This window comes from Acinetobacter sp. YH16044, from assembly GCF_013417145.1.
Lineage (GTDB): Bacteria > Pseudomonadota > Gammaproteobacteria > Pseudomonadales > Moraxellaceae > Acinetobacter > Acinetobacter amyesii.
This window is the reverse complement of the sequence record NZ_VPEK01000016.1, coordinates 1-57,323: the sequence shown is the minus strand read 5'-3', so window position 1 is coordinate 57,323 and position 57,323 is coordinate 1. Positions and strand designations below refer to the sequence as shown.

Here is a 57,323-nt window from a genome sequence, read left to right as displayed (position 1 = left end):
CGACTAAAATCAATAATTGGGCCTTTGAAACTGTGCCGCAAGCTGGCTTGAATGGTCGTAAAAGCTATCAACCGCGTGGAAAATGCCTTGGCGGTTCATCCAGTATTAATGCCATGATTTATATTCGTGGACATAAAAATGATTATGATCAATGGGCGGTACAGGGCAATACTGGCTGGTCATACGACGAGGTCTTGCCATATTTTATTCGCTCAGAAAATAACAACCGAATACACAATGAATTCCACGGTAATGACGGCCCTCTATCTGTTACAGATGTACAAAGTGACAATATTTTCCATCAACGCTATACCGAAGCGGCTCGTGCACAAGGCCATAAAGTCCTTAATGATTTTAATGGCGCAGAACAAGAAGGCTTAGGGGTTTATCAAGTTACGCATATCAATGGAGAGCGTTGTAGTGTAGCGCGTGCTTATTTGTTTCCGCATTTAAACCGACCAAATTTAACTGTATTGACCAAAGCCACAACACATAAAATCATTATAGAAGATAAAGTGGCCACAGGTGTTGAAGTCCAACATGCAGGGCAAATGAAACACCTAAAAGCAAGACGAGAGGTCTTGCTCAGTGCCGGTGCGATTCAATCACCGCAGATTTTAATGTTGTCTGGAGTGGGAGATCAGGCCGAGCTCCAAGCGCATGGCATTGAAGTGAAACACCATCTACCGGGTGTAGGAAAGAACTTCCACGACCATCCCGATTTCATTTTTGGTTATAAAGTCAAAGAATACCAAGGCACATTTGGCGTGTCCTTACCTGGCTCAATTGATATGTTCAAGCAGTTCAGTCGCTATCGTAAGGAACGACGGGGTATGATTGCTTCAAATTTTGCAGAATGTGGCGGTTTTCTAAAGTCTTCACCCGATTTAGCGATACCAAATTTGCAATTACACTTTGTCGTGGCGTTAGTAGATGACCATGCACGAAAATTTCATACAAGTCATGGTTTGTCGTGTCATGTGTGTCTGCTCAATCCAAGAAGTCGCGGCACGATCAAACTAAGTGGTTCCAGTATCAATGATCCATTATTGATTGATCCAAACTTTTTAAGGGATGAACAGGATTTAGAAGATTTGGTACAAGGTTTTAAGTTGACGCAGCAATTGATGATGTCGCCGTCTTTATCGAGTCATTACCAGCAAGATTTATTTACCTCACTGGTCAAAACAGATGATGACATACGTGCAATCTTACGTCAGCGTGTGGATACGGTTTATCACCCTGTCGGTAGTTGTAAGATGGGCGTAGATGAGATGTCTGTGGTTGACCCTGAATTGAAAGTCTACGGGATTCAAAACCTTCGTGTAGTCGATGCCTCCATCATGCCTTCTGTGGTGAATGGCAATACCAATGCCCCAACAGTGATGATTGCTGAAAAAGCCGTGGATATGATTCGTCAAAGTCAGCTCCAAGCGCAAGTAGCCTAGGTGTAAGCAGTTTTCCTGTGATTTGAAACAACACAGATAAATCTTAGATCAAAAACAGCAATAAAAAACCACCGCTAACGGTGGTTTTTTATTTCATTCAAAAATTAGTTTACTTTTTTGAAGATGAAGTCATTAATTTTATGGCCTGCTTCAATTCCGCGACGTTCAAATTTAGTTTGTGGACGCCAGTCTGGACGAGGGTAGCTATTGCCTTTACCTGCAAGGTTTTCAAGACGTGGACGTTCTTCAAGAACTTCGATCATCCATTCAGCATACGGTTCCCAGTCAGTTGCTGAGTGGAATGTGCCGCCGATTTCTAATTTTTCTTCAACCAATGGCATACGGTCATGAGATACAAAACGACGTTTGAAATGACGTTTCTTCTGCCATGGATCTGGGAAGTATAATTGCACAGTATTAATACTGTTATCTGGCATTTCACGTAGCACTTGGATGGCATCAGCATCCAGTACTCGAAGGTTAGTTAAACCTGCAAGACCTGCTTCATAAACACATTGAGCGATACCCGGAACATGCACTTCAATGCCGACAAAGTTTCGCTCTGGGTTTGCTTTTGCCATTAGCACCAAAGAGCGACCCATACCAAAACCGATCTCAACAGTTAATGGACGTTCAGGGTGTTCAAAATGCTGACGCAAATCCCCAACAGGATATTCCAAAATTAGATGACCATATTGTTCCAGCGCAGTACGTTGCGAAGTATTAAGTGGCGCAGAGCGGCGCATAAACGTCACGATTTCACGGTGTTCGTTTAGATTATCCAGATCTACAGCGTGCTGGTCTAATTGATCGTTCGACATAACTTTGGCAAATGTAAAAAATTCGAATGCGGTATTTTAAGTCCTGAGATGCACAAGTCAAATTTTTACCGTGAATAAATCCGCTTTTTGCTCAATCTTACCGATTGGAGCCGTGCTTCGCATTTTCCATGTACAGTAAATTACTTAGCTCAAAAGTCATGAATTAACATTAATCTAGGCTGTTTTTTCATCAAGATCTTCACTGTCAGCACCATCAGGTTTAAATGGCAAAATGGCCTCAATAACGGTACAACCCGGCTGTGACTGTATTTTAAATTCACCACCGATACGATGGATTCGTGTTTGCATACTATGTAGACCAACATGTAGACCTTGTTCAACATCGTTAGGGTTGAAGCCTATACCATTATCTTCAATACGTAATATCAGTTGAGTCTCTGTTTCGCACAAACTGACTTGAACTTTGCTAGCCTGACTATGCTTTAGAATATTGGTCAGGGTTTCTTCAGCGACACGAGTCAAATTGAGACATTGAGTTGCAGTGGGTGAGTGAATCCATTCGGCAGCAAATTTCCAGCTTGAGCTCATGTCTAATTCTTCAAAGAGCTGTACAAAGCGATGGCGAATCGGCGCCGCCCATTCGATCGGGGTGTCCGGAACTTTCGTCCCTATACTCGAACCTGAATCGATGACTTGTCTTAAATCATTACGGAACAGTTTAAGCATCGACATGATTTGTGGTTTTTCAATTTTATCATTTTGTTCTAACAGTAAAATTGAACGGACAATAGATCCGCCTAAACCATCATGCAAGTCATGAGATAAATGAATTCGTTCTTGAAGTCGTGCATTTTCAAGTGCGAGTTGATGTTGTTGACCGAGTGAGGTAGCAAGTTTCAGTTCTGCACGTTGTACATTTTCAGTTAAGGTCTTATTAAAACGTTCAATTTGACGGGTGTGTCGAGCTAAACGCAAAGCCAGTACGCCACCCAAAACGAGGGTCGTTAGTGGGCCAGTATATGGTGAGAGCGCATGGCCTTCCATGGTCATCATAAAGTGCGCATCATGTACCGCAATCGGTAAATAAATCAGATACAGCGTTGCAAGCAAATAGGTTTCGGCCATTTTGGCTTTATACGCCAAGTACGGGTAGCTAATACATTTGGTCACAAAGACTAAAACAAAGAAGCTAAAACAAATTTGGATGACGGTCTTTAAATAAGCCTCTGGTGCAAAACCAATACAGATCGCTGCGATAGTGGCAAGACTTAATAACAGTTTTTGAATTTTCGGGAAGGGATGGTTTGCAAAATACCACGCACCAATACAGCCAAATACCGTATAAAAACAGAAAATAATATTTTGTAGGCGGTCGACCTGTACGGTGGTTAGAAATGCAATTGGCCCATTAAAAATGATACACAGGCTATAAAATACCCAAGCCATGCCCGTAATGGTTAACCATAAGTAAGCTCTTTCATTACGATTGGCGAGCCATGCTAAAAAAAAGAACACAGCCACGACGAAATTAATCATCGTATTCAGTTCGACTAATTGTCGTTGTTCGAGTAACCAAATTTTAAAGGTGTCGTAGACTTGCTGGTATTCCCCAATTTGAACTGAACTGAGTCCTGATTTTTGGGTCACCGAACCATACACTTGTACCCAAATGGTATTTACACCTTGCTTTAAACTCGAGCTAGGCAAGTTCAATAGTCTAGGTTGATGTTGGCTTCGTGAAAAATGTTCTGCTGAAATATAGTCTTGCCAAAGTAGGGCATCGTTGATGTAAACCCGTCCACTTTGGGTAATGCCTTGTATGGCGATAGCAATGGGCTGATTTAACTGATGGAGGTCACAGTTCAACTTAAATTGGATTTTGTACCAAGCGATACCATGATAATCCGGCCAACGCTTATTCCAAGTGTCTGGAAGCTTTTGCAGATTTTGCCAACCTGTACGTGGGCGCTCTTGCTCGACAGCGCTTTTAGCTGTGGCAATATGGGTAATTTCAACAGGACAATGACTGCTTGAGATCTGTGGGGTGGCATTGGCAAAACTGGGTATAGCGATACAACATAGCAGGCAAAATAGACTCGCTAAGACCAGCAGCCGATTTGCTTGAATGCAGTGTCGTGACCAAAACCAAACCATCAAAATTCCCCCAATTTTGTGTATCCACAATTTAAAAAAATATATAGAAAGTCACATCAAATCTTTGTTTTATTTTTAATAGTTATAATTTTATGAGATGAATTATACAGTTAAATCGAATGAATGGTGAATTTTTCTCTTTTTATAGGCTTAGTATTATATGTAATGTCATTACACATCAGAGCTTCGATCTTTGAAACCCTTTGCTATATACATCCTGCATAGGGTTTCAATAGGTCACACTTTATTGAAAATTGATTTGATTCAAAGTGAATATTCAAAAATCCATTAGTCACTGACACGGTCAAGTAAAGTGCTACTTGCTTCATTTAAGCCAAAGACCTCTACTTGAATGTGTTTTGACTCAAATTTTTGCACGACATTTTTTAAAATATTGACTGAGGTAATATCCCAAATATGGGCATGGCTCAGATCAATTCGTACATGACTAACAATCTCCTGAAAATCAAAAAATTGATAAAAACTCTCAGAGCTACTAAAGAAAATTTGCCCATAGACCGTGTAACTACGGACGTTGTCTTTAAGTTCTGATATGACTTTTACCGAACTTTCTAATTGATTGATAATAAACAACGCAGAGAGGAGCACACCAACCAATACGCCAAGCGCCAAGTTATGTGTTGCAAGCACCACGATCACCACAGTAATCATCACGACATTAAAAGACATTGGATGCTTTGAAAATTGCTTGACAGAATTCCATTGGAACGTAGTGAATGACACCATGACCATAATTGCGACTAAGGCAGCCATTGGGACATAGGCCAACCAGTCTTTTAAGAACACCACTAAGCACAACAAAAATACACCTGCAACCAAAGTGGAGAGGCGAGTTCGCGCACCAGAGCTGACATTAATAATCGACTGACCAATCATGGCACATCCAGCCATGCCGCCCATAAAGCCACTGACAATATTGGCAATCCCTTGACCACGACATTCCTGATGACGATCTCCTTCAGTTCCAGTGACTTCATTGATCACTGTCGTGGTCATCATGGTCTCTAATAGTCCAACTGTTGCAAGGGTGATGGAATAGGGAAAAATAATCGTGAGGGTTTCAAGATTGAAAGGAATTTCAGGAATCAAGAAAATAGGTAAAGTCTCTGGAAACTTACCCAAATCACTGACAGTACGCAGGTCAGCACCTAAAAATAATGCCAAGCCACTGAGGACAATAATGCAAATCAGCGGTGATGGAATGGCTTTGCCAATTTTAGGTAGATATGGAAACAGATAAATAATTGCAAGCCCTAAAAGCATAAACACATAGCCCAAACTATCCATCTTTGACATTTCAGGTAGCTGCGCGAAAAAAATTAAAATCGCGAGTGCATTTAAGAAACCATACACCACCGACTGCGAGACGAAGCGCATAAGTTTTGCGACTTTAAAATAGCCCGCAATAATTTGTATGACACCAGTTAAAACCGTGGCAGCCAAAAGGTATTGCAAACCATGATCTTTGACCAATGTGATCATAAGTAAGGCCATCGCACCCGTAGCAGCCGAAATCATTGCTGTACGACCACCAAAAAAGGCAATGGTGACGGCGATACAAAACGAAGCGTACAAACCAACCTGCGGATCAACCCCAGCGATGGCTGAAAAGGCGATCGATTCTGGAATTAGCGCCAGTCCAACCACCAAGCCTGCAAGCACATCGGTACGAATATTGGAAAACCATTGTTCTTTTTTAAGTTGTAACACGGTAACTTTTCATCAAATCTTAAACGCGGCTATGTTAAAACAACTGAGTATAAAAATGCATAACAGATTGACTTGAAATCTTCTTGATTATGGACAATAGTCAATGAGTATATGTGTTTCAGCATTTACGCTTTTTTGCAATTTACAGGTTTGATCACTTGAAAGTTTGACAGAAGAGATTTAAAACATTGAATAGTACATAACAAGGATCAGATATGAAGCTTTATTATTCTCCAGGTGCATGTTCATTAGCATCACATATAATTTTAAATGAAATTAATGTCGATTTTGATTTGGTCCGTGTTGACCTAAAAAACCATAAAACAGAAAAAGGGGTGGATTATTACGAGATCAACCCAAAAGGTTATGTACCTGCATTAGAAATTAACCCAGGTTTGATCCTGACCGAGAACGTGGCCATTTTACCGTTTCTTGCACAGCATGATCCAAAACAAGACTTGATTCCGCCATCAGGTTTAGGTCGTGCCAAAGTTTTAGAATGGCTTGGCTATTTGAACTCAGAATTACATGATGCTTATGCCGTATTCTTTGGTGCTCCACTAGATGCAGACGCTAAAGAAAAAGCTTATGCAGAAATTGATCGTTTATTGACATATATCGATAAAGCAATTGGTGAATCGGATAACGACTATTTGGTCGATGATAACTTTGGCCCTGCAGATGCCTATCTCTTTGTACTGACAAATTGGTCAAATGGCATCGGACATGATTTAACGCCATATAAAAATATCATTGCATTACGCAACAAAGTTGCAGAACGCCAATCAGTTCAAATTGCGATGCGTGATGAAGGATTGATTCCTTAAAAGATGTTTCGCCCGTAAAAGTAATTCGCATTTTTTAAATGATTTTTAAGCCGATTCGACGGAGTCTTACATTTAGCGTTTGAATAAAGGGTTTAGCCTTCGGCTGGAGGTACTTTTGTTTAGGCAAAAGTACCCAAAACCATTGTCATCCGCAAAACTCGTTCACTACCGTCTAATTTTTCAAAGTATCGCAAAAACATTTTTATTAGAAGTAGCTCTGTCTCAAACAATTACGGATGACGATACCGCGTATCATTCTTTTATTTGAATCAAATTACGTTTCTGATTTTACTGCGTAACATCAGTTCTTTAAATTCAGTTTTGAAATTGAATAAACAAACCGCCGAAATTGGCGGTTTGTTTATTGCTAGATTGGCATTGCTCAGGTTCAACTTAGTACTCGAACTGTGTATAGAAATCATCAAAGTTAATATTTTTAAGCGTCAGTTGCTGTGGTGCTTTGAAGGTTGACCATTTGGTTTGAGTTTTGGCATCTTCAAACATATTGCCGCCTACAATTTCCTTACGTTTTAAGGTCGAAAAATTATAGCTTTTCGATGTTTCTTCACCAGAAGCTCGGTGAAAGCTACTGTAGTCAAAACCAATCAGGTCAAAGCGTTGATTTTGCCAACGGAAGGTGTAACTATGTCGGGGCCATTCCCAGCCACCACAAGCCATAAAATAACTAAAATGAACGAGTAAATTGCCTTTACTGATTTGGATGTCTTCTGCTTCAGCAAGTGGATCAAGTAAGCATGAATTCGGCTGCTGAGCGACTGGGATACTATGGTTTTCAACGATACGTTGATATCCCTTTGCGGTTTTAAAAAACACGATGAGTTTTCGTGGATGGTTATGAACGACTTTTCCATCGTCATCATAGGTCACCACATCGACTTTTTGTTTTTCCACGATCATCGCAACATCTGGCATTTGATCTTTGTTTAGGTCGCCAGTCGTAGCCATCAAAATGTTCCAACCTTGCGGTGCAAGTGATTTGGCTGTGCTGGGCACTTGGGCTGACAGCCAACTAGATGCGGCACAAAGACTAAAAGTACAAAATATATGGGATATTTTCATTGTTATTAGGTTTTAAAATCAAAAAAAGGACTCTATAGAGTCCTCTTTTATACCGTGATTGAGTTCTTATTTAAAGAAGTATCCGGTTTCAGGTGAACTGGCATTTGCCATGCGTTTACGCGGCATACGTCCTGCTAGGAACGCTTCACGACCGGCTTCAACTGCTTTTTTCATCGCTGAAGCCATCATAACAGGGTGTTGTGCAGCTGCAATTGCTGTATTCATTAATACGCCATCACAGCCCAATTCCATCGCTATCGCTGCATCACTTGCTGTACCGACACCAGCATCGACCAAAACAGGTACTTTGGCATTGTCTTTAATGATCGAAATTGTATGTGGGTTGAGAATACCTAAACCTGAGCCAATAAGACTACCTAAAGGCATAATCGCTACACAGCCCATGCTTTCCAGTTCTTGTGCCACAATTGGGTCATCTGAGGTATAAACCATGATTTCAAAGCCATCGTCAATCAATGTACGTGCAGCTTTTAAAGTCTCAGTAATATTTGGATATAGGGTTTTCTCATCGCCTAAAACCTCAAGTTTAACCAAATTGTGACCATCTAAGAGTTCACGCGCCAACATGCAAGTACGGACCGCACTGTTCGCATCGAAGCAACCTGCTGTATTTGGCAAGATCGTATATTTTTCAGGTGGAACCACTGAAAGCAGGTTTGGTTGGTCTGGATGTTGACCAATATTCACACGGCGAATGGCAACGGTCACAATTTCAGCACCACTGGCTTGAATGGCCTGGTCAGTTTCCGTTAAGTCCTTGTACTTACCTGTACCAACTAAAAGTCGTGAATTAAATGTACGTGAACCAATGATTAGGGGTGTATCTTCCATGGGAGCTCCATTTTAGCCGCCACCTACGGCATGAATAATTTCAATATGATCTTGCTCAGTAATTGGGGTTTGTTCCAATTTACTTTTCGAGATGATCATTTCATTTTTTTCAACAGCGAAGCGTTTGCCTTCCAATTGTAATTGTTGAACCAATTGCAAGAGGTTGACACATTCGGTTTGTGTAGCTTCGCCGTTTAAATAGATTTGCATTTGTGGATTCCGATCTTGCTGCCTTATTTATTGAGTAAGGCCAATATCTGCTGTTGATTATTTTGCGTATTTAAACGCATTCCATGCCAATATAAGCCATCCAGCAATCATCAGCGCTCCACCAATCGGGGTAATTGCACCGAGACCACGTGGTAAGCCTAGAGCCATTACATATAAAGAACCACAGAAGAAGAAAATACCAATTTGTATGAGCAGGAAACTGGCTTTTATTGGAAGTTGGGGAATGACTTTGGATAAGATCGCAAGGGCCAGTAAGCCCAGTGCATGATAAAAGAAATAGTCCGTTGCAGTTTGCCACCAAGCCAATTGGGCTTCAGTCGCGCGAGCTTTTAATCCGTGTGCACCAAAGGCACCAAGCATCACAGCAAAAGCTAAGTTAAGTGCGGAAATGGCAATCCACATGTGCATTCACCTTAACAAAATTTGCGCATAACCATAACATATTTAGCGCGCAGGGTTAAAGCAAAAATGCCCAAAGTTTTTGTGTTGTAGTTTGTCATTCAATACTATTCAGACATAAAAAAGAGCATCGAAATGCTCTTTTTTAGAATGACTGGGAAAAGTCTTCAACTTAGTTTGAAGACATTGCGACTTTAATTTTTTCCATCGCATTTTTTTCCAACTGACGAATACGTTCAGCAGATACATTATATTCCGCCGCCAATTCATGCAGTGTCGACTTTTCGTCATCTAACCAGCGACGTTGTAAGATGTTACGTGAACGATCATCCAGCTGATCCATGGCTTCATGTAAAGCTGAAGTACTTTGTTCTTCGTAGTCTTCATCTTCCGCTAAACGCGCAGGGTCGTAACGGTTATCTTCGAGATAAAGGGCAGGAGCAACATGAGTCGAACCTTCATCGTCATCATCACCTTGAGCTTCAAACGCAGCATCATAAGCGGTTAAACGGCCTTCCATTTCCAAGACTTGTTCGGGTGTCACATTTAAGTCATTGGCAATTGACTGTGCTTCAGCCAAAGTTAATTTTTTAGACGACTTTTTTAAGCTACGTAAATTAAAGAATAATTTACGCTGTGCTTTAGTGGTCGCAATTTTGACAATACGCCAGTTACGAATCACATATTCATGAATTTCTGCTTTAATCCAATGCACAGCAAAAGATACGAGACGTACGCCCATATTTGGGTCAAAACGTTTTACCGCTTTCATTAAGCCCAAGTTACCTTCTTGAATCAGGTCACCTTGTGGCAAGCCGTAGCCTGCATAGCTACGTGCGATATGCACAACAAAACGAAGATGCGACATCACCAGCATTTTAGCTGCGTCTAAATCTTGGTCGTAATAATAACGCTCGGCCAGCTCTTTTTCTTGTTCGGCCGATAAAATTGGAATCTGATTAACAGTACTAATATAAGCACCAAGATTCACCCCAGGTGCCGATAATGACAGGGGCATCAATTGATTGCTGCTGTCACTCATGTTTTCTCCTTGAGAACTAAAAATGGGTAAGCCCAATAACTAAGATTCATCTTAATCCAATATTTCCGTAAATTATGGAAAATTGGGTATAGAAATGTAAACTTTTATTCAATTATGAAGCAATTTAGTTTAACTGAATCTTTTTAAGATTCAATTAAGTAATGAAACTCAGAATCTGAAATTTTGCGCATTTCACAGTTTAACTGATGTATTTGACAGTATCGTGATACATCTTGTTGGCTGTGCGGATCGGATGACTTTAACAATAAAGATTGGTCTGGACTTTTCTTTAAAGCTTTTTTGAGCATCAATAGTGGCATCGGGCATGGTTTACCCATTGCATTTACAGTTAAAAGCGAATTTTGGCTGTCACTCACGAAGCAGATCCAACATGTTTACATTTCAATGGAAATATTAGCAAATACAGTGCCAAATCCCAACCTAAAATAGGCAAAAATCCTTTGTGATTTATAACTCAAACGATGTGAAAAAATAAGAATATTCAAAAGGAAAATAGATCAAAAAAATCTATTATTTGCGGTAAACCCGTGTTAAGCTCGTTGCGTTGTTAAGATTTTTGTTGGCTGTGAAGTCTCTTAACTCTTGATATATTTGGATGTAACCGGGATTTTGTTGATAGTTTTACAGAATGATTACAAGCTTAGAAATAAAAATATTTTTTAACCTTGTTTGGTCTGCTGTTTGCAACACCGGGTGGTCCTTCTTTTTTAAATACGATAAGGATTAACTTATGACAGCTCGTGAACAAGGCGTTGTTAAATGGTTCAACGACACTAAAGGCTTTGGCTTTATTCAACGTAACGGCGGCGACGACGTATTCGTTCATTTTCGCGCAATTATGGGCGAAGGCCACCGTTCACTTCGTGACGGCCAACGCGTAGAATTCAGCGTTGTTAAAGGTCAAAAAGGCTTCCAAGCTGAAGAAGTACAACCTTTAGACTAATCGTCTAAATGTACTCAGAAACGCTCCAATGTAAATTGGGGCGTTTTTTGTTTATAATGCTTCGATAATTTTGTGATTATTCATTTAGGGCACATCTATATGTCATCAGGTTTTGAAACCTTAAATTTACATCCGAACCTTAAAAAAGCCATTGATGCTTTGGGTTTTAAGGATATGACGCCTATTCAGCAAAAGGTTTTAAAATTTACATTGGCTGGACATGACGCTATTGGCCGTGCTCAAACTGGTACAGGGAAGACAGCTGCTTTCTTGGTCAGCGTGATAAATGATCTGTTGAATAATCCAATTAAAGAACAACGCTTCCGCGGTGAGCCGCGTGCATTGATTCTTGCACCAACCCGTGAGCTTGCATTGCAAATTGAAAGTGATGCCAAAGAATTAGTGAAATACACTGATCTCAATGTCATGACTTTATTGGGTGGAGTAGATTTCGATAAACAAAAAAATCTATTAAACCGTAATTTTGTCGACATTATGGTTGCAACTCCAGGTCGCTTAATTGACTTTGTGGAACAAAAAGAAGTTTGGCTCGATCAAATTGAATTTTTAGTGATTGATGAAGCTGACCGTCTTTTAGATATGGGCTTTATTCCTTCAGTTAAACGTATTGTGCGTTTCTCACCACGTAAAGAACAACGCCAAACGCTAATGTTCTCTGCGACGTTTAGTTATGACGTTTTAAATTTGGCACAGCAATGGTTGTTTGAACCAGTAACTGTTGAAATTGAACCTGAGAAAAAAACCAATGCAGATGTAGAGCAACGTGTCTACATGGTGGCGAAGTCTGATAAATATAAATTATTGGAAGACATCTTACGTGATGAACCAATTGAAAAGGTCATGATCTTTGCCAACCGTCGTGATCAAGTGCGTAAACTTTATGATCATCTCAAAAAGGACGGTTATAAAGTGGTGATGTTGTCAGGTGAAATCGCTCAAGATAAACGTTTGAAAATGCTTGATCAGTTCAAAAATGGTCAACATAACATCATGATTGCAACAGACGTTGCGGGTCGTGGTATCCATGTCGATGGCGTTTCGCATGTGGTGAACTTCACACTTCCTGAACAGTCGGATGATTATGTACACCGTATTGGTCGTACAGGTCGTGCAGGAACACGCGGTGTCAGTATCAGTTTCTTGTCGGAAGACGATGCTTTTTCACTACCTGAAATTGAAAAAGCCATTGGTCAAAAATTACCTTTAACCCGTTTAGACGGTTATTGCTAATTTTTGCTTCTAAAAAAGCCTGCATATTTGCAGGCTTTTTTATTTCATATCGACTATTTCATAACAATTATTTCATGACGATAATTTCATTTTGCGTTAATGACAAAACGAAATCACAAACTAACGGTTTAGTTTGCACGGCAACTAAAGGTTAGTACAGTTTGGTAATCATCATCTTTGCTGATGCTGCCGCTATTTCCTGTAATGGTGCCAAGTACGCCAGCCGCCGCTTGAATCATTTGACCTGTCTTTTCATCGACCACGCCTTTTAAAACACCGTTGTATTCTTGCTTTTCATCTACGACGACAGGGGTCGCATTTTTACCACAGGTACTATTTGCTGCTGCGATCGCATTATTTTTTGCCGCTAAACTGGTTTTACCTACGGCAGTGACTTCATATTGATTATTTGGTTTTTGAATTGCTAATGATTTTGTTGGTGTAGATGTACATGCAGCTAAAAGCACAGTTGCGCTTAGCGTGCTAACCATGGCAACAGTTTTGCTGAATTTTTTCATGTGGTGCCCCGAGTTAGAAACAATTTGATTTATTTGAACATAAAATTTCTTATAGAACAGGGAGCTGCTGTACAAGTTATGCGGTTTTTTATAGTAAATCTGTGAATAAAGCTGACTTAACAAATAAGCACCGAGTCTGATGCAAACATTCTAGAGTAAGTTATTGAGAATATGCTAATCTTGAGCAAACGTTTTAAAGTACAGTGTATAGATGTCAATTCTAAAATCAGCAGTTGATACAGTTCATCAAAATATTCATCAGCGTCAGTCGATTGGTCATTTAATTGAACCTGCGCCGAATGCTGAGCAATTGGAAAATGCGTTTCAAGCCGCCTTAACGGCGCCAGATCATCATCGTCTTAAGCCTACGCGTTTTGTGATTATTCCTGAAACTGAACGTGAAGCATTTGGTGAGTTGCTTTCACATGCCTTAGCCGATACTGGACAAACAGAAGAAGCACAGTTGGAACGTGTGAAACACCATCCATTTCGTGCGCCACTATTGGTTTTGGCCTTAACTCAATTACAAGATCATCCCAAAGTTCCGCATTTCGAACAAATTTTAAGTTCAGGCGCAGCAGTACAAAACTTTTTGCTCTCTTTACAAGCACAGGGCTTTTCAACTATGTGGCGTAGTGGGGCGGTGGTTGAATCTAAATTGTTTAAACAAGCCTTGGGTTTAACGGAAAACGATTTGATTTCAGGCATTATTTATATCGGTACAGCTGTGAAAGCAATTCCACCTCGTGCTGAAATACAGTCTGCTGACTTTGTAAGCCATTGGCATAAAGCAAACCAATAAAAGTGAAAAATAGGTCGATTGAACAAGATCGATCAGTAAAGAAATTAGGATAAAAGAACAATGTCAGAACTTGATTTTGCAAGTCTTGTTAGCCCTGTGTCAGTAGACCAAAAAACGGCACTGCGTGTGACGGTGTTGGGTGGTGGGAGTTTTGGTACTGCGATGGCCAATACTGCAGTACGTAATGGCTGTGACACCATGATATGGATTCGTGATGAGGCGGTAGCTGCGGATATCAATGCAACACATATCAATAAACGTTACTTGCCAGATTTTCAATTAGAAGCAGGTTTGCTTGCTGTTTCAGATTTAGAAAAAGCAGTATGTAATCGTGACATTATTTTGGTGGCCATTCCGAGCCATTCTTTCCGTAGTGTTTTACAACAGATAAAACCTTTTATCACGTCACAAGCAGTGGTGTCTTTAACCAAAGGTATTGAAGCCAATACCTTTAGTTTTATGAGCGATATTATTCGTGAAGAGCTTCCTGAAGTCCCTTATGGTGTGCTTTCAGGGCCAAACTTGGCGAAGGAAATTGTTGCGGGGCAACCTGCGGGGACTGTGATTGCAAGCCAATCTGAACTGGTTCGTTATGCGGTTCAACAAGCGCTGCACAGTGCATTATTCCGTGTATTTGCAAGTGATGATGTGCATGGCGTGGAATTGGGCGGTGCACTGAAAAATATCTATGCAGTCGCGATGGGTCTAGCTGCAGCTTATGGTGTCGGTGAAAATACCAAGAGTATGATTTTGACACGTGCTTTGGCAGAAATGAGCCGCTTTGCAGTGAAATTGGGTGCAAACCCATTAACCTTCTTAGGGCTGTCTGGGGTAGGTGACTTATTTGCAACCTGTAGTAGTCCACTCAGCCGCAATTACCAAGTTGGCTTTGCACTCGGTAGTGGTAAAAGCTTAGAACAAGCCACCAAAGAACTAGGACAAACTGCGGAAGGGATTAATACCATTGTGCAAGTACGCGCACGCTCTGAAGAGCTCGGTGTATATATGCCAATTACCAGTGCATTGTATGAAGTGATTTTTGAAGGTGCGCCGGCCCTGAACATTGCATTGTCATTGATGAAAAATGGACATCGCAGTGACGTTGAATTTGTCTTGCCACATCAGCAAGTTTAAGTTTGCTGATTAATATACAATACACATAGCTTTGTCATACTGGCTGTATATAATGTGCGGAATAGAATAAGGAAATTTTATGCAACTGACATTGGTTAGGCATGGCGAAGCTGCTCCGCCAGTAATGGGGAATGATGAAAAGCGTCCTTTAACAGCGCGCGGACAAACTCAAGCGGCAGAAACTGCAGCATATTTGAAAGATATAATTCAACCAGACGTTTTTGTGGTGAGTCCGCTACTGCGTGCGCAGCAAACACTTTCATCTTTGCAAAAACATTTTCCACATGTGCCTGTGGTTATTTGTAATGCCATCAAACCGGAAGATGATGCCAAAGTTGCAGTGGAATGGTTGTCACATTTACCGTATGAGTCTATTGTGGTGGTGTGCCATATGAACGTTGTGGCACATATGGCCAGTGTTTTGGTCTCAGAATATTTTAATCCCTATGCTTTGGCAGAAGCGCGCATTTATGAACAAGCGGTCATTGCTCCAGGGTTATCAACACAAATTAAAACGTTTATACCATCAACATAAAAACCAATTAAAACGGCAGAAAAATTAATGTTGTATTTATGGATGCCCGAAGCCAATGGGGTTTGGCAATGGTCAGAAGGGGATTTCTGGAAGCAGTCATCGACACTTGAACAATTGATTCAGGAAATTCAGCCATATGCGGGAAAGGAAGCGGTTGTTTTCTTTCCAAGTCGTGATGTACAAATCATTCAGCAAAATTTTCCAAAAAACCAATATAAAAAACTTGGCCCAGACGGCGTAAAATATTTACTTGAGGAATATGTCATTTTGCCTTTGGATGCAATGAAAGTATTGCATCATTTTCAAAGTCCAGATGAATTAACGGTCATGGGGGTTGCGCATAGTGCAGTCGAAACGATGCAGCATGCTTTGACACTAATCCCTGTGAAAGTCATTTCGTTATTACCTGACTTTTTGGTCTTGCCAAGTCCAGAAGCAGGGCAACATGTTTTGGCAAATGTCAGCGGTCATTTATTGGTCCGAAATAGTGAATATGTCGGTCAGTCTGTTGATGATTTGGCATTGTACTTAGATTATCAAATTGGTCAGCCGAACTATAAGATTTCAAATCTAAGTTCAGATCAGACGCATAGTCTTGAAGCCACTGTAACGCATGATCACATTGAATCGTTTCATTATGAATTACCCAATATAAAAAAACCGAAACAACATCCACTCAATGTTTTGCCGAAAGCCAAAGCCAATAATGGTGTGAGTGGCTATTGGAAAGCATGTGCAGCAGTTTTGGTCGCGGCTTTAATTACACAGTTTAGCTATGATGCAGTTCGTTGGTATCAATACAAAAAAGTGGCCAATATCACTGCGGCACAAGCGATTGATCAGTTTAAATATTGGTTTGGTCAAAGCTATCCTGTGACCGAACAAACGCTGAAAAGCCAGTTCGAATCACAATTGCGTCAGAGTCAAACGGGCAATGCACAGGCTTTGTCTTTACTGAGCCGTGTCGGGCCAGTTTTAATGCAAAACCAAATTTCTGCAAATCGTGTGAGCTATGAAGCCTCGATGCTGAATATGGAGTTAAAAGCTAATTCGGCAGAAGTACTACAAACCCTAACTGATCAATTAAAACAACAAGGTTTTAAAGTCGAATTAGGGAATATTCAACCAAGTGCCAACGGCGCGATTGGATTGGTGAAAATACAATAATGATAAAAATGGAAAACCTACAGCAACGTATAGATGGGCAAATTGAGCGCATCACTGATTATTTAGACCAACTTTCTACTCGTGAACGAGTCATGGTGATCTTTACCACAATTTTTGTTGTAGTGGCAGCGATTGGTTCGGCACTGTTTTATATGAACAAAGCTGCAAATTTTCAACAAAAGCGCGTGAATGAACTCAAAGATACTGTTGTTTGGATGCAAAGTAATGCCGTCACGATGAAACCAGCAGGTGATACACAACTGAGCGCGTTGGAAAAAGTTCAGCGTGTATCGCAACAACAGGGTTTATCCGTGGCATCTCAACAAGTCGGTGAGCAAATACAGATTGCAGTGATGCATGAAAATTATGCAATTCTGGCCAATTTTTTGACTCAATTGGTTCAAATGGGCTTAAGTATTGAAAAGATGGAATTAAGTTCTGAAGCGGGACAGGTCAAATTAACAGCGAGTGTACAATAATCGGTAAAAATAAAGATCTGCTAAGCATGGTGTTTTATTTGTGCTATGCCTATAATATGCCGACTTAAAAAGCAGTAGACTTTTATAGATATGTTGTATTCTCTAGCCCGCCCTTTGTTGTTTACTTTAGCACCAGAGCGTGCACATGAGCTGACATTATCGCTGTTGAAATCTTCTCACAAGATGGGAATGATGCGTCAAAACGTGGCGTCTAAACCAGTGACATGTATGGGAATCGAATTTCCGAATCCAGTTGGTTTAGCAGCCGGTCTTGATAAAAACGGTGCTTATATCGATGCGCTGGCGAGCCAGGGCTTCGGCTTTATTGAAATTGGTACAATTACACCACTTCCACAATCAGGTAACCCTGAACCGCGTTTATTTCGTTTACCGAAAGCAAAAGCCATTATTAACCGTATGGGCTTTAATAATGATGGCGTGGATCAGCTGATCGAAAATGTCAAAGCTGCAAAATTTAAGGGTGTACTTGGGATCAATATCGGTAAAAATGCAGTCACACCTGTTGAAAAAGCAGTTGACGATTATCTGATTTGTCTAGAAAAAGTTTATAACTACGCTTCTTATATTACGGTTAATATTTCATCTCCTAACACAAAAAATCTTCGCAGCTTACAAAGCGGTGATGCTTTGACTGAACTGTTAGAGACGCTCAAGAAACGTCAACTCGAGTTGGCGGATGAAAATCAACATTATGTACCCTTAGTACTTAAAGTTGCACCAGATCTAGAACCTGAAGACATTAATTTTATTGCACAACAATTGTTAAAATTTAAAATTGATGGTCTGATTGTTACCAATACGACTTTGTCACGTGAAGGTGTTGAAGGCCTTCCATTTGGTGATGAAGCTGGTGGTCTATCAGGTGCGCCAGTCTTTGAAAAAAGTACGGCATGTTTGGCGGCTTTTGCTAAAGTATTAAACGGTCAAATTCCATTGATCGGTGTGGGTGGTATTTTGTCGGGCGCGGATGCTGTTGCGAAACAAAAAGCAGGAGCTAGCCTTGTACAAGTGTATAGTGGCCTCATATATACAGGTCCGACACTTGTAAAAGACTGCGTAGACGCATTGTAAATATCATGAATACCATTGATATCTTTATACTTATTATTTTGCTCATTGGAGGGCTTAACGGTTTGCGTCAAGGATTTGTAAAAGCCTTTGCGAACTTCATTGGATGGATTCTTGCACTTGTCATTGCGGCAAAGTATGCAACCGTCCTTGCACCTTCGATGACATCTTTAAGTACAGATCCAGTGGTACAGAAGATTGCCGCGTTCGCATTTATTGTATTGTTGATTGTAGTCATGACTTGGGTCGCGACATGGTTATTGAACAGTATTTTGAAAACATTAAAGCTCGGTCCGTTAAATCGACTGGCAGGTGGTGTTTTTGGAAGCTTAAAAGGATTGTTGGTGGTGCTGATCACTATGCAGGGGCTAGGTCCTTGGGTAGAAAGTTCACCACATTGGAAACAATCTAAAATGGTTCAGTCATTATTGCCATACGCGCCTTGGGCAACCGAATTGTCCAAAGATGCTGCAAATCAAGCACTTCATCATATTCAGTCTGAAGATGCTCAGAAATCTTCAGACCTCCCATCTGATTCACAGAACATGCACGGACGTTCTGGATCGGGTGATTCAACAAATAATCCTTTTTATTAACCCTAGCTTGTCTGCGAGGTTGCTATGTGTGGAGTAGTTGGTATAGCTGGTAAATCACCTGTTAACCAAATGTTGTTTGATGCGTTAACGATGTTACAACATCGTGGACAGGATGCAGCCGGGATCGTAACTTGTCAGGATGGTCGTTTATTCCTGCGTAAAGATACGGGTATGGTACGTGATGTGTTCCACACACGTCATATGCGTGCATTACAGGGTAATTATGGTATTGGCCATGTTCGTTACCCAACTGCTGGTTCTTCTAGCAGTGCTGAAGCTCAGCCATTCTATGTAAACTCACCTTATGGCATCACGCTTGCACATAACGGTAACTTAACCAATGCTGCTGAAATTCATGATGACTTGTTCAAGACTGACTTACGTCATATGAACACTGATTCAGACTCAGAAGTATTATTAAACGTATTTGCACACGAATTGCAAAAACGCGCCAAACTTACACCAAGCGCTGAAGATGTATTCCACGTGGTTTCACGTGTACATGAACGTTGCAAAGGTGGTTATGCGGTTGTTGCTATGATCACTGGTCAGGGCCTTGTGGGTTTTCGTGATCCAAATGGTATTCGTCCATTGATCTACGGTTCGCGTGAGACTGAAAATGGTATGGAATATATCATTGCGTCTGAATCTGTCGCAATTACAGCGCTCGGCTTTAAGGTTGAACGTGATATTGCACCGGGTGAAGCAATTTATATTACTGCTGATGGTGTGATGTCGACTAAGCAGTGTGCAGTAGCCCCTGAATATCGTCCTTGTATCTTTGAATACGTTTATTTTGCGCGTCCGGATGCAACCATTGATGGTATTTCAGTTTACAAAGCACGTTTGAAAATGGGCGAAAAACTTGCTCAGAAAATTCTGCGTGAATGGGGTGATGAGCACGATATCGATGTCGTGATCCCAATTCCTGATACCTCACGTACTTCTGCGCTTGAGCTTGCTAATACCTTGGGTGTGAAGTTCCGTGAAGGCTTTATGAAGAACCGTTATATCGGTCGTACCTTCATTATGCCGGGTCAGCAACTTCGTAAGAAATCTGTGCGTCAAAAGCTTAACCCTGTAGAGCTAGAGTTCCAAGGCAAAAACGTACTTTTGGTCGATGACTCGATTGTACGTGGTACGACTTGTAATGAAATCATTCAAATGGCGCGTGATGCGGGTGCGAAAAAAGTATTCTTTGCATCTGCTGCACCGATGGTGAAATATCCAAACGTGTATGGTATCGATATGCCTGCCAAATCTGAACTGATTGCGTCTGAACGTAGCGTTGAAGAAATTCGTGAAATTATTGGTGCTGATCGCCTAATTTTCCAAGACTTGGAAGATCTAAAATCTGCTGTTCGCACCAAGAAAGTCCCTGAGTTACAAGACTTTGATTGCTCGGTATTTGATGGTAAATATGTGGCAGGCGGTATTGATGCTGAATATTTGGCAGCTTTAGAGCGTAAGCGTAATGACTCTGCAAAAAATGAAAAGCCAGCCTATATTGATGTTAACATTGATGCAGCTTCTGTGGATTTAACAGGTGTTCGCGAAGAATAATCTGCTGAAAACACACTGAAAAAGCGGGAATTTCCCGCTTTTTTCATTTATGATGAGCAAACAAAAGACAATGTAGCTTAAGGGTATTACATTGAGACGTGTGGGTTATGATTTTATAAAAAACAAAAATATGTTTTGGCCTGTCACCATGTGTATGGCGGCAGTGTTTTTGACCGTCGCAATTATTAATGTAATTGTCGGTTTAATTGTGGATTATTATGATTCCACTCAGTCTATCTATTGGCATGTCCTTAGCCCATTTTTAGTGGCTGCTGTACTGCTGATTATGTTGGTTTCAGTTCTCTATGATTTTTACACCTTTCGTTTAGGTGGTTATTCACTTGCCAAACAATTAGGTGCGCGTCGTCTCAGTCTGATAGAAAGTATTCCTGAAGAAAGTGTTGCACTGCGTATGACTGAGCAGCTGGCAGATACTTTTTTAATCGATACTCCTGCACTTTATGTCCTACCTGATGAAGTGGGTGTGAATGCGCTCACCGCTGGTTTTAGCCCTCGAGATACATCGATCATTTTAACCTGGGGTGCCTTACAAACCCTAGATGAGATGGAAATGTATGGTTTGCTGAGCCATGAATTTAATAAGATCTTGTCGGGGGAAGCTGCTGAAAATACCCGTTTGAAAATCTTATATAGCGGTTTGACGACCTTTAGTCAGTGGGGCAGTAAAATTGCAAAACGTGGTTTCTATAAAAATGGACAAGCACGGGACAATAAGTTTGAAACGCTCTTTGTAGCGATTGGCGCAGTTATTTGGTTGATCGGTAGTTTAGGTGTTTTGATTTCCCGCTTTATTAAATATATCTCTTTGGGTTCTCGAACCTATCGTAATGACCAGAAAACTAAACGTCTGATTCAAAATGATGCCAATATTCAAACCTTATTAAGGATTTATGTGCATCATTCAGGTTCGCAAATTCATAGTGAATATGCGGAATCGATTTCTCATATGTGTTTTGCAAACTCACTCAGTCCGCAAAACTGGATGAATATTCACCCAAGTATTGAACAGCGTATTTTTGAATTAAATCCGGCGCTCATTCATGACCTGCAACTAGAAAATTTAAAAAAACTGCGAAACCAGCCGCTATTTTATTTATTCCGTTCACTAGAAGAAGCTAGTCCAGATGTTGCAACACCATGGAACTCGCCACAACCATTACCTTTACTGCGCTTGTCACCGATTAGTTTTGCGATACGAGATGCAATTAAACCGTTGAACCCCGAGATTCGTGAAAATTGGCAGCGGCCTGAATTGATCCAACGTGCCTTGCAAACAGCAACAGGTTCGCGTGAGGTGATGGTTGCTATTTTAATGATTCGTCAGTATCGAGAGTTTATTCCGACTGAAGCTGAAGTGAGTCGTGCGATTGTGGATGCCTTATTGAATCTTGATGGTCGTGTGCATATCTCAATTTTTCATGAGGCATGTAAAAATATTGGCACTATGCCTGCGACGATTTCACGGCAGTTCTTAACCAAGCTGGCCAAAATTATTCAAGAAGATGGTGAAATTGGTTTGCTCGATGCCTTACTACTTGAAACAGTGAAATATGAGTTAAATCTGTTGCCTGCACATACACCTACATCTTTAGAAGATGTAAAACCGAGTATTGTGCGTTTGATTGATGCCTTGTTGCATGTGCAACAAATTAACAGTGATAACCAACTCGAAGTGCGTGAAAAAATCCTCAATCGAATCTTAACGAAAGAAGAACTAGAGTTTTATCGCGATATTTCTGATGAGCCAATAGACTTGGCTGAAATCCTAAATGATATTTCTGGGCTGCTGCTGCGTGAGCGGTTAAGCATTCTTGGGGTTGCTGAAATATGTTTATGGAATGATCGAATTATCACGCAAGATGAGTTGGATGTTTTGCAGCTACTATATTGGCGTATTGGATTTGAATCAGCTGAGATAGTTGAACTAATGCAAAAGAAAAATAGTTTAATGATTGTATAATTGTTTATAGCGGCTTGATTTATGAATAAATTGTTTAATTTTAAGTCAAAAGTAGTCTGAGCAATTCTAAAGAATCTTTAAAGAAATAGTATGATCTAATTGATTTATAAAAGTTCAGCAAAAACCAATGAATCCCGTTAGAATATCAAGCCTTGAATCGGTGAAAATGAAAGCATGATTGGGCATCAGCGAAGCATAATGGCGGCAATGGGAATTGATATATGGATTCCTCAGGCGGCTCCGTGTCAGCAATTTAGCTCAAATATTTGGCGAGATCAGGCGGCTCCTGAAATAGTCTCTGAAATTCTACTCAAAAATGAGCCTCAGCCAACGCCTGTTTCATCACAGACTGAGCTTAAAAACAACGTTGATGTTGTTGTAAATCAACCTGTAGAAGCACCTAAAGATGAACTAAAGGTTGTTGAGCCTGTTGAAGTTCGTCCAATTGTTCAAATACCTTCGTTTAACTTAGAAGCCATCTGTTTAATGCACTGTGTTATTGTCATTGATGCCACAGAATTAACGGCAGAGCAGCAAGTTTTGTGGAGCAATATTCAGCGCGCAGTCAGTGCCGATTTCTTTGCTTTACAGTGGCCTTTTGGCTGGGTGAATTTGCAAGATGGTCGTGGTGCAGCATCTTATGTACAGGGTTTTATCGATGCGATGAGCTTGGATAAAAATGTCATTTGTCTAGGCGATATTCCGCATTTAGAGCATGCGAAGGTGTATCCATTGGCATCTTTACAGCAAATGATTGAACAGCCTTTATTGAAAAAACGCCTATGGCAATTTATGCAAAATAAGGCAGGACAAAATACTTAAATGACGTAAATGGAAAATTTATGCAAAAAAAAGTAGTGGTTTTTAGTCAAATAGATCAAGAAATAATCCAACGTTTAGAACAGCAATTTAAAGTTTTCCAAATTAGTCCTAAATTGGGCGATGTGAATCAGCAAATTCTTGAGCATTCAAAAGATGCTGACGCCATGATTGGTGCGGGACGTTTGTTGAATGCCTCAAATTTAGCGCATGCATCACAATTAAAAGTCATCTCAAGTGTAAGTGTCGGTTATGACAACTATGATTTAGCATTTTTAAATCAAAAAAATATCTGGTTGTGCCATACTCCGCATGTATTGACGGAAACTACAGCAGATTTAGCATTTACCTTATTGATGAGTGCAGCACGTAAAGTGCCTGTATTGGATCAATGGACCAAACAAGGGCAGTGGAAGCGTACAGTTGGTCCTGAGCAATTTGGCATGGATGTCTTTGCTAAAACCATCGGAATTATTGGCTTAGGACATATTGGCGCAGCAATTGGACGTCGTGCTCGCTACGGCTTTAATATGAATGTGCTCTATCATAATCGCCGAGAAAAAATTGAATTGGCTGAATCTTTATCAGCGCAATATTGCGATTTGGATGATTTGTTGCAACGTGCTGACTTTGTGGTCGTTGCAGTGGATTTAAATGCAGAATCGAAAGCTTTAATTGGTGAACGTGAGTTGGCCTTGATGCAATCGCATGCGGTATTGGTCAATATTTCACGCGGTTCAGTGATTGATGAAGCCGCTTTAATCGATGCATTAAGTCGTGGTCAAATTTTTGCAGCAGGCTTAGATGTGTATGAGCAAGAGCCACTTCAAGAATCCCCATTATTTACATTAGCCAATGTCGTGACATTACCCCATGTAGGTTCAGCAACAGCGGCAACCCGTAAACGTATGGCAGAGTTGGCTTATCAAAATTTAGTGGATGTTTTGGTACATGAACGCGCGCCACGCTATGTGGTTAATCCAAAATTTGAATAAACAATCACAACAGTTTTCTCCATAATTCACCAAAATTCAATGCTATATTCGATGAAGAACGAATATGAAATTTAGAGAATAGACTTTGAAAAAGATTTTACTGGCATGTGGTCTCGGGCTTTGTTCGACATTGGCGCAGACGCAGTCCGTAGATTTTAGTTCATTCCCACAATTTTCTGTGCCTGAAATAGGTAGTGGCGTCGGCTTGTTGGATCAACAAAAAGAACGTGCCATTGGTGAGAAAGTGTATCGTGAGGTGCATCGACAACTCCCTGTGACTGAAAATCCGTGGATGGAGGATCGTCTTTTATCTGTTTTTACGCATATTTTGAGTCAAACTCAACTCAATCAACCGGTCGGTTTGTTATTAATTAATGATCCACAAATTAATGCTTTTGCTGTACCTGGCGGTTTATTTGCATTAAATGCAGGATTAATTAATTCAGCACGTAACATGGATGAAGTGGCAGGGGTGATGGCGCATGAAATTGCACATGTATCACAACGTCATTACAGTCGTTCGCAAGAAGCCTTTAAAGGGCAAGGTTTATTGTCACTAGCTGGTATTTTGGTCGGAGCCTTGGTGGCATCGCAGGCAGATGGTGATGTCGGTGCGGCTGTAATGATGGGTTCACAAGCTGCTTTGATGGATAAACAGCTAACCTATAGCCGAAACCAAGAACGTGAAGCAGACCGTATTGGGATGCAGTATATGTACCGTGCTGGATACAATCCGCAGAGCATGGCTGACTTCTTTGAAGTGATGCATCGCTCTACGAGTCGAGTGAGCTTTCTGCCTGATTTTTGGTTGACGCATCCTCTAACCACGGAGCGTATGAGCGAAGCGCGCTTACGTGCCAATCAGTTGCCTCAAGTTAAAACCAGTTTGGTTGATCAAGATTTTGAAATTCTGCGTTGGTATAGTCGAGTACTGTCAGGTCAGGCAACTGAATTGCAATTAAATGCAATGGTGGCGCAAAAGAATTATGCAGCTGAGCTGGCTTTAGTGAGTTTACATATCAAGCAAGGTGACTTTAGTGCTGCCCAAAAGTTATTAAATGAAGCGGCAAAACAAAATGCATCGCATGCACTTTTTATTATTTTACAGACCGATGTGCTGTTGGGACAAAACAAAACAGCCGATGCTGTGAACGCTGTGAAAAGTTCGGCAATCATCATGCCTGAAAATCGGGCATTAAATTATAAATATGCAGAGGCTTTGATTCGAAACAAAGAATATGCCCAGGCACAACTGATTCTACAGCGATTTTTACAAGCAAATCCGCTTGACTTGACTGGTTGGCGACTGATGTTGCAAATGGCTGATGCAGACAAAGATGCAAGCTTCCGTTCGGTCAATGTGCTGCGATATCGAGCTGAAGTAGAGTATTGGGGTGGGGATGAAGAGCGAGCGATTAAATCTTTGCTACAGGCGCAGCGCATCGCCAAAGACTCGAAAAGTCTTTCTGCGAAAATCAAGCAGCGTGTGGACGAAATGCAAAATGAACGGAAATTAAAAATATAAAGATTTCAACTGTGATGCACTTATCTATGTTGATTATAAAGTGCAAATTGTAGTTTTAGTGGCTTAGATAAATCAGTGTAAACTAGCTGGATGTAAAATGTTTATGATTAAGAACTTACAAATGAAAAATATGATTTTGGCGGCCTGTCTGTTGGGCTTAGCAACGAATATTGCAGCAGCGAGCGCAGAACAATATGTGATTGCTGTGAATGATATTAACGAAAAATATAAAACCGATGTACGCCAATTTTTTAGTCAGTTAGACCCACAGCAACAGGGATTTAAAGCAGACCAGCAAGTGAAATACTGCGGTATTGTTCAGACTTATGTAAATGATCTATATCGTGCTGCAGACGGAAATCGTGCATTTTTAGATCGTGAGTACCGTAATATGAATAAGCAGGATGTGATTCAGCAGGTGATCGCATCAAAAGAGATGCAATTATTAAAAAAATATAATGTGCAATGTGCCCTAAATTAAAATTGGTTTTACAAACATTTTAAATCATTGCGAGAAACTGAAAAAAATGAAACTCGATGATTTTGATATAAGTCATGGCCGAATCACGCTTCAGTTGATTCAGCGTCACGATGCAAAAGCACTTTATGAAGCGATCTGTCAAAGTATAGAGACCTTACGAATGTTTCCTGCAAGTTTGGCTTGGTCCTTACAAGAACCTAATTTAGATGCTTCATTGGCATTTTGTGATTCGAGAGTGTTGGCTGCGTTAAATCAGGAAAATTTTGTTTACGTGATTCGTGAGCAACAGTCGCATAACTTTTTAGGTGTCATGGATATTCATCAAATCAATTGGATGGAAAATCAAGCTGCCGTTGGATTTTGGGGAAATGTTGAATTTAAAGGGCAGGGTTTGATGACTGAAGCCTTGCAGTTATTTGTGGATCAATTATTAAATGGTCTAGGATTTCAGCAATTAAACGCTTTTGTAGATGTGGAAAACAAGCGAGCGCGACGTCTATGTGAACGAGCAAATTTTAAATTGATTGAAATCGAACAAGCTGCAATTCAAAATCCAGTAGATGGAAGTTGGCGAGATATTTGTAAATATGAAATCGTAAGATAATAAAGAAAAAAATAATTGATTAATGAATTTGAATTATTTTTGAATTTGGATAATTTGGCTATTTAAGTCATTAGCGTACTTAAATAGACCAAATCAAACAATATAGATGAAAGATTAAGAGAGTTTCGCTTTAATTTTAGCTGAAACTTGTGCAGGATCGGCACGTCCGGCTATGAGCGGACGTAGAGAGTTCATCACCTTACCCATATCTTTCATGCTAGTAGCTTCTTGCGCAGTAATTGTTTGCGCAATGATGGAATCAAGTTCTTCCTCAGTCATAGCTTCTGGTAGAAATTGAGATAACACCTCAATCTCGGCTTGTTCCTTACTAGCTAAATCATCTCGGTTTGCACCTAAAAAGGCTTTAACCGATTCTTTGCGTTGTTTGATTTGCTTTTCAATGACCGCAAGAACTTGCTTATCGTCAAGCTCTATGCGCTCATCGACTTCGATTTGCTTGATTGCTGCCTGTAGACTACGTATTACCGTTAACTTATCCATTTCTTTAGCACGCATTGTTGCTTTCAAAACTTCAGTTATTTGGTTTTTTAAAGTAGTCATTTATCTTGTCCAGGTTAGTCAATCAATCACAAATTAATCTTAGTAAAGGCGAGTAGTACGTACTGATTCGCGAGCCAATTTCTTTTGGTAGCGTTTAACAGCAGCAGCTTTTTTACGTTTACGTTCTTGAGTTGGTTTTTCGTAGAATTCACGTTTACGAACGTCAGCAAGAACACCTGCTTTTTCGCATGAACGTTTGAAACGACGGATAGCTACGTCTACTGGTTCGCCTTCTTTCAATTTAACTTGTGGCATGAAGAATCCTCATTAAGTTATGGATAAGATCTCGGGTCGAATTACCCTTGATCACAAGTGAAGGTCAGTATTTTACTCATTTACATCTCATATCACAAGTCTATAATAGGTTTCGCAATATTTTGAAATGGGCAAAAGGCAGTTTAATGATCGTTTTAGGCTTGGAAACTTCGTGTGATGAAACAGGACTCGCACTCTACGATAGTGAGCAAGGATTACGCGGACAAGTATTGTATAGCCAAATCAAACTGCATGCAGAATATGGTGGTGTGGTACCTGAATTAGCTTCACGTGATCATGTGCGCAAGTTAATTCCTCTAATAAAACAATTGCTTGAAGAAAGTCAGATAGATAAATCTGAAATTGATGCCATTGCATATACCCGCGGACCGGGCTTGATGGGTGCCTTAATGACTGGCGCATTGTTTGGTCGCACATTGGCATTTGCACTGAATAAACCTGCTATTGGCGTGCATCATATGGAAGGTCATATGTTGGCGCCTTTGTTGTCTAAAACTCCACCAGAATTTCCATTTGTGGCACTTTTAGTCTCTGGCGGACATACTCAATTGATGGCTGCTTATGGAATCGGTCAATATGAATTATTGGGTGAGTCGATTGATGATGCAGCAGGTGAGGCATTCGATAAAGTCGCTAAAATGATGGGGCTACCATACCCAGGTGGTCCAAATATTTCGAAATTGGCGATGAATGGCGACATCAATGCCTTTGAATTTCCACGCCCAATGCTACACCAAGGTTTAGATTTTTCATTTAGTGGGCTAAAAACTGCCGTTTCAGTTCAATTGAAAAAAGTTGAAGGCGAAGGTCGTGAGGCGGATATCGCTGCATCTTTCCAAGAAGCGTTAGTTGATACTTTGGTGAAAAAATCAGTGAAGGCCTTAAAACAAACTGGTTTAAAACGTTTAGTCATTGCTGGTGGTGTAAGTGCGAACAAACGTTTACGTGAGCGCTTAGAAGCTGACTTGGCAAAAATCCGTGCAAATGTGTTTTATGCAGAACCTGCGCTGTGTACAGATAATGGTGCAATGATTGCGTTTGCAGGTTATCAGCGTCTTAAAGCGGGTCAGCATGATGGTTTGTCTGTTACAACTACACCGCGTTGGCCGATGACGGAATTAAGTAATCCAAACGAAGCGTAAAAATCGTGTTCAGCTGAACTGTTAAAAAATCCCGGCTTTAGGCCGGATTTTTTTTATCTGATCCTGCAAAGCTTATTTTAAATACGTTTTTTATATGCGTAGCCTAATGCGGCAATCAGCCGGATTAAGACTCTTCCGGCTTAAAGCTTTTTTCTCTGAATTGACTAGGTGACATATTGGCCCAGCGATTGAAAGCGCGGCTGAAATTTGAGGGGTTGGTATAGCCTAGCTGTTCTGCAATCTGCTCAATAGATATCTCAGGATTATTCAGCAGATTTAATGCAGCCGCATATTTCTTACGCTGTTTTAATTGCTGAAAATTTTGCCCTTTCTGCTGCATCCGGCGGTAAATGGTTTTAGTTGAGACCATCTGCTGTGAAGCAAGAGTGCTCAGTGTTGCATGCAGTGAATAATGCAGATCAGCGGCTTGAGAAAGCTTTAAACTGGATTCGCATTCCGCAATCGCTTGATCAAAGCGCAGCGCATTGGCGCAGAAATTCACTTCATGCATTAGGTCTTTCGGAAATGAAATTTGCCATCGCTCAGCATTCATCTGAATTTGGATTCTGCGGTTTAAAAAATCCGCGGTTTGCAGGGAATCTTTAAAAGACAATATAAAATCTGCCTGATGATACGGCAGCAATTGAACCAGTATTTTATATAGGCAAATGACAGCGGATTTTAAAATGATGCGCTGCAAAGCTTGGTCAATGCAAAAAACCGACTGAATTTCTAGTTCAATATTATCTGAATGTTCATGCACGCTGAGCGCTAGGCCCAAGCCAAACAGATCCCAAAACCTGTGGGCTGTATCTAAAGCGCTCTGTACATTTGGCGCTGAAACAATGGCTGTGCCCAAGGGGTCAAATAATTGCGGGCTGAAGCGCCAGCCAATATCCGCACCAATATCATGCTCAGGCAATTGTGTCCGAATGGTGTCGATTAACTTGAGATACTGAATTAAATCGATCCGGCTGACATTCTCAAAAGGGTGAAAGCCAATGCTTGAATCATCAAGATGCACGCCATGTTGCTGCGCATAATCTAAGTAAGTTTCAACCAATACAGATGGTAAAAACATACACTGTCCTTTTTATTTTTATGTCCGAAAATGACAGATGATCTGTCTATTGCTGATCTTCACTATGGCATTGACTTCGCACAAAATCAACACAGCCCATTCAAGGAGAACATCATGCAGAATAAATGGATTTATCAAGATGCAACGGCATTGGTTCAGGCGATAGCGCAAGGAGAGTGCAGCAGCCGTGATTTGCTGGAGGCGCAAATTCAGCGTATTGAGCAATATAACCCTAATATCAACAGCTGCGTGGCATTTGATTTTGAGCAGGCGAGAAAATCTGCAGATCAGGCGGATTTGGCAGTCAGAGAACAGCATTCCTTAGGTGCGCTGCATGGGCTGCCAATGACCATTAAGGATGCATTTAAGGTCCGGGGTATGCCATGTACAGACGGCAATCCGCTATTTCGAGACTATATGCCTTCAGAGCATGCTGCGGCGGTGCAAAAATTATTAAATGCCGGCGCGATCGCATTTGCAAAAACCAATGTGCCCTTGAAGTGCGCAGATATTCAAACCTATAACCAGATTTATGGGACGTGCAATAATCCCTGGAATATCAGTTTAACTGCCGGCGGTTCATCGGGAGGAGCGGCGGCTTCACTGGCTATGGGCTTTAGCGCATTGGAGTTGGGCAGTGATATAGGTGGATCGATTCGAACCCCTGCGCATTTTTGCGGTGTATATGGACATAAAACCACATACGGCTTGGTCAGTTTTAATGGGCATATTCTCAATACAACAGATGAGCTGAGTGAACCGGATTTGGCTGTGATCGGGCCGATGGCGCGTTCAGCGCGGGATTTAAAATTAATGCTGGATATTTTGGTTCAGCCGGATGCTCAAGAGTTTCGGGATTTTCAGTTAAAAGAGTGCGAGAAACAAAGCCTTGAGGAATTTAAAGTTCTGTTTTGGCTAGACGATGACGCCTGTCCAATTGACTCAAGGATGAAGAAAAAGTATGAAGAACTGCTGTTAAAGTTAAAACAAGCCAATATTCAGGTCGATACAGGCCGTCCTCAGGGCTGGGATTTTGATGAGATATATGCAAGTTACAGCTCTAAGCTGGTCAGTCAGATGATGATCGCTGATTCAAAATTGCAGAAAATGTCTTTGTCATGGCTGTCGCCTTGGACCAAATTGCTGCAAGGGAAAGTAAAAATGCCTGCGCAATTATATGCATATGCCCGCGGCGCCAATTTATCGCATGCCGAATGGGCTGCGGAACATGAACGGGCGCTGCATCTCAAACAGGAATGTTTAAAAATCTTTGCGGATTATGATTTGATTCTGTGCCCGCCGATTTTTACTTTAGCCTTTGAACACAATCATCAGGAACCGATGGTGATGCGCAGCTTGAATGTGGATGGGCAAAAACGGTTTTATTTGGATTTATTTAAATGGATCGCGCCTGCGACGGTTTTGGGATTACCAACAACTTGTGCCCCAATTGGCCTATCTGAAGATAATCTTCCTGTAAATATTCAGATTATTTCTAAGCCGTATGCAGATAAAGTCACTATTCAATTCGCATCATTGCTGGCAGAACTGTCAGGGGGATTTCAGCCTCCTGAAGTTTAAGCGTAAAAGTAAAGCCCTGAAATGATGTCAGGGCTTTACAGATAAAAATATTGATTTTTTAAACGCAGATTGATTCTTGTGCCGCATCTTGCGCGTCATATAAGTGTCAAAAGCGTACCCTTATAGGTGCTGCAGCCGCTGCGAGCCAATCCAATGCTTTGAAAACTGATAAGCAGCACGCCCTGAACGTTGCCCACGACCTTGACACCAACGCAGTGCTTCAGCACGCGCTTCATCTGTCCAAGGCATTGCAGCTTTTGCCAAATAGTGTTCAACGATTTCTAAATATAAATTTTGATCCATTGGGTAAAACGACAGCCACATCCCAAAGCGGTCAGAAAGAGATATTTTTTCTTCAATCGCTTCCTGTGGGTGGAGCTCGGTATATTGAGGAACATCTACCTTAGTTACAGGTGTATTTTCATGCATGAATTCAGGCAATAAATGACGACGGTTACTGGTAGCATAAATAATAAAATTACTTGAACCTGATTGTAATGAACCGTCCAAAACACTTTTTAAGCTGCGATAGTTTTCATCTTCAGCATTAAACGCCAAATCATCACAATACACGATAAATTTTTCAGGGCGCTTTTCAATTAACTTTTGGATTTCTGGCAAATCAGATAAATCATCACGCTCAATTTCAATTAAACGTAAACCTTGATCTGCATAATGGGTCAGTAGGGCACGGACGATGGATGATTTACCTGTACCACGAGAGCCAGTGAGTAAAACATCATTGGCAGGTAAGCCTTTTATAAACTGTAAAGTGTTTTGAATCACTTTTTCTTTTTGACGCTCAATTCCTTTTAAATCTTCTAAATACATGACTTTGGGCTGTTGAATAGCTTTAAGCTGTTTATCTTGCCATTTAAACGCGATACTCGAAAAATCGGGTGCTTGTTTAAGCTCAGGCAAACTGTGCTGTAGTTGTAAGAGTACAGTAGATAGCGATTGAAGGATATTGTCAGGTAAATCAATTGTAGCCATGATAAGTCAGCGTGTCGTGTCTTGTTGTTGGTTGGTATATGACAGCAGTGTACATCAATAATGCAGTTATAATCGCCTAAATATGTCAAAGTTTAATGATTGTTCTGGGAGATCAGCGCTATTCGAACAACCAAAAAGTTGTTATAAATCTAGCTGAGTGAACAGTTTAAAGTGTGCTGAGGGATAGTCATGTTGTTTACAGGGTTTTCAAAAAGTATTAATCCACATCAGGCATATCGGATAAAAAAATTAAAGCGTCAGCTCGACCGTGCTGAATGTTATGAAGAATGGAAAGATATCGCACTTAAAATAGATGAAGAATCGGGTGCGCAAGAATGGAAACTCGATAATAGTTCACCGTATTTTGATGCAGAAATTATTACTCATCGTTTAGGGTTACTGAGACGATATCGTGCTCAGAAACGTACTCGAGATTTGATGTACATTTTAAGTGAAGGTTTAACTTATGATGTGGGCAATATTGCCCATCCCTTGCTGTTTACAGAAGCCTACGTCGGTACCAAAAAAATTATTGAAGACTATGTTGATGAGGTGAGTCAAAGTTTGGCATTTATCGCATCCGAAGAATGCGTTTGTCTCAATGCTGCACAAAAAATTGAATTCTTTGAACAAAGCCAAAAAGCCTATGGTCAACCTGTTTTGATGTTTTCAGGCGGTTCAACTTTAGGTTTGTTTCATACCGGTGTGTGTAAAGCACTGATGGAACAAGATTTGATGCCAAAAGTTCTGTCTGGTTCCAGTGCTGGCGCAATTATGACCGGGATGTTGGGTGTATCTAAACCGTCAGAATTTACCAATTTATTAAACGGACAAAATTTCTTTAGTGAGGCATTTCACTTTCGTAAATTGACTGAGTTAGTGCAGGGCAATGGTGGTTTGGCAGATGTAAAATATCTGAAAAAGTTTTTGGTTGAAAACTTAGGTGACTTAACTTTTGCCGAAGCATATAAGCAATCAGGTCTGCATATCAATGTGGCAGTTGCGCCTTATGATGCATCACAAGATGCACGAATTATGAATGCGTATACATCACCAGATTTGTTGGTGTGGAGTGCAGTGTTGGCATCTTGTGCAGTGCCCATTCTATTTCCACCGGTACGACTGACCAGTAAGCGTTATGACGGGCAATTTACGCCATATATGTCGGCTACACGTTGGGTGGATGGTAGTGTGCGCAGTGATTTCCCACAGGAGAAAATGGCACGTCTATATAATATTAATTATAGTATCGCCAGTCAGGTCAATCCGCATATTGTGCCGTTTATGCAGGATGATGCATCACGCTTTCGTAAAAGTATGTTGAGTTGGCCTGAGCGGATCGTTCGTCGTCAAGGTAAGGTGATTAGTAAAGGGGTGATGGATTTTGCCCGTGAGCGTGCAGGAAGTATCCCACCTGTAAGACGTTTGCTTGATCATGGTTATGGCGTGGTGGATCAGCGTTACTATGGTGATGTCAATATTGTGGGGAAATATGGCTTAAGACACTATAGTTATATGTTGCAAAATCCTCGACCTTATCTGTTTAAAGTATTGCAGCGTGAAGGTGAAAGAGCCACTTGGCCGAAGATTTCATTAATCGAAACGCAAGCCCGCATTGGTAAGACCATTCAGCATTGTTTGGAATTATTAAATTATCAAAATGAACCCAGTCAACGACATGCAGAATTTATTGCGGTTTAAATCCACAGATTTAGCGCAAACCATTTGCGAGCCAAAAACCAAAACCAAAAGTTTGGTTTTTGGCCGTCGTCTATATCAATTTCAATTCAATCAACAACGTTATTGGCTCAAGGCGCAAGTCAGTGACAGCAGCCCTGAACATGTAGCTAGTTTTGATCGAGAAATTGAGCTGTACCAGCTATTCAATCAAGCGTCTACACAAAACAGTATCACGCTACCTTTTCAAGTGATAAAAGAGACGCATCTCAGTATTCAGCTAGAGCCTATTGATCGCCTATTAATACTGCCCAATGCTGAGCCTTGGTTCTTACAGCCTGTATCGAATTTGAGCATTGAGCAGGTGAGGCAAGTGCTATGGCAAGCAATCGATGTGGTTGAGCGATTAAGCTTGCACGGTTGGATACATGCAGATTTAAAACAAGAGCATTTTGTGAATTGGCAAGGGCAGTGCAGACTCATCGACTTTGAGCAAGCGCTCCCGTTGGCTGTTGACCAGCAAAATGCCTTAACTGCGACACCACGTTATATGGCTCCAGAACTTTTCCATGGACAAGCAAAATCTTTGCACAGTGATATCTACGCTTTGGGAATAATTTTCTTGGAATGGCTGACATCACAGCGTTTGGAGGCAAAAAACTATCAAGATTGGGCCTATATACATTGCCAACGCTTAAAGCTTGACCTGCCAATGCAATATCAAGGGTTTAATCAGCTAATGCAACACATGTTGATGAAGCAAAAAAATGACAGATTGGTAGATTTCTATCGCTTAAAAAGCGACTTAGTTGCTGAATTTGCTTAAGAAAAATACAAAAAAAGCACTATTGTTTTTTATTTAAACAAACAAGATGCTTTTTTATAAAAAAGGCTTGTCATGTAAGGGTGATCTCTATAATATACACAGCCATCGGGGACGTGGCGAAATTGGTAGACGCACTGGATTTAGGTTCCAGCGCCGCGAGGTGTGAGAGTTCGAGTCTCTCCGTCCCCACCACTGAATTACTAAACATGAGTTTGGTAATGAAGGTCACAGAGGATTGGTGTAATGGTAGCATGACGGTCTCCAAAACCGTTCGTCAAGGTTCGAATCCTTGATCCTCTGCCAAGTTTTAAAAAGTCTGACATTGTCAGCACCCCTGTTGGGGACGTGGCGAAATTGGTAGACGCACTGGATTTAGGTTCCAGCGCCGCGAGGTGTGAGAGTTCGAGTCTCTCCGTCCCCACCACTTAATTTATTAAGTTGCCAAATAAACAGGTTTTTAAAACAAATTAAAGTCTGACATTGTCAGCACCCGAGTTGGGGACGTGGCGAAATTGGTAGACGCACTGGATTTAGGTTCCAGCGCCGCGAGGTGTGAGAGTTCGAGTCTCTCCGTCCCCACCATTAGATTAAGCAAGGTTTTATACCTTGCTTTTTTGTTTTTGAAATTCGAAAAAATCAATGTCTCAAACGTGGTTTTTTTTTGAAGACTAATTCTAATAAAAAAATCTAATAAAAGAATGATGAACCAGAGATACAGCAAGATGTCTTATCTTGCTTTTTTATTGTCTGAAATTTATCTCGTTAAAATGAGTCAGTAAAACAAAGGTGAAAAAAAGCCCGCATATACGGGCAAATTTAGAAATGCGGATTCGAATCAATCGAATTAAATCATTTATTTCTAATCGTTCGAATAAATTATAAAGAAGATTATGCCTTTAAATGATCTTCAAACTCTTCACCGAGCTGCATGGCCAAAGCATTACCAGACAAATCTACAGTCACTAGACCATATTCTTTTTTAAAACTGAATGTAAATCCACGATTATCTGCCAGTGTACGAACAGAATATCCTAACTTTTCTAACCAAAGACGGAAGGCAACTAAATTTTTTGCTTTAACCACTTTTTTCACGAGCGAACTCCTTATCAATCATTAAAATATTAAATAGGGGTGTCAAAATATTTTTTAAAGGGGAAATGGAAAACTTTTATTTAAAATATGAAATTTTGATGGATAAATAAACAGATTATCGGCTTGTAAACGGTATAAACTTATTTAACTCGCTGTTTTATAAAAAGCTAAACTTAATGTAAGTAAATATAACGTATTTTAAAAATTATGTTTTTGGCAGTTGGATTAAAATATATCCTATGTGCATAGAGAAGCTGTGCGCAAAATAAACGATTGCTTGGCTTAGATTGCACAGCCGTTTGGGCATGCAGTTGTGGATTGCAAATAACAGCTTGTTCAAAGCCTAATTCGCTGGATAGGTGAGCATGCAATGCTATTTCTCATCAAGATTTATCGAAAAGCTTTTATACTATGTTCTATTGGTATAAGTAGATTGAACGCATGCAGAACATTGAGCACGATGTCAAAGCAAAAATTGAACAGATGCAACAAGCGGGACAGACGCCTGTTGCGGTGATGCTTGGACATGAAGATTGGTTGGTCTTTTCGGAGCAATCCAAAGTGGCATATACACCATTTGGTAGTGCACGACGTTATCAGCCGGCATTAGGTGGTTTATTGATGGTACGTATCGATGAAATGCAAGCCGTACGAGTTGTGACTCAAGCTGAATTGGATGAGTTTGCTGCCACCAATCAAATTTTATAAATATAAAATGATGAATTGGCCCGAAATATTCATCACAAATAAAAAAGTTTATTTGTGATGAAATCTAAAATGCTTATAACTCGCAATCCAATTAAAAATTGTCTTTGAGTTCTCTTAAGCGCTGAAATGCTTCAACACTTTCTGCACGTAAAAATGGATTGGTTTCTAGTTCTAATTCAATACTGCTTGGTAAAGTACATTGCCCGAGCATGCGTAGGGATTCAACCTCATCAAACCGCTGTTGTATGGCAAGGTTGTCAGGTTCAACATGCCGCGCAAACTGCGCATTCGATAGGGTGTATTCGTGAGTACAATACACTTGAGTTTCAGCAGGGAATGCGGCTATACGGTTCAAGGAATCGTACATTTGTTGAAAGGTGCCTTCAAATACACGTCCACAGCCCATAGCAAATAATACATCGCCACAGAACAGTGTATGAATGTCATCGATAAAATATACGATATGACCGAGGGTGTGGCCGGGCGTTGCTGTTATTTCAACTTCAAGACCATGAAATTCAAAACGGTCATTATGATCGAGAGGATAATTCACCCATGGAATACGGCTTAATTCTGCACGGGGACCGTAAACGGCAATGTTTTTATCCTGGATAAGTTCCGGTACGCCACCGACGTGATCTTTATGCCAATGCGTTAACCAAATTTGTACGAGATTGAGTTGATGTTCCTGACAATAGCGCTCGACTAAGGCAGCTTCAGTAGGATCTACCGCAATGACATCATGGCTTTCGGTGTGTTCAAGCAGCCAAATATAATTTTGCAGTGAATTTTTGACATCCAATGTATGTATTTTAAACGCCATATCCATTCATTCAATATTTAAAATTAAGTTAAAGTTAGCATGAAAATGCTCAAAACGGATGATTATTGATTTTCAGCCCTAGATAAACGACAGAGTTCATAGCACTATTTTAGTCTGGTGTCTCGTCTACAGATACAGGATTACCAATGGTATAAAAATGCCCACCAGCAACATGGTGCAGACTTTTCCATTCATCTTCTACTTCATGATAATACCAATGTACGTTACGGAAGACGCGGTCGTCTGCATAGGCAGCAATGACTTCGCCAATAAACAGATCGTGCGCTTGTTGATTGTGCGGCTCAGGAATAAGTTTGCACAGTAGCCAGGCAGCACAACCTTCAACCACAGGAATATCTGAGTGATTAAATTGAAATAATTCCACGCCACATTGGCGTAATTTTTCTGGCGCATCACGTTGGCTCATCATGCCAAGTGCATAGACCAGTTTGAGTTGTTTCAGTGTTGGCACTTGTAAGGCGAAATAACCTGAATTTTCAATAATTTCACGTGTTTTAGTTGATTTATCCAGTACTACTGTCACTTTTGCAGGATTGAACTCTAAGGCGCATGCCCATGCTGCAGTCATGACACCAGTATGGGTTTGGTCTTTAGCAGAGACGAGCACAGTCGGCCCATGATTTAAAAGTCGGTATGATTTTTCTAAAGGAACAGGGTGAATATGCGTTTTCAAAATTGTGCCTATATTTAAGTTCATCTAAAACTTAGATGTTTTATTAAAAAGTGTTGCCACATAGCATATTACGCATGAAATATTTTCAAAAGCCTTTAATATAAATCACTAAATCAGGAGTTCTATCAATGAAAATGTATCAAGTGGACGCATTTACCAAAGTGTTGTTTAAAGGCAACCCAGCGGCGGTTTTGGTGTTGGATGAATGGTTAGATGAACACTTGATGCAACAGATTGCTTTGGAAAATAATCTGTCTGAAACTGCATTTGTGAAAAAAATTGACAGCAGTAATTATGAAATTCGTTGGTTTACACCGACCACTGAAGTGGACTTTTGTGGACATGCGACATTGGCCAGTAGTTATGTACTTTTTGAGTTTTATACGGCTGAAAAAAATATCCAATTTCATGTCAAAAATCTCGGTATTTTTAGCGTAAATAAAGCTGAAGATGGAAAAATTCTGATGAATTTCCCTGTGCGTCGGGCACAGGTCGTGAGCGATTATCCTGAAGAGCTACGTCTAGGGTTGAGTCAACCTTTTAAGCAGGTTTATCAGAATGCGCAGGCGTATATCGTGGAATACGAAACGGCTCAACAAGTTTTGGACGAACGACCGAATTTTGAAATTTTAAAACGACTGGGCAAAATCCGCACCGCAATTACAGCACCGGGTACGATTACCGATGTTGCAATCACTGCGGCAGCCCAGCAATATGACTGCATTTCACGCTATTTTGCACCGGGTAATGGCATCAATGAAGATCCTGTTACGGGTTCTATTCATACCGGAATCGTGCCTATTTGGGCAGAACTTCTACACCAGCGTCAGATCTTGGCGTATCAAGCATCAAGCCGTGGTGGTGAGTTACATTGTCAAATGCTCGAAAATGACCGTATAGAAATCTCAGGCTATGCTTGTTTATATATGCAGTCTGACATTTATATCTGAACATAAATCAAATACATGCTGTCTCATTCTGCAGCATGTATTTAATAAAAAGTAACTATTAATCCAGAAAAGCTCAGCATAAAATCAAAACCAATCTGATCGACAGCATTACGCTGATCGATGCTAAATATAAAGGACACTTGAATTACATGCGTATTAAACATTTAACGCTTTCACTTTTTTTTGCAGGTTTAAGTACAAGCCTCTTTGCTCAACCTGTATTGGTTAAAACTGAACAAACCATTGAAGAATATAAATTAGATAACGGTTTTCGTGTGGTTTTGGCGCAAAACGATAAAGAAAGCAAAGTGTTTATGAATACGGTGTATTTCACGGGTTCTTTAAATGACCCTGCGGGCAAAGGTGGTTTGGCACATTTGCTCGAACATTTGGCCTTTAAAGGCACTGAAAATGTCAAGGGTGATGAATTTCAGCGTCGCTTAGACCAATTCACGCTGATGACCAATGCCAGTACGGATTATTATTCAACGAAATACACCAATGTGATTCGTCCTGAACAAAGTTCAATCGATCAAGTTTTGCATTTGGAAGCAGAACGGATGGACAAATTGGTACTTCAGGAAAAATTTGTACCGACAGAAATTGATATCGTTAAGCGTGAACGTGAAATTCGTTTAGATCAGCCATTTTCCGTCTTAATCGACCAAGTTTTAAAAGAAGCCTATGGCAATCAATCTTTAGGTCGTTTACCGATTGGTGATTTGAAAGAACTTCAATCGATCAATATGAACGAATTAAACCAGTTCTATCGCCGTTGGTATGCGCCAAATAATGCAGTGATGGTGATTTCTGGTAAGTTTGATAAAGCGGCTGTATTAAAACAAATTGATCAACAATTTAGCCCAATTGCCGCACGTCAAATTCCTGAACAGGCCAAAGTCCCTAAATTAGATGGAACGAAATTAAAGCAACGCGAATTTACTGTTCATAAGGGTAGTGACTTTGGCAAATTTAATATTTATATAAATGGTGCAGTCGAACCGATTAAAACCGCTTTGGCGGTATCTCCAACCTTGTATACCTTACAGCCGAGTGGGCATTTGTATCAAAGCATGGTGGAAACAGGGACAGCAACCGCAGTTCAATCGACCACATGGTTAGATAAAGATTTTAATTTGGTGTTTATGGGGGCGATATATGGCCCAAGTCATGATGCAAACAAAGTGGCAACCAGTCTTGCACAAGGTGTGGAGCAGAACAAAGCCTTTAATGACGTCGAGCTAAACCGTGTTAAAAGCCTGACTCGAAATATGGCTGACAATGTTAAGAATAGCGCTACGGCACTTGGCGAACGTCTCAGTTCTTATACTGTGGCTTATAACGGAGACTGGACTCAATATTTCCGTGACTTAGATAAAGTACAAAAGCTGAATGTAAGCGACGTGAATCAGGTGTATAAGGATTTTCTAAAGCCTGAATACCGTGTCACAGGAAATATTCTGCCTACACCTGAAGATCAAAAGAAAGCACAGCAACAAGCAGCGTCAAAACCTGCTGAAACTTTAGATCAGCAAGCACCTGCAGAAGAGCCATTGAAAGATGCGAGTGTTTATCGTGCTGAAGTGAAGCAATATGTTGCAGAGTCTAAGCAATATCTAAATCAGAAAGAGAAGCAGATTCAGCGCGCTAAATTTAAAAACGGCATTCAGTATGCGTTGTTTCCAACTAAAACCCGTGATGACAAAACCTATGCCACGATTGCATTGGATTTTGGTACAGCGCAAAGCTTAATGAATAAAGGTGAGTTGCTAGATTTGACAGCTTATCTCATGTTCCGTGCATCTAAAGATCAAAGTTTACAGCAAATTGCCGATAAAATTATTGATGTCGGTGGTGGTGCAACGGTTAGTGCAAATGATAATGGTCTCATGATTCAGGTGGTTGCACGTAAAGAAAAATTTGCTGATTTTTTGCAATATGTTATTGATGTTATTAAAGCTCCGGCCTTTGAGCAGTCACAATTTGATTTAATCAAAGCGCAAAGTTTATCGAGTTTAGATCGATCTTATACAGAGCCGGATACCGTTGCTGCAATGACACTGTCGCGTATTGTCGAGATCTATGAGCCGGGGGATATTCGTTATCACTTCGAACCTGAACTTGCGAAAAAACAAATTGAGTCGGCTACACGTGATCAAGTGCAGCAGTTACATCAAAAATTCTTTAAAACACAGCATGCACAAATTGCGGTAACAGGTGATTTTGATACCAAGCAAATAGAAAAAATTCTGAAAAAAGAATTTGCAGATTGGAAAACCAGCGAACCTTATCAACGCTTAGAGTCTACATTTACAGCGTATCCTGCACAGAAAGTGCATGCATTGTCTGAACAGCGTGAGTTTGGTAGTTACCAAGCCATTATGACTCTACCTGTAGGTGTAGAGCATACCGATTCTCCTGCGTTACAAGTATTACGCCACATACTTGGTGATTCACAGTTGTCTTCACGTCTAGCCCAAGAGTTACGTGAAAAGAATGCACTGGTTTATGGTTTTAGTGCAGACATTAATTTTGATGAATGGGTGAATTCAGGTGTACTGAGTATTGATGCAAACTACACTGCGGGTAAATCAGCACAAGTTTCTCAGTCTGTTCATAAAGTGTTGCAAAACTTATTGAAAAATGGCGTGACGGAACAGGAAGTAGAAGCGGCCAAAGCCAGTATTTTGAAAAAGCGTTTAACTGCACTTGAAGATGACCGTCGCATTCATAGTATGTTGATTCCACAGTTAGAAAAAGGTCGTGATTTAAACTATCGTGAAAAGCGTGATCAACGCATTGCTAGTTTGACCAAAGCGGATGTTGATGCTGTCATCACAAAATATATTCAACCTGAACATTTGGTTGAGGTGATGTCTGACCAATATGGTCAAGCCGTAAAATCTACTCAAAAATAAACCGAATAAAAAAATCCTCCAGATGGAGAATTTTTTTGAGCCGCAATGGATAGCTTGATAGCAAAATAGCTTAATGAACTTATAGGCGGTAGAACTGACGCGCATTTTGTTGGAAGACTAAAGTCAGCGCATCAGGATCATAACTCGCGACCGCATCTGAAAAGGCGTCAATAATATTCACCAAGGATGCACTCACACTATCCATCGGGAAGTTAGAGCCAAACATCACACGGTATTTCCCAAAGCATTGTAGAGCATGAGAAATAAGCGGGAAGGCACAATCGAAAATCTCTTGTTTGGATGCAAGGCGTTGTTCTTTATGAAACTGATGACCCAGCACAGGCATGAATAAACCAGACATTTTAGTATAAACATTTGGGCAACTTGCCAGTTCAGCTAAATCATCTTTCCAACGAAACAAGATATTGTCGCGTGAAGTTTGGGTTAAGCCTGTATGTGAGCCAACAGCGCCAAAGGCACCGACAGGTGTTCCAAAATGATCCAGAACGATAGATGTTTCAGGGAAAGCACGTGCTAAAGCGGTTAAATCACGAATTTGGTCTGAATAAACCCATGCATCAAAACTTAAGTTCATTTGAGCAAGAGCTTCAAAACCCTTCATAAATTTTTTATTGGTATAGAGATGTGGCTCATTGGTCCATGCATGAACTTTCGGGTCTTCATGTACAGCTGCCATTTTCCGTATACCACGAAAATGCGGGGAGGCTTGTTTATGCATCTTAAGAATTTTCTTAAAACTACTGTCACATGGGTCTGCAGTGCCGACTATGGCGCCAAGTTTAATTTTTTGAGCATTAAAATCTAAGGATTCAATAAACTTTGTTTCACCAACCACCCCTTTGCCTTTATGGTCATGCCAGCTCGCTTCTACATGTACGATTTGATCGACCAGATAATGTCCTGCATCTTGCTTATAATTTTCAGGCAAATACGGTGTCGTCACATGTTTGGTTAAACCAACTGTGTCAATTAACTCTTGCGGCTTAACTAAGCGCATCATTTTGTCGAGCAAGTAGGGATGTTTACCCAATAATTTCACGGCAAGTGAAGCGGCATGTGGGGTATTGTATGGATCCCATTGATGTATATGTGAATCCACGATGGCAAAATCGAGCGTCTGCATTGCTATCCTTGTCCTTAAAACCATGTCCATTTCTTGCGTATTTCATTGTATTTTCAAATACACAAGGTACTGAAAATAGTTTGAATGATGAAAATACAACGTTATGACTGAATATTAAATCAAAGCTTTGTGAAAGAGAAGTTGTATAAAAAAAGCCCCGAAGGGCTTTTGATTAATGCTGATGATCGTGGTCGTGATCATGCTTATTTGCATGGAATTCTTCGTTATGACGGAAGCGAAGATAGTTTTCAAACTGTTCACAATATTCATCATAATTATCTTCAAGCATCATTTGAAATTGTTGAAGAATATAAGACATCACTTGATCTTTGGCATCACGCATTTCTTTGCCATCTTTGAAGCCATTTGCAGCAACCCAAGTATTAAAGCGAGCGGTACCAAATAACATGGCAGCACTCACTTGGCCGCGCATTTCTGCAGGTTTGACTTGAGAACCTTTTTCAACACGACAAAATTCATTGGCTTGTTTAATAAATTCATCCGCACGTTCAAAGAAAGCTGCATTCAACGCTTCTTCTTCGGTTACATCAGTAGCTTCAATCTTTTGAACCATGAATGTGTCCTAGCATAAAAATCTAATGCAGTATTATAGGCAAAGCCTTGCAGAAACTAAACCTTTGACTTAATCTAAAAAATAGCCTAAGTAAAATGGAATGCTTCATGCAAGACGCAATCGCAGTGCAAAGTCTGAAAAGTGATATTGCATTACTTCGACAAAATATTTGGCCGCCCTCAACCTTAGCCAATGTAGAAGGGCTGCCCATTTATTATGGTACACAGTCTGAAGTAGCCGAATATTATGCACAGTGGACAGGCTTAATTGAACGTGCTCAAGACTTATTTCAACCCTTTGTGGAAGATGAAGTCCTTGATGCAATCCATTTGCCGAGTCATTTGAATCTGCCGCTTTTTTATTTTCATGTGGATCGTATTCGAATCAACAAAACACGTGCGAAAGAATCTAAAACCTTTCGTGGTATTGCAAGTTTGGTTGAAAAATGTGGGCAGTTTGAAGCAGATCAAATTCAAGCGATGCGACATTGGCTAGACAGCGATGACACTGCAGCCTTGGTCGGACACCGTGAATTTATTGACCTCAGAACCTATGTATTTCAACATGGGCAAAGTGATTATACCCGTACTCGTTTTTATGTGAATGGCATTGTACTTAGTGTCGAAAACGAGTTTAAATTGGTGGATGCCCGTGACAAACCACGTAAAGCCCGTAGCGATAGCTATAGTGACCCTTTAGCAGATAACAATACGTGGAAAATCTTTGGGAAATATCGTTAATTAATAAATATCGTTAATTACTGATGTTACGCAGTAACATCAGAAGCGCCATTTGATTCAAATAAAAGAGCGATACGCGGCAACGTCATCCGCAAGTGTTTGAGACAGAACTACATCTATTTAAAGATGTTTTTGCGATACTTTGAATAAGTAGACGCTAGTGAACGAGTTTTGCGGTGAGGAGCATTGCTCCGCAAGATGGTTTCCTTGCGAAGCTTCGCTTCTCATTTTGCCGAAACAAAAGTACTTCCAGCCGAAGGCTAATCCCTTTATTTAAACCCTAGATGTAAGACTCCGTCGAATAGACTTAAAAATCATTTTAAAAATGCGTAATTACTTTTACGTGCGTAACATCAGTTAATTAAATATGTTGACGATATTACTTAGAACGTGAATTTAGTTCGCTGCACAAGGATGCTTTGGATTATGTAATCCACGCCCTAATGTGAAAATAGCCACTATGGCAAATGCCGAAATTGAAAGTTTGGCTCATGCAGAGCAATTGACTGATTTTTATATGACCTTATTGCAAGGGATGACGATACAAGCACGTGATGGTATGGCCTTGACACAATTACAACGCATGGTGAGTAATGCCATGAAATCATGGGGGTTATTAACACAAGGTTAAATCAGTATGGATTATGAATTAAACCCCCAATAGCAGTGTAGCCTTAAGGCAATTTTCTTAGTTTTTTTGAATGACTGATATGCAAATACTATGTTGAAGTTTATTTGCAAGGGTGAATTTTAATGTCACCCAATTCCATCACACTGATATAACCATCAACCGCAATCAAATTGTCGCTTTGACTCGATAGGGTGAGACATTCTCCAGACTTGACGCTTGACAGTAACTGACCTTGTTGCGGATTCAAGTTCATGCTGTAAATACTCAGTGTGCCAGCATCGGTTTTGATTTGGTAAGACTCATCACCATAGTCCTCATTATTATTGCGCAGGACTTTAAAGGTTCGTCGTGTCTGATCAAAGTTTTGAGTTGGAGAAAGCGGCTTTTCGACTTGTAAGGATGCCGTGCGCCTTAATTCGGTACTTTGCACAGGCTTATGTTGTTCACTACAAGCACTCAGTATTGGGAAAAATATAAAAATAAGTGAAAATGAAAATAGGGGATAAATTACAGGTATGTGACTTTTCAACATAAAACCACCCTGAATCTAATTTTTCAGATAGCTTATTTTAAAAGTTTTTATCCAGAAAACAAAAATAATAGCTTCTCAAAATATTTCAATGTAACTGAGTCAAACTAAAGAAATGATGAATTGAAATTAGCCGACTTTGAATCTGAATGTTCAACAAATGAATATCTATATGACAATGTAGGATACAAATAAAAAAGGGAGACTCATTGAATCTCCCTTTTTGATTTTACTTAATGAGTTTTCGACTCACAAGGAATTGCTCTGTCGCTTCTAATAGCTTATCTGCATAAACCTCTTGTTTTGCCGTCAACCAACCGAGAACAAACCAATCGCTAGCTTCCAGCTCTGTTTGCTGAATATACTGTGCAGAAGAGGAAAGAACTTGGTATTCCTGAGCCGCGACTTGTGCATCATTGAGCGCTTTACTGTATTTCTGCAAGTTTTTTACATCATAAATCGATGTCAAAATAGGGAAGCTAAATTTAAGTTCTTGTATGCGCTGAGAAAGTACATCTAAGCTTTCAAAATTGTTAATGTCAGCATCATTTAAAGCCTCTTGCAGGGCTTTATATTGGTTTTGTAGGGTGTTTTGAGCATGCCATTTAAAATCATGCTGCTGCGGTGCATCATCGACTTTCAAACTAAACATTAAAAGCTCAAGATAATGATGCACATTTTGAGTCGATTTAACCAAATTGCCTAACTTCTCTTTGGCATACAAAATATCTTTGGTTAAATTTTCTGAGGTCGTTGGGTTTTGTAAAAAGCCACCCAAGGTATTTTGCATGTGCTCAAAATGGTGTAATTGTTCAAACTGCTGCTTAAATGCGCCTAATTGCACAGCCCATTTTTCAACGATATCGCTGTTCCAATCTTTAAACAGCGAAATGGTTAATTGTAGATGATGGAGTGCTTTCTGAGCTTGTGTAATGTGCTCAGCTTGAGCAACACCTGCAGAAATTGCGGCAATATTAGGCAGAAGGTGCTGCATTTCCTGTGCAATTAAAAGTCGTAAGTTTTTTGCGGCAGTGTCTTTTTTACTGAGTTGAAATTCTTTAGCCTCAACTGCTGGACTCACAGTTTGACTCAATGCCAACAAGTTGCCAATTTCGGCTTTACTGCGAACGTCTAACCACAAATGGTACTTTTTAACCCATTCAAAACTAAAGGCAAGGAGCGATTGAATAGAGCCGCTTTTCAGTTCAAATTCAACTTCGTGAACTTCTGTTTCTGTACTGTTGCTGCGGATACAGCCGATATCTAAGCTAACTTCGATTTTGGCGTCTTCAAACTCTATGACGCGATAAGTTCTTAGAATGTCGGTTTCAAACTGAAGTTGTAGTGAATCTTGCTGATCGCCTAAAGTGGTTTTTAAAACTGATTGAACTTCAGCTTCATTACTATAAACAGATAAATCTAGGGCAGGAGCTTGTTCAAGTTCACCCAAATCTAAGTTATGCTCAAAGCGTTCAATGTGGCTTTTACCTGCAGCTTTCAGGGTTTGAATCCAGCGCGTTCCTTCTAAACGTTGACGCAAGGCTGCATGCTGCTGTGCCATTTTTCGATCTGGGGTATCAAAATATTTAGCTTTAAGTTGAATTTGTTCAGATTTTTTTGGATCGAGTGCCTTTAATAATGCAGTTCGACGTGCTTCTGGAATCTGGAACTTTAATTCAACTTCAACCATGGTTTTCTGTCCTGATGTCAAAACTTCATGATCTGGCATGAAGCGATCTTTAAATTTTTATAAAAATGAAAAACTAAAATGCGCGTACATTTTCTATGAGCTAAACGCGTATCGATTGTAGCGAAAAACAGTTGAGAAGTAAGACTTGACGGATTTGAAAACTCTGCTTTTGGACTAATAAAAGTTTTAAAAGATGGATATTCCATCAATTGTATAATTCACAATGGTTCGACTTTCATGGGATCAAAATAAAATTTTACGCCTTTAAAGTGGGCGATTTTTGAGCTATGTTGGTTAAAATAAGTTCAGGATGAGCACAACATGAATTCACAAGTACAACCCGAGTTTAATCGAGATTTAAAGCCCGAATTTCAGTTACCTATTCGTGACTATTCGCAATTTTATCGATTTTATTTGACTGAACATCAAAATATCATGAGTCGACGTTTACATGCCACAGGCAGCAGTATAGGACTCTATTTCTTCGCAAAAGCAATTTTAAAAAAACAACCGAAGTATTTTGCTTATGGCCTGGTTTCAGGCTATGCCTGTGCATGGGTCGGACATTTTTTCTTTGAAAAAAACAAGCCAGCAAGTTTCAAGCAACCTTTGTACAGTTTTATTTCCGATTGGCGCATGCTGTCTGATATTGTGAAGGGGAACTTAAGCTTAAAAGACCGTAATTTAGATAAGATTGATAGTTAATTATTTATTAATCAAACGTTTAATTTTTATGGATCTAGGTGTGATTTTTTTGAGTAAATGACTTGCAAAATTAGAGTGATTAGTCTAATAATGTTCATATTGTTTATTTACTTCCTGTCTATAAGATGAAAAGTCGATAAACCCCAGTTTTCCGAGCCTAGAGTGACCTTCTCTAGGCTTTTTTTATGGCCTTAGAAAAGGTCTATTGTTTGAAAGATATAACAATAAAAAATTTCATAAAATAGGCTAGACTTTTTGATGCTCTGAACGCTCCCCAAAACGTTTCTTACCAAGCACCAAAAAGTCTAATAGGTACACATTATTATTTTTATAAAGTGTTGTGTTTTTATGCGCTGCGTTTTGTGTTCTTTTGTTGCACTATTAAATAATTTGTATCAGTTTTGTTCTATACCTGAAAATAGGTATTTTTTGCCATTTTCTACAGAAAATTCAATTAAACATTTATATAAGCAGTCCTGTGAAAAGGAATATAACTTTCTCAGCGGCAAAGCATTAAAATTTTATCCCCCAAGCAACATTTCATAGACCTAATCGTTATAATATTCAAAAGTTTTAAGTTGTGATTGAACTATGCGTGGTTTATACCTCATTACCAATGATGATCCTATCGAATTGCTTTTAGCCAAACTTGAAGGCGCGATGGCGACTTATGAAGTCGCTGTTTTGCAATATCGCCGTAAAAAAGTGGCAAAAGAAGATCAGGCTTATGAAATTGAATACATGAAAAATATGTGTAATCAGTACAAAGTGCCTTTTGTTATTAATGACGATTTAGAAACTGCAGTTCAATATGGTGTGGGTGTCCATTTAGGGCAAGATGACGGTTCAATTGCTGAAGCTGTAGCACGCTTACCTAAAAATGTTTTGATCGGTCGAAGCTGCAATAACTCTTTAGAACTGGCTGAGCAGGCAATTGCAGACGGTGCAAACTATGTGGCTTTTGGTGCCATTTTTGCAACTGAAACTAAGCCTGAAGCAGGCAATATTGGCTTAGAAACGCTAAAACAAGCCAAAGCGAAACTAAATGTACCCATTTGTGCAATTGGTGGGTTAACTGTTGAAAATTCAGCAGAAGTGATTGAAGCAGGTGCTGATCTCTGTGCTGTGATTAGTGATGTATTAGGTCGTTCAATGTCTGCTGTTAGCAGTCGTGTTTATGAATGGTCTGAGCTTTTTGCTGAACAAGCTTAATTTTTTTTTAGATTGAATAAGTAGAGAATTTTTATGAGCTTATCTGCTAAGCAAGAACAATTATTTAAACAAGCCAGCAAGCATATTCCTGGCGGCGTAAACTCTCCTGTACGCGCATTTAATGGTGTAGGTGGAACTCCGGTATTTATTGAAAAAGCGCAAGGCGCATATCTCTATGACGTAGACGGAAAACGCTATGTCGACTATGTCGGTTCTTGGGGGCCAATGATTTTAGGCCATGCTCAGCCCGAAATTATCAAAGCGGTTCAAGAAGCAGCTGTAGATGGTTTAAGTTTTGGTGCGCCAACCGTTCATGAAACCACTTTGGCGGACATCATTTGCGAAATTATGCCGTCTATTGAATTGGTTCGTATGACCAACTCAGGGACTGAAGCGACTATGACCGCCATCCGTCTTGCTCGTGGCTACACCGGCCGTGACAAGATTGTAAAATTCGAAGGCTGCTACCATGGCCATTCAGATTCGCTTTTAGTGAAAGCGGGTTCTGGCCTACTTACTAAAGGTGAGGGTGAAGCGACTTCTGCAGGTGTTCCAGCTGATTTCGCCAAACACACTTTAACACTGCCGTATAACGATATTGCGATGCTGAAAGAATGCTTTGCAAAATTCGGTTCAGAAATTGCAGGTGTAATTGTCGAGCCAGTTGCAGGCAACATGAACTTGGTTAAACCGATAGATGGTTTCTTGCAAGCAATTCGCGATGTGTGTGATGAGCATGGTTCAGTCTTTATCATTGATGAAGTAATGACAGGTTTCCGTGTAGGTCTTGGCGGTGCGCAAGCGCATTATGGCGTAACACCTGATTTAACCACTTTAGGTAAAATTATTGGTGCTGGCCTGCCTGTGGGTGCATTTGGCGGCAAGCGTGAAGTGATGGAATGCATTGCACCTCTTGGCAAAGTCTATCAAGCAGGTACATTGTCTGGTAACCCATTGGCTATGCGTGCCGGTATTGAGATGTTTAAACATTTGCGTCAGCCGGGCTTCTATGAAACTTTGACTGAAAAATTGGCAGGTTTGCTTGCTGGTTTACAGGTAGCTGCAGACGAAGCGGGCATTCCGTTCTTTACGCAGCAAGTAGGTGGAATGTTTGGTATTTACTTTACAGATCAAACTGAAATCACAGGTTTTGATTCAATTTTGAAATGTGATGTAGATGCATTCCGTACATTCTTCCATGGTATGTTACAGCGCGGTGTAAACTTAGCGCCTTCAGCTTTTGAAGCAGGCTTCTTCTCAAGCGCGCATAGCGATGAAGATATTGCATTTACCATTGAAAAGGCGAAAGAAGTTTTTGCCGAAATGAAGTAATTTTCATTTAAAACGGCAAATTCTGCTTTAGAATAAAGCCCGCAGCCTGCTGTGGGCTTTATTGTAGCCGCATGATTGAACGTGCATTGAAAAAGGATTTTTAAATGAAAACCAAGCATTATTTAACTTTGGCGGATGCAGAATTTTTATTAAACACAGCACATGCTTATGCAGTAGAAAATGGCTTTAACGTAAGTATTGCGATAACAGATGAAACTGGCAATTTATTGGCCATGAAACGTATGGATGGTGCATCGCCAATGACAGCAAACCTATGCTTAGAAAAAGCCAAATGTTCTGCGATTAGCCGCCGTCCTTCAAAACTTTTTGAAGACATTATTAAAGGCGGTCAAATGGGCTTTCTGACCATGGATACCTTTTCAGGCATGCTGGAAGGCGGTGAGCCGATTATGTATGAAGGGCAGTTGGTTGGTGCAATGGGCGTGTCTGGCGTAAAGTCTTTTCAGGATGCTGAAATTGCACAGCAGGCGATTCAAGCTTTTTTAGCGCAGCAAAACTAAATATTGTGAGCGTAATAGATACTTCAGTCTTGTCGAAATCATTGGCCTTAATATATTTTGGTTTAGATGTCGATAAATCTCGGTCATAGCATTAAGTCGAAAAAAATCTAAGATTGAGCTGAAATATTAAGCATGTTAGTAACTTATGTATAACTTTGTTGAAGTAAGATTATATCTTACTCAATTAATAGACCTCTTTTATAAGTCATTTTTACGCAGTTCCAAATTATAGATTCCAGCAATTAAATAGAATCTCTATCCTAGTTTGTTACCCCGACAACGTTCAGCAATGGTTTTTAACGGGTTTCATAACCCAATACAGCTTAATCCTTTATTCTTCTTTCATGGATTTCCTAATTATTGAACAATGGGTGTGTTGTTGCCCAATTTGGATATCACACCCAATCACAGAAAAAGAGTGCTTGCTAAAAACTGCAATAAACAACTCGTTTATTTACCACAAACTTGATAAGTTAAATTTTTATATTCAGAAATAGACATGATGAAAAATATATGGATTTTAGTTGCACTGACAGCACTTATGGCGGGTTGTAGCACAACACAGCAAACTGAAACGACACCAGAAAAAATTGGTATGGCAAATCCAGCCAGCCAGTATTGTGTAGAACAAAAAGGTAAACTTGAAATTCGTGATGAAGCAAATGCTCAGGTCGGGTATTGCCATCTGCCAAACGGACAAGTGGTTGAAGAGTGGGCATTATTCCGTAGTAGCCAAACTGAATGTGTAGCTGATAAGGCTAAGACGCTGATTGGTCAAGCAAAATTGACTGAAGATCAGATCAAGGCAATTAGCCAAGCTCAAATTGTCCGTTTAGTAAAACCTGGGCAGCCAGTAACAATGGATTATCGTGTAGAGCGCGTCACCGTCACTGTAAATCCAATCAATCAAAAGATTATTCAAGCAACTTGTGGTTAATTCAAACGCATAAAAAAGGCCCGAAAGGGCTTTTTTTGTTTGTTCGGCTACGACTAATTTAAATGACAAATCCATTACGATCTTTTATATTGCCCCTCGTAAGGAGAAGTTCATGAAAAAGTTATTTGCTTTATCCGTTATGGTGGCTTTGGTCGGCTGTGCTGAAAAAAAACCATTAACCCCTGAAGAGCAGTGGCAGGGTTACTGCCGCAGTGTAGGTAATGCTGCACGTACGATTATGTTAGATCGTCAAAATGCAATTGAAAAAGACAAAGCAGTTGAGCATGCCAACAAAATTGAGGATGAAACCACCAAAGGATTTATCCTGAACATCATTGATGAAGTTTATGCCTTGCCGCAAGCTGAGATTAATACTGATGTTGAAAAAGCACGTGAAAAAATTCGTGCTGAGTTTACTGAAAAATGTATCGCAACACCGCATACTGAAATGCCAGATTATAAACCGTTCTAAGGAACGGTTTTTTATGCGAGAAAGCGCGTAAAGCAAAACCTAAAGGCTCTATTCAGCAGTGAGTAGTTACAACGGGGCAACTATCCGTTGTTTAGCCATATGATGGAGTTCATGCTTATTTTGCGAATGCATATTTATCTTCGGGTTACTTTGAATATGAGATGCTTAAAGATTTAAAATAGCCTAACCAAAGCGAAATACAAATTGTGACAACTTGCTAAATCATAAATATAGAAAAGCAAATCTTTTTAATGAATAATGAAATGGAGAATAAAAAAACAGTAGAGGAGTAGAATATGGACGTTATCGGTTATATGCATCACTCAGATCTACTCCTAGAAGATGAACAAGGCGTAGCAATTATCGGTGGTGGGAACTACGTGCTCAGCATTGGAGATAAAGTCACTTTACGCCAAAAAGTAGATGCATTTTCTCAACGCTATTTGGTCGATATCAGCTTTGCAAGTAATCAACATCAAACCACATGTCAGGACGAATGGTGCCTCAGATTTACAGGCGATCGAGCAGAACTTCAGCAATATATCACTGCAACCACTGTCCACTAAGGTGGAATATCTAATACAGATAAAAACAGGCAACATTTAGTTGCTTTTTTTTGATGGTTAATTTTAGTCAAAAGTTAATATGCGCAAGAAAAGCGTGTTCTAAGTATTGATTTTGCTTAATGTATAAACGATATGAGGATCATTTATTTATAAAATAATGGGCATCACAAAGAAACACTCTAGTTGCATTAACTTTTAACCTGAAGTTTAGTAAAATTTTGCAGTCCATATTGTTTGTGATGCTTTAAAAGCAGGAATTCACAAATAATTTTTTAAAAAAGAGGAATAACACCGTGCTAGAAGCTTACCGCCAACACGTTGAAGAACGTGCCGCACTCGGAGTCCCACCGAAGCCACTTGATGATGTGCAAACAGCTGCATTAGTTGAATTATTAAAAAATCCACCAGCAGGCGAAGAAGCTTACTTGGTTGATTTGATTGAAAACCGTGTACCTGCAGGTGTTGACCAAGCGGCATACGTTAAAGCTGCTTTCTTAGCTGCTGTAGCAAAAGGTGAAGCAACCTCTCCACTCGTTTCTAAAGAACGTGCAGTTTACTTACTAGGCACAATGCTTGGTGGTTATAACGTAGCACCTTTAGTAGAGCTTTTAGACAATGCTGAATTGGCTGGCTTAGCAGCTGAAGCATTGAAAAATACTTTGCTTGTATTTGATGCGTTCCATGACGTAGCAGACAAAGCAAAAGCAGGTAACGAAAACGCGAAAGCAGTTTTACAATCTTGGGCTGATGCTGAATGGTTCACTAGCCGTAAAGATGTACCTGAAGAAATCAAACTTACAGTGTTTAAAGTTACTGGCGAAACCAACACTGACGACTTGTCACCTGCACAAGACGCTTGGAGCCGTCCAGACATTCCATTGCACGCAAATGCAATGTTGAAAAACGTACGTGATGGCATCAACCCAGAAGTTCCTGGTGAAGTTGGTCCATTAAACCAAATCAAAGACCTTATCGCGAAAGGCAACCAAGTTGCTTACGTGGGTGACGTTGTTGGTACAGGTTCTTCTCGTAAGTCTGCAACTAACTCTGTACTTTGGTTCTTCGGTGACGAAATCGCGCATATTCCAAACAAAAAAGATGGCGGCTACTGCTTAGGCGGTAAAATTGCGCCAATCTTCTTTAACACAATGGAAGATGCGGGTGCTTTACCAGTAGAAATCGACGTTTCTAACATGAACATGGGTGATGAAATCACGCTTAAAATCGACCATGCTGCTGCTAAAGTAACAGCGTTCAAAGACGGCGCACAAATCGCTGAATCTGAACTTAAAACTCCAGTGCTTCTAGACGAAGTACGTGCAGGCGGTCGTATTAACTTGATCGTTGGTCGTGGTTTGACAGCTAAAGCGCGTGAAGCTTTAGGTCTTGCACCATCTACTTTGTTCCGTACTCCAGTACAACCTGAAAACACAGGCAAAGGCTTCACTCAAGCTCAAAAAATGGTAGGTCGCGCTTGTGGTCTTCCAGAAGGTCAAGGTGTTCGTCCAGGTACTTACTGCGAACCTAAGATGACTACTGTTGGTTCTCAAGATACAACAGGTCCAATGACACGTGACGAATTAAAAGACTTAGCGTGCTTAGGTTTCTCTGCAGACTTAGTAATGCAATCTTTCTGTCACACAGCTGCGTATCCAAAACCAGTTGACGTTCAAATGCAACACACGCTTCCTGACTTCATCATGAACCGTGGTGGTGTTTCTTTACGTCCAGGTGACGGTATTATCCACTCTTGGTTAAACCGTATGCTTCTTCCAGATACAGTAGGTACTGGCGGTGACTCACATACTCGTTTCCCAATCGGTATTTCTTTCCCAGCGGGTTCTGGTCTTGTAGCGTTTGCTGCTGCAACTGGCGTTATGCCACTAGACATGCCTGAGTCTGTTCTTGTTAAGTTCAAAGGTAAAATGCAACCTGGTATCACTCTACGTGACCTAGTACATGCGATTCCTTACGTTGCGATTCAACAAGGCGACTTAACTGTAGAGAAAAAAGGTAAGAAGAACATCTTCTCTGGTCGTATCCTTGAGATCGACCTTACAGAAATGGAAACGGACCTTACTGTTGAGCAAGCGTTCGAACTTTCTGACGCATCTGCTGAACGTTCAGCTGCTGGTTGTTCTATCACGCTTTCTGAAGAGAAAGTTGCTGAATACCTTAAATCAAACATTACTATGTTGAAATGGATGATTTCTGAAGGTTATGGCGATGCTCGTACTATGGCGCGCCGTGTAGAGAACATGGAAAAATGGTTGGCTAACCCATCACTTCTTAAAGCTGATGCTGACGCTGAATACACTAAAGTGTACGAAATCGACCTTTCTACAATCACTGAACCAGTTCTTTGCTGCCCGAATGACCCAGATGACGCTAAATTGCTTTCTGACGTTCAAGGCGTGAAAATTGACGAAGTATTCGTTGGTTCATGTATGACTAACATCGGTCATTTCCGTGCAGCTGGTAAACTTCTAGACAAAGTTCCTGGTGGTTCTTTATCTACTCGTCTATGGTTGGCTCCTCCAACTCGTATGGACGAACGTCAATTGATGGAAGAAGGTTTCTATAACATCTATGGTAAAGCTGGCGCTCGTACAGAAATGCCAGGTTGTTCATTATGTATGGGTAACCAAGCACGTGTAGCTCCGAACACTACTTGTGTATCGACTTCTACTCGTAACTTCCCGAACCGTCTAGGTCAAGGTGCGAACGTTTACTTAGCTTCTGCTGAGCTTGCTTCTGTTGCTGCTGTACTTGGTAAATTACCAACTCCAGCTGAGTACCAAGAATACGCAGCTCAAATTGATAGCATGTCTGCTGACATCTACCAATACTTAAGCTTCGACAAAATGAGCGACTATACTGACGCTTCTAAAGATGTTGATACGAAGAAAATTGCTGCTGCTCAATTGTCTTAATTGATTAAGTAGTTGAAAATAAGGGCTGATTTATCAGCCCTTATTTTATTATTAAAAGTATATTGCGAATTTTATACGTGTTTAAATTTGATTAATTAGAATATTGTAAGTTTAATCTGTTATTAGGTTTAAACGACTTTTATAAAATATTAAGAAATAAGTGATATTGAATTCACGGATTAGTTATGAACTTTAGATTATATTTTTTACCTTTAGTTATAGTATTTTTTTTAAGCTCTTGTTCATCAAGCTCATCTGAACCATTAATTTTATCAGAACAGCAAGAAAAAAATATTTTGAATGAGTATAAAGGTCTGCTTGAAAAGAAAAAGTATGAAAAAGCATATAAAAAATTATTAACTTTAGAAAACGTAAATAATATTAGTAGTTATGCTAAAAATGAGCTTGGGAATTTTTATGAGAATGGAATTTATGTCGATAAAAATTTAGATTCTGCATTAAAATATTATGCTGAAGCTGGAAATGAAAATTATATTCCAGCTATTTATAATGTAGGAAGAGTTCGATTAGAGCAAGGATATTATACAGAAGCAGCATCAATTTTTAAGGAGATTGAAAATGATAATTTCGCGCCAGTCTTTAATTTAATAGGTGTGATGTATAATTATGGCTATGGTTATGATGTAGATTTAGAAAAGGCACTGAAATATTATAAGAAGGCTGCTTTGCTAGGTAATCCAGATGCGCAGTTTAATATTGGGCAAATGTATTTTGAAGGAATAGGGGTTAATAAGGATTTTAAGGAGGCTTTCAAGTGGTACACTTTATCGGCAAATCAAAATTATTCTCTAGCGGAGATCCAATTAGCAACATTATATTAGATCTCTTTCATAAATCAAAAAACGATCTTCTTTTTGGTTAATATTTGCACTCCGGATTTCTTAGCATTCGTGCATAATCTGCGGATGAAATACATCGATTCAAACAAGCTTTCTGATCCTCAGT

General features: G+C 40.1%; 57 protein-coding genes and 4 tRNA genes (1 of these 61 running past the window's edge). 40 read left to right on the top strand and 21 right to left on the bottom strand.

What is annotated here, in order from left to right:
• Positions 1 to 1,448, top strand: the 3' portion of a protein-coding gene (locus FTV38_RS10800) for a GMC family oxidoreductase (protein ID WP_180022463.1). Its footprint begins 169 nt before the window's first position; only the last 1,448 of its 1,617 coding nucleotides appear in the window; the start codon falls outside the window, past its left edge; the stop codon is at positions 1,446 to 1,448.
• Positions 1,449 to 1,552: 104 nt separating this feature from the next.
• On the opposite strand, the gene trmB is transcribed toward FTV38_RS10800, so the two are convergent.
• The 3 genes from trmB to FTV38_RS10785 all read right to left on the bottom strand — a co-directional run bounded on the left by trmB (position 1,553) and on the right by FTV38_RS10785 (position 6,115).
• Positions 1,553 to 2,269 (bottom strand): tRNA (guanosine(46)-N7)-methyltransferase TrmB, encoded by a 717-nt coding sequence (gene trmB, locus FTV38_RS10795; RefSeq protein ID WP_078188891.1) that lies wholly within the window; start codon positions 2,267 to 2,269, stop codon positions 1,553 to 1,555.
• Between the two features lie 174 nt (positions 2,270 to 2,443).
• Positions 2,444 to 4,384, bottom strand: a complete 1,941-nt coding sequence (locus FTV38_RS10790) for a sensor histidine kinase (protein ID WP_180022462.1) — start codon at positions 4,382 to 4,384, stop codon at positions 2,444 to 2,446.
• A gap of 288 nt (positions 4,385 to 4,672) precedes the next feature.
• On the bottom strand, positions 4,673 to 6,115 hold the full coding sequence (locus tag FTV38_RS10785) for a SulP family inorganic anion transporter (RefSeq protein WP_180022461.1): 1,443 nt from the start codon (positions 6,113 to 6,115) through the stop codon (positions 4,673 to 4,675).
• 215 nt (positions 6,116 to 6,330) lie between these two features.
• Here FTV38_RS10785 and FTV38_RS10780 point away from each other — a divergent pair, with 215 nt between their 5' ends.
• Entirely contained in the window at positions 6,331 to 6,942 is a 612-nt protein-coding gene (locus tag FTV38_RS10780; protein ID WP_078188886.1) for a glutathione binding-like protein, read from the top strand.
• 393 nt (positions 6,943 to 7,335) lie between these two features.
• On the opposite strand, the gene FTV38_RS10775 is transcribed toward FTV38_RS10780, so the two are convergent.
• The 6 genes from FTV38_RS10775 to FTV38_RS10750 form a co-directional block, all read right to left on the bottom strand.
• A complete protein-coding gene (locus tag FTV38_RS10775) occupies positions 7,336 to 7,908 on the bottom strand; it encodes a hypothetical protein (protein ID WP_180003022.1) in 573 nt (190 codons plus the stop codon).
• 180 nt (positions 7,909 to 8,088) lie between these two features.
• Positions 8,089 to 8,874, bottom strand: coding sequence for a thiazole synthase (locus tag FTV38_RS10770; RefSeq protein WP_180022460.1), 786 nt, complete (start codon positions 8,872 to 8,874; stop codon positions 8,089 to 8,091).
• A 12-nt stretch (positions 8,875 to 8,886) separates the two neighbouring features.
• Positions 8,887 to 9,084: a sulfur carrier protein ThiS gene (thiS, locus tag FTV38_RS10765; RefSeq protein WP_180007313.1), complete on the bottom strand. Its 198-nt coding sequence runs from the start codon at positions 9,082 to 9,084 to the stop codon at positions 8,887 to 8,889.
• Positions 9,085 to 9,141: 57 nt separating this feature from the next.
• Entirely contained in the window at positions 9,142 to 9,507 is a 366-nt protein-coding gene (locus tag FTV38_RS10760) for a DUF423 domain-containing protein (protein ID WP_078188880.1), read from the bottom strand.
• 169 nt (positions 9,508 to 9,676) lie between these two features.
• The gene (gene rpoH, locus FTV38_RS10755) at positions 9,677 to 10,546 is read right to left on the bottom strand and encodes an RNA polymerase sigma factor RpoH (protein ID WP_078188879.1); all 870 of its coding nucleotides are present in this window, start codon (positions 10,544 to 10,546) and stop codon (positions 9,677 to 9,679) included.
• Positions 10,547 to 10,689: 143 nt separating this feature from the next.
• A complete protein-coding gene (locus tag FTV38_RS10750) occupies positions 10,690 to 10,884 on the bottom strand; it encodes a sulfurtransferase TusA family protein (RefSeq protein ID WP_078189214.1) in 195 nt (64 codons plus the stop codon).
• Between the two features lie 413 nt (positions 10,885 to 11,297).
• Here FTV38_RS10750 and FTV38_RS10745 point away from each other — a divergent pair, with 413 nt between their 5' ends.
• Positions 11,298 to 11,510 (top strand): cold-shock protein, encoded by a 213-nt coding sequence (locus FTV38_RS10745; protein WP_005014923.1) that lies wholly within the window; start codon positions 11,298 to 11,300, stop codon positions 11,508 to 11,510.
• A gap of 99 nt (positions 11,511 to 11,609) precedes the next feature.
• Positions 11,610 to 12,761: an ATP-dependent RNA helicase RhlB gene (gene rhlB / locus FTV38_RS10740; protein WP_078188878.1), complete on the top strand. Its 1,152-nt coding sequence runs from the start codon at positions 11,610 to 11,612 to the stop codon at positions 12,759 to 12,761.
• A gap of 128 nt (positions 12,762 to 12,889) precedes the next feature.
• Here the strand turns inward: rhlB and FTV38_RS10735 are convergent, their stop codons facing one another.
• Positions 12,890 to 13,279 carry a hypothetical protein gene (locus FTV38_RS10735; RefSeq protein WP_180022458.1) on the bottom strand — a complete coding sequence of 130 codons (390 nt, stop codon included), beginning with the start codon at positions 13,277 to 13,279 and terminating at the stop codon, positions 12,890 to 12,892.
• A 211-nt stretch (positions 13,280 to 13,490) separates the two neighbouring features.
• On the opposite strand from FTV38_RS10735, the gene FTV38_RS10730 reads away from it, so the two are divergent.
• The 14 genes from FTV38_RS10730 to FTV38_RS10665 all read left to right on the top strand — a co-directional run bounded on the left by FTV38_RS10730 (position 13,491) and on the right by FTV38_RS10665 (position 27,049).
• Positions 13,491 to 14,081, top strand: coding sequence for a nitroreductase family protein (locus FTV38_RS10730; protein WP_171525909.1), 591 nt, complete (start codon positions 13,491 to 13,493; stop codon positions 14,079 to 14,081).
• Positions 14,082 to 14,141: 60 nt separating this feature from the next.
• Entirely contained in the window at positions 14,142 to 15,215 is a 1,074-nt protein-coding gene (locus tag FTV38_RS10725) for an NAD(P)H-dependent glycerol-3-phosphate dehydrogenase (RefSeq protein WP_078188874.1), read from the top strand.
• A gap of 79 nt (positions 15,216 to 15,294) precedes the next feature.
• Positions 15,295 to 15,750, top strand: a complete 456-nt coding sequence (locus tag FTV38_RS10720; RefSeq protein ID WP_078193626.1) for a histidine phosphatase family protein — start codon at positions 15,295 to 15,297, stop codon at positions 15,748 to 15,750.
• Positions 15,751 to 15,777: 27 nt separating this feature from the next.
• Positions 15,778 to 16,917 (top strand): type II secretion system protein GspL, encoded by a 1,140-nt coding sequence (gspL, locus tag FTV38_RS10715; protein WP_180022457.1) that lies wholly within the window; start codon positions 15,778 to 15,780, stop codon positions 16,915 to 16,917.
• Positions 16,917 to 17,396: a type II secretion system protein GspM gene (gspM, locus tag FTV38_RS10710; RefSeq protein WP_168378926.1), complete on the top strand. Its 480-nt coding sequence runs from the start codon at positions 16,917 to 16,919 to the stop codon at positions 17,394 to 17,396. Before gspL ends, gspM begins: the two co-directional genes overlap by 1 nt.
• Before the next feature lie 90 nt (positions 17,397 to 17,486).
• Positions 17,487 to 18,488 carry a quinone-dependent dihydroorotate dehydrogenase gene (locus FTV38_RS10705; protein WP_078188867.1) on the top strand — a complete coding sequence of 334 codons (1,002 nt, stop codon included), beginning with the start codon at positions 17,487 to 17,489 and terminating at the stop codon, positions 18,486 to 18,488.
• 5 nt (positions 18,489 to 18,493) lie between these two features.
• Positions 18,494 to 19,081, top strand: coding sequence for a CvpA family protein (locus FTV38_RS10700; protein ID WP_180010333.1), 588 nt, complete (start codon positions 18,494 to 18,496; stop codon positions 19,079 to 19,081).
• A gap of 24 nt (positions 19,082 to 19,105) precedes the next feature.
• Complete coding sequence (gene purF / locus FTV38_RS10695) at positions 19,106 to 20,644, top strand: amidophosphoribosyltransferase (RefSeq protein WP_078193623.1); 1,539 nt, start codon at positions 19,106 to 19,108, stop codon at positions 20,642 to 20,644.
• Between the two features lie 91 nt (positions 20,645 to 20,735).
• Positions 20,736 to 22,625, top strand: a complete 1,890-nt coding sequence (locus FTV38_RS10690; protein ID WP_180007308.1) for a M48 family metalloprotease — start codon at positions 20,736 to 20,738, stop codon at positions 22,623 to 22,625.
• Between the two features lie 174 nt (positions 22,626 to 22,799).
• Entirely contained in the window at positions 22,800 to 23,447 is a 648-nt protein-coding gene (locus FTV38_RS10685; RefSeq protein ID WP_180022456.1) for a hypothetical protein, read from the top strand.
• 20 nt (positions 23,448 to 23,467) lie between these two features.
• Positions 23,468 to 24,439, top strand: coding sequence for a D-glycerate dehydrogenase (locus tag FTV38_RS10680; protein ID WP_180022455.1), 972 nt, complete (start codon positions 23,468 to 23,470; stop codon positions 24,437 to 24,439).
• 85 nt (positions 24,440 to 24,524) lie between these two features.
• Entirely contained in the window at positions 24,525 to 25,964 is a 1,440-nt protein-coding gene (locus FTV38_RS10675) for a M48 family metalloprotease (RefSeq protein WP_180022454.1), read from the top strand.
• Positions 25,965 to 26,085: 121 nt separating this feature from the next.
• Complete coding sequence (locus FTV38_RS10670; protein WP_180022453.1) at positions 26,086 to 26,445, top strand: hypothetical protein; 360 nt, start codon at positions 26,086 to 26,088, stop codon at positions 26,443 to 26,445.
• A gap of 46 nt (positions 26,446 to 26,491) precedes the next feature.
• On the top strand, positions 26,492 to 27,049 hold the full coding sequence (locus FTV38_RS10665; RefSeq protein WP_180022452.1) for a GNAT family N-acetyltransferase: 558 nt from the start codon (positions 26,492 to 26,494) through the stop codon (positions 27,047 to 27,049).
• Between the two features lie 114 nt (positions 27,050 to 27,163).
• Here the strand turns inward: FTV38_RS10665 and FTV38_RS10660 are convergent, their stop codons facing one another.
• Complete coding sequence (locus tag FTV38_RS10660) at positions 27,164 to 27,610, bottom strand: GatB/YqeY domain-containing protein (RefSeq protein ID WP_078188856.1); 447 nt, start codon at positions 27,608 to 27,610, stop codon at positions 27,164 to 27,166.
• Between the two features lie 39 nt (positions 27,611 to 27,649).
• Complete coding sequence (gene rpsU / locus FTV38_RS10655; RefSeq protein WP_001136722.1) at positions 27,650 to 27,865, bottom strand: 30S ribosomal protein S21; 216 nt, start codon at positions 27,863 to 27,865, stop codon at positions 27,650 to 27,652.
• Between the two features lie 146 nt (positions 27,866 to 28,011).
• On the opposite strand from rpsU, the gene tsaD reads away from it, so the two are divergent.
• Positions 28,012 to 29,028 (top strand): tRNA (adenosine(37)-N6)-threonylcarbamoyltransferase complex transferase subunit TsaD, encoded by a 1,017-nt coding sequence (gene tsaD, locus FTV38_RS10650; protein WP_180010338.1) that lies wholly within the window; start codon positions 28,012 to 28,014, stop codon positions 29,026 to 29,028.
• A 124-nt stretch (positions 29,029 to 29,152) separates the two neighbouring features.
• Here the strand turns inward: tsaD and FTV38_RS10645 are convergent, their stop codons facing one another.
• On the bottom strand, positions 29,153 to 30,109 hold the full coding sequence (locus tag FTV38_RS10645; RefSeq protein ID WP_180022451.1) for an AraC family transcriptional regulator: 957 nt from the start codon (positions 30,107 to 30,109) through the stop codon (positions 29,153 to 29,155).
• 114 nt (positions 30,110 to 30,223) lie between these two features.
• Between FTV38_RS10645 and FTV38_RS10640 the strand changes: the two genes are divergently transcribed.
• Positions 30,224 to 31,690, top strand: coding sequence for an amidase family protein (locus tag FTV38_RS10640; RefSeq protein WP_180022450.1), 1,467 nt, complete (start codon positions 30,224 to 30,226; stop codon positions 31,688 to 31,690).
• Positions 31,691 to 31,810: 120 nt separating this feature from the next.
• On the opposite strand, the gene FTV38_RS10635 is transcribed toward FTV38_RS10640, so the two are convergent.
• Positions 31,811 to 32,683 carry an ATP-binding protein gene (locus FTV38_RS10635; RefSeq protein WP_180022449.1) on the bottom strand — a complete coding sequence of 291 codons (873 nt, stop codon included), beginning with the start codon at positions 32,681 to 32,683 and terminating at the stop codon, positions 31,811 to 31,813.
• Positions 32,684 to 32,872: 189 nt separating this feature from the next.
• On the opposite strand from FTV38_RS10635, the gene FTV38_RS10630 reads away from it, so the two are divergent.
• From FTV38_RS10630 to FTV38_RS10605, 6 genes are all read left to right on the top strand, one after another.
• Positions 32,873 to 34,384 carry a DUF3336 domain-containing protein gene (locus tag FTV38_RS10630; protein ID WP_180022448.1) on the top strand — a complete coding sequence of 504 codons (1,512 nt, stop codon included), beginning with the start codon at positions 32,873 to 32,875 and terminating at the stop codon, positions 34,382 to 34,384.
• Positions 34,362 to 35,186, top strand: coding sequence for a protein kinase (locus FTV38_RS10625; RefSeq protein WP_180022447.1), 825 nt, complete (start codon positions 34,362 to 34,364; stop codon positions 35,184 to 35,186). The genes FTV38_RS10630 and FTV38_RS10625 overlap by 23 nt, the downstream gene beginning before the upstream one ends.
• 107 nt (positions 35,187 to 35,293) lie before the next feature.
• A tRNA-Leu gene (locus FTV38_RS10620) sits at positions 35,294 to 35,378 on the top strand.
• Positions 35,379 to 35,415: 37 nt separating this feature from the next.
• A tRNA-Trp gene (locus tag FTV38_RS10615) sits at positions 35,416 to 35,489 on the top strand.
• A gap of 36 nt (positions 35,490 to 35,525) precedes the next feature.
• A tRNA-Leu gene (locus FTV38_RS10610) sits at positions 35,526 to 35,610 on the top strand.
• Positions 35,611 to 35,683: 73 nt separating this feature from the next.
• A tRNA-Leu gene (locus tag FTV38_RS10605) sits at positions 35,684 to 35,768 on the top strand.
• A gap of 306 nt (positions 35,769 to 36,074) precedes the next feature.
• On the opposite strand, the gene FTV38_RS10600 is transcribed toward FTV38_RS10605, so the two are convergent.
• On the bottom strand, positions 36,075 to 36,278 hold the full coding sequence (locus FTV38_RS10600) for a hypothetical protein (protein WP_078188846.1): 204 nt from the start codon (positions 36,276 to 36,278) through the stop codon (positions 36,075 to 36,077).
• A 441-nt stretch (positions 36,279 to 36,719) separates the two neighbouring features.
• Between FTV38_RS10600 and FTV38_RS10595 the strand changes: the two genes are divergently transcribed.
• On the top strand, positions 36,720 to 36,986 hold the full coding sequence (locus FTV38_RS10595) for a hypothetical protein (protein WP_078193609.1): 267 nt from the start codon (positions 36,720 to 36,722) through the stop codon (positions 36,984 to 36,986).
• A gap of 91 nt (positions 36,987 to 37,077) precedes the next feature.
• On the opposite strand, the gene gloB is transcribed toward FTV38_RS10595, so the two are convergent.
• Entirely contained in the window at positions 37,078 to 37,809 is a 732-nt protein-coding gene (gloB, locus tag FTV38_RS10590) for a hydroxyacylglutathione hydrolase (protein WP_180022446.1), read from the bottom strand.
• Positions 37,810 to 37,918: 109 nt separating this feature from the next.
• On the bottom strand, positions 37,919 to 38,527 hold the full coding sequence (locus FTV38_RS10585) for a flavin reductase family protein (RefSeq protein ID WP_180022445.1): 609 nt from the start codon (positions 38,525 to 38,527) through the stop codon (positions 37,919 to 37,921).
• A gap of 104 nt (positions 38,528 to 38,631) precedes the next feature.
• Here FTV38_RS10585 and FTV38_RS10580 point away from each other — a divergent pair, with 104 nt between their 5' ends.
• Complete coding sequence (locus FTV38_RS10580) at positions 38,632 to 39,453, top strand: PhzF family phenazine biosynthesis protein (RefSeq protein WP_180022444.1); 822 nt, start codon at positions 38,632 to 38,634, stop codon at positions 39,451 to 39,453.
• A 149-nt stretch (positions 39,454 to 39,602) separates the two neighbouring features.
• Positions 39,603 to 42,371 carry a pitrilysin family protein gene (locus FTV38_RS10575; protein WP_180022443.1) on the top strand — a complete coding sequence of 923 codons (2,769 nt, stop codon included), beginning with the start codon at positions 39,603 to 39,605 and terminating at the stop codon, positions 42,369 to 42,371.
• Positions 42,372 to 42,450: 79 nt separating this feature from the next.
• Here FTV38_RS10575 and FTV38_RS10570 read toward each other — a convergent pair whose 3' ends face one another.
• A complete protein-coding gene (locus FTV38_RS10570) occupies positions 42,451 to 43,515 on the bottom strand; it encodes an amidohydrolase (protein WP_168378942.1) in 1,065 nt (354 codons plus the stop codon).
• Between the two features lie 172 nt (positions 43,516 to 43,687).
• The gene (locus FTV38_RS10565) at positions 43,688 to 44,089 is read right to left on the bottom strand and encodes a DUF3144 domain-containing protein (protein WP_078188837.1); all 402 of its coding nucleotides are present in this window, start codon (positions 44,087 to 44,089) and stop codon (positions 43,688 to 43,690) included.
• A gap of 107 nt (positions 44,090 to 44,196) precedes the next feature.
• On the opposite strand from FTV38_RS10565, the gene FTV38_RS10560 reads away from it, so the two are divergent.
• Together FTV38_RS10560 and FTV38_RS10555 are read left to right on the top strand one after the other, a co-directional pair.
• Complete coding sequence (locus tag FTV38_RS10560) at positions 44,197 to 44,829, top strand: hypothetical protein (protein ID WP_180007293.1); 633 nt, start codon at positions 44,197 to 44,199, stop codon at positions 44,827 to 44,829.
• A 460-nt stretch (positions 44,830 to 45,289) separates the two neighbouring features.
• Positions 45,290 to 45,460, top strand: coding sequence for a hypothetical protein (locus FTV38_RS10555; RefSeq protein ID WP_180022442.1), 171 nt, complete (start codon positions 45,290 to 45,292; stop codon positions 45,458 to 45,460).
• A gap of 100 nt (positions 45,461 to 45,560) precedes the next feature.
• On the opposite strand, the gene FTV38_RS10550 is transcribed toward FTV38_RS10555, so the two are convergent.
• Together FTV38_RS10550 and FTV38_RS10545 are read right to left on the bottom strand one after the other, a co-directional pair.
• Positions 45,561 to 45,992, bottom strand: a complete 432-nt coding sequence (locus FTV38_RS10550; protein WP_168378945.1) for a hypothetical protein — start codon at positions 45,990 to 45,992, stop codon at positions 45,561 to 45,563.
• Positions 45,993 to 46,218: 226 nt separating this feature from the next.
• Positions 46,219 to 47,679 (bottom strand): inorganic triphosphatase, encoded by a 1,461-nt coding sequence (locus FTV38_RS10545; RefSeq protein WP_180022473.1) that lies wholly within the window; start codon positions 47,677 to 47,679, stop codon positions 46,219 to 46,221.
• 321 nt (positions 47,680 to 48,000) lie between these two features.
• Here FTV38_RS10545 and FTV38_RS10540 point away from each other — a divergent pair, with 321 nt between their 5' ends.
• The 9 genes from FTV38_RS10540 (at position 48,001) to FTV38_RS10500 (ending at position 57,199) form a co-directional block, all read left to right on the top strand.
• The gene (locus FTV38_RS10540; protein WP_180022441.1) at positions 48,001 to 48,384 is read left to right on the top strand and encodes a DUF962 domain-containing protein; all 384 of its coding nucleotides are present in this window, start codon (positions 48,001 to 48,003) and stop codon (positions 48,382 to 48,384) included.
• A 591-nt stretch (positions 48,385 to 48,975) separates the two neighbouring features.
• The gene (gene thiE, locus FTV38_RS10535) at positions 48,976 to 49,596 is read left to right on the top strand and encodes a thiamine phosphate synthase (protein ID WP_078188828.1); all 621 of its coding nucleotides are present in this window, start codon (positions 48,976 to 48,978) and stop codon (positions 49,594 to 49,596) included.
• Positions 49,597 to 49,629: 33 nt separating this feature from the next.
• Positions 49,630 to 50,928 (top strand): glutamate-1-semialdehyde 2,1-aminomutase, encoded by a 1,299-nt coding sequence (gene hemL, locus FTV38_RS10530; protein WP_180022440.1) that lies wholly within the window; start codon positions 49,630 to 49,632, stop codon positions 50,926 to 50,928.
• 104 nt (positions 50,929 to 51,032) lie between these two features.
• On the top strand, positions 51,033 to 51,449 hold the full coding sequence (locus FTV38_RS10525) for a heme-binding protein (RefSeq protein WP_168378948.1): 417 nt from the start codon (positions 51,033 to 51,035) through the stop codon (positions 51,447 to 51,449).
• Positions 51,450 to 51,948: 499 nt separating this feature from the next.
• Entirely contained in the window at positions 51,949 to 52,386 is a 438-nt protein-coding gene (locus FTV38_RS10520) for an I78 family peptidase inhibitor (RefSeq protein WP_180022439.1), read from the top strand.
• 112 nt (positions 52,387 to 52,498) lie between these two features.
• A complete protein-coding gene (locus FTV38_RS10515; protein ID WP_078193938.1) occupies positions 52,499 to 52,858 on the top strand; it encodes a hypothetical protein in 360 nt (119 codons plus the stop codon).
• A gap of 296 nt (positions 52,859 to 53,154) precedes the next feature.
• A complete protein-coding gene (locus tag FTV38_RS10510) occupies positions 53,155 to 53,424 on the top strand; it encodes a hypothetical protein (protein WP_168379854.1) in 270 nt (89 codons plus the stop codon).
• Positions 53,425 to 53,717: 293 nt separating this feature from the next.
• On the top strand, positions 53,718 to 56,357 hold the full coding sequence (locus FTV38_RS10505; protein ID WP_180022438.1) for a bifunctional aconitate hydratase 2/2-methylisocitrate dehydratase: 2,640 nt from the start codon (positions 53,718 to 53,720) through the stop codon (positions 56,355 to 56,357).
• A 185-nt stretch (positions 56,358 to 56,542) separates the two neighbouring features.
• Positions 56,543 to 57,199: a tetratricopeptide repeat protein gene (locus FTV38_RS10500; RefSeq protein WP_180022437.1), complete on the top strand. Its 657-nt coding sequence runs from the start codon at positions 56,543 to 56,545 to the stop codon at positions 57,197 to 57,199.
• Positions 57,200 to 57,323: the final 124 nt, after the last annotated feature.

Excerpts from the sequence above, each read along its gene's own strand:
- rhlB (WP_078188878.1), top strand. The coding sequence starts at position 11,610 with ATGTCATCAGGTTTTGAAACCTTAAATTTACATCCGAACCTTAAAAAA.
- FTV38_RS10555 (WP_180022442.1), top strand. The coding sequence starts at position 45,290 with ATGGCAAATGCCGAAATTGAAAGTTTGGCTCATGCAGAGCAATTGACT.
- FTV38_RS10665 (WP_180022452.1), top strand. The coding sequence starts at position 26,492 with ATGAAACTCGATGATTTTGATATAAGTCATGGCCGAATCACGCTTCAG.
- FTV38_RS10520 (WP_180022439.1), top strand. The coding sequence starts at position 51,949 with ATGATGAAAAATATATGGATTTTAGTTGCACTGACAGCACTTATGGCG.
- FTV38_RS10630 (WP_180022448.1), top strand. The coding sequence starts at position 32,873 with ATGTTGTTTACAGGGTTTTCAAAAAGTATTAATCCACATCAGGCATAT.
- FTV38_RS10735 (WP_180022458.1), bottom strand. The coding sequence starts at position 13,279 with ATGAAAAAATTCAGCAAAACTGTTGCCATGGTTAGCACGCTAAGCGCA.
- FTV38_RS10635 (WP_180022449.1), bottom strand. The coding sequence starts at position 32,683 with ATGGCTACAATTGATTTACCTGACAATATCCTTCAATCGCTATCTACT.
- FTV38_RS10725 (WP_078188874.1), top strand. The coding sequence starts at position 14,142 with ATGTCAGAACTTGATTTTGCAAGTCTTGTTAGCCCTGTGTCAGTAGAC.
- FTV38_RS10500 (WP_180022437.1), top strand. The coding sequence starts at position 56,543 with ATGAACTTTAGATTATATTTTTTACCTTTAGTTATAGTATTTTTTTTA.
- FTV38_RS10640 (WP_180022450.1), top strand. The coding sequence starts at position 30,224 with ATGCAGAATAAATGGATTTATCAAGATGCAACGGCATTGGTTCAGGCG.
- FTV38_RS10570 (WP_168378942.1), bottom strand. The coding sequence starts at position 43,515 with ATGCAGACGCTCGATTTTGCCATCGTGGATTCACATATACATCAATGG.
- FTV38_RS10510 (WP_168379854.1), top strand. The coding sequence starts at position 53,155 with ATGGACGTTATCGGTTATATGCATCACTCAGATCTACTCCTAGAAGAT.
- FTV38_RS10790 (WP_180022462.1), bottom strand. The coding sequence starts at position 4,384 with ATGGTTTGGTTTTGGTCACGACACTGCATTCAAGCAAATCGGCTGCTG.
- FTV38_RS10550 (WP_168378945.1), bottom strand. The coding sequence starts at position 45,992 with ATGTTGAAAAGTCACATACCTGTAATTTATCCCCTATTTTCATTTTCA.
- FTV38_RS10565 (WP_078188837.1), bottom strand. The coding sequence starts at position 44,089 with ATGGTTCAAAAGATTGAAGCTACTGATGTAACCGAAGAAGAAGCGTTG.
- FTV38_RS10625 (WP_180022447.1), top strand. The coding sequence starts at position 34,362 with ATGCAGAATTTATTGCGGTTTAAATCCACAGATTTAGCGCAAACCATT.
- tsaD (WP_180010338.1), top strand. The coding sequence starts at position 28,012 with ATGATCGTTTTAGGCTTGGAAACTTCGTGTGATGAAACAGGACTCGCA.
- rpoH (WP_078188879.1), bottom strand. The coding sequence starts at position 10,546 with ATGAGTGACAGCAGCAATCAATTGATGCCCCTGTCATTATCGGCACCT.
- FTV38_RS10585 (WP_180022445.1), bottom strand. The coding sequence starts at position 38,527 with ATGAACTTAAATATAGGCACAATTTTGAAAACGCATATTCACCCTGTT.
- FTV38_RS10525 (WP_168378948.1), top strand. The coding sequence starts at position 51,033 with ATGAAAACCAAGCATTATTTAACTTTGGCGGATGCAGAATTTTTATTA.
- FTV38_RS10720 (WP_078193626.1), top strand. The coding sequence starts at position 15,295 with ATGCAACTGACATTGGTTAGGCATGGCGAAGCTGCTCCGCCAGTAATG.
- FTV38_RS10775 (WP_180003022.1), bottom strand. The coding sequence starts at position 7,908 with ATGGCTACGACTGGCGACCTAAACAAAGATCAAATGCCAGATGTTGCG.
- hemL (WP_180022440.1), top strand. The coding sequence starts at position 49,630 with ATGAGCTTATCTGCTAAGCAAGAACAATTATTTAAACAAGCCAGCAAG.
- FTV38_RS10760 (WP_078188880.1), bottom strand. The coding sequence starts at position 9,507 with ATGTGGATTGCCATTTCCGCACTTAACTTAGCTTTTGCTGTGATGCTT.
- FTV38_RS10540 (WP_180022441.1), top strand. The coding sequence starts at position 48,001 with ATGAATTCACAAGTACAACCCGAGTTTAATCGAGATTTAAAGCCCGAA.
- FTV38_RS10730 (WP_171525909.1), top strand. The coding sequence starts at position 13,491 with ATGTCAATTCTAAAATCAGCAGTTGATACAGTTCATCAAAATATTCAT.
- FTV38_RS10580 (WP_180022444.1), top strand. The coding sequence starts at position 38,632 with ATGAAAATGTATCAAGTGGACGCATTTACCAAAGTGTTGTTTAAAGGC.
- FTV38_RS10645 (WP_180022451.1), bottom strand. The coding sequence starts at position 30,109 with ATGTTTTTACCATCTGTATTGGTTGAAACTTACTTAGATTATGCGCAG.
- FTV38_RS10745 (WP_005014923.1), top strand. The coding sequence starts at position 11,298 with ATGACAGCTCGTGAACAAGGCGTTGTTAAATGGTTCAACGACACTAAA.
- rpsU (WP_001136722.1), bottom strand. The coding sequence starts at position 27,865 with ATGCCACAAGTTAAATTGAAAGAAGGCGAACCAGTAGACGTAGCTATC.
- FTV38_RS10700 (WP_180010333.1), top strand. The coding sequence starts at position 18,494 with ATGAATACCATTGATATCTTTATACTTATTATTTTGCTCATTGGAGGG.
- FTV38_RS10705 (WP_078188867.1), top strand. The coding sequence starts at position 17,487 with ATGTTGTATTCTCTAGCCCGCCCTTTGTTGTTTACTTTAGCACCAGAG.
- FTV38_RS10670 (WP_180022453.1), top strand. The coding sequence starts at position 26,086 with ATGAAAAATATGATTTTGGCGGCCTGTCTGTTGGGCTTAGCAACGAAT.
- trmB (WP_078188891.1), bottom strand. The coding sequence starts at position 2,269 with ATGTCGAACGATCAATTAGACCAGCACGCTGTAGATCTGGATAATCTA.
- purF (WP_078193623.1), top strand. The coding sequence starts at position 19,106 with ATGTGTGGAGTAGTTGGTATAGCTGGTAAATCACCTGTTAACCAAATG.
- FTV38_RS10660 (WP_078188856.1), bottom strand. The coding sequence starts at position 27,610 with ATGACTACTTTAAAAAACCAAATAACTGAAGTTTTGAAAGCAACAATG.
- FTV38_RS10770 (WP_180022460.1), bottom strand. The coding sequence starts at position 8,874 with ATGGAAGATACACCCCTAATCATTGGTTCACGTACATTTAATTCACGA.
- thiE (WP_078188828.1), top strand. The coding sequence starts at position 48,976 with ATGCGTGGTTTATACCTCATTACCAATGATGATCCTATCGAATTGCTT.
- gloB (WP_180022446.1), bottom strand. The coding sequence starts at position 37,809 with ATGGCGTTTAAAATACATACATTGGATGTCAAAAATTCACTGCAAAAT.
- FTV38_RS10750 (WP_078189214.1), bottom strand. The coding sequence starts at position 10,884 with ATGGGTAAACCATGCCCGATGCCACTATTGATGCTCAAAAAAGCTTTA.
- gspL (WP_180022457.1), top strand. The coding sequence starts at position 15,778 with ATGTTGTATTTATGGATGCCCGAAGCCAATGGGGTTTGGCAATGGTCA.
- FTV38_RS10685 (WP_180022456.1), top strand. The coding sequence starts at position 22,800 with ATGATTGGGCATCAGCGAAGCATAATGGCGGCAATGGGAATTGATATA.
- FTV38_RS10515 (WP_078193938.1), top strand. The coding sequence starts at position 52,499 with ATGAAAAAGTTATTTGCTTTATCCGTTATGGTGGCTTTGGTCGGCTGT.
- FTV38_RS10575 (WP_180022443.1), top strand. The coding sequence starts at position 39,603 with ATGCGTATTAAACATTTAACGCTTTCACTTTTTTTTGCAGGTTTAAGT.
- FTV38_RS10680 (WP_180022455.1), top strand. The coding sequence starts at position 23,468 with ATGCAAAAAAAAGTAGTGGTTTTTAGTCAAATAGATCAAGAAATAATC.
- gspM (WP_168378926.1), top strand. The coding sequence starts at position 16,917 with ATGATAAAAATGGAAAACCTACAGCAACGTATAGATGGGCAAATTGAG.
- FTV38_RS10595 (WP_078193609.1), top strand. The coding sequence starts at position 36,720 with ATGCAGAACATTGAGCACGATGTCAAAGCAAAAATTGAACAGATGCAA.
- FTV38_RS10780 (WP_078188886.1), top strand. The coding sequence starts at position 6,331 with ATGAAGCTTTATTATTCTCCAGGTGCATGTTCATTAGCATCACATATA.
- thiS (WP_180007313.1), bottom strand. The coding sequence starts at position 9,084 with ATGCAAATCTATTTAAACGGCGAAGCTACACAAACCGAATGTGTCAAC.
- FTV38_RS10545 (WP_180022473.1), bottom strand. The coding sequence starts at position 47,679 with ATGGTTGAAGTTGAATTAAAGTTCCAGATTCCAGAAGCACGTCGAACT.
- FTV38_RS10560 (WP_180007293.1), top strand. The coding sequence starts at position 44,197 with ATGCAAGACGCAATCGCAGTGCAAAGTCTGAAAAGTGATATTGCATTA.